Source organism: Mesorhizobium sp. M0491 (assembly GCF_040321265.1).
In the GTDB taxonomy this organism is placed as follows: domain Bacteria; phylum Pseudomonadota; class Alphaproteobacteria; order Rhizobiales; family Rhizobiaceae; genus Mesorhizobium.
This window is the reverse complement of the sequence record NZ_JAMYRE010000033.1, coordinates 1-56217: the sequence shown is the minus strand read 5'-3', so window position 1 is coordinate 56217 and position 56217 is coordinate 1. Positions and strand designations below refer to the sequence as shown.

At 63.9% G+C, this 56217-nt stretch carries 53 protein-coding genes, 2 tRNA genes, 1 pseudogene and 2 riboswitches (1 of these 58 only partly in view); of the genes and pseudogenes, 32 read left to right on the top strand and 24 right to left on the bottom strand.

All coding sequences use genetic code 11. The annotated features are described in order from the left end of the window. The 3 genes in view from NKI69_RS30640 to NKI69_RS30630 are tightly spaced (at most 4 nt apart) and all read right to left on the bottom strand, a layout consistent with a single transcriptional unit that may run on beyond the window. Positions 1-649: the 5' portion of an ABC transporter permease gene (locus NKI69_RS30640; protein ID WP_352723173.1), read on the bottom strand. The gene continues 569 nt to the left of window position 1, outside the view; only the first 649 of its 1218 coding nucleotides appear in the window; the start codon lies at positions 647-649; its stop codon lies off the left edge, out of view. Further along, on the bottom strand, positions 646-1359 hold the full coding sequence (locus NKI69_RS30635) for an ABC transporter ATP-binding protein (protein WP_128304438.1): 714 nt from the start codon (positions 1357-1359) through the stop codon (positions 646-648). Before NKI69_RS30635 ends, NKI69_RS30640 begins: the two co-directional genes overlap by 4 nt. Positions 1360-1363: 4 nt before the next feature. After that, on the bottom strand, positions 1364-2656 hold the full coding sequence (locus tag NKI69_RS30630) for an efflux RND transporter periplasmic adaptor subunit (protein ID WP_352723172.1): 1293 nt from the start codon (positions 2654-2656) through the stop codon (positions 1364-1366). A 101-nt stretch (positions 2657-2757) separates the two neighbouring features. Between NKI69_RS30630 and NKI69_RS30625 the strand changes: the two genes are divergently transcribed. Then, on the top strand, positions 2758-3666 hold the full coding sequence (locus tag NKI69_RS30625; protein ID WP_352723171.1) for a PhzF family phenazine biosynthesis protein: 909 nt from the start codon (positions 2758-2760) through the stop codon (positions 3664-3666). Positions 3667-3772: 106 nt separating this feature from the next. Next, positions 3773-3848 (top strand) — tRNA-Lys (locus NKI69_RS30620). A 71-nt stretch (positions 3849-3919) separates the two neighbouring features. Here the strand turns inward: NKI69_RS30620 and NKI69_RS30615 are convergent. The 8 genes from NKI69_RS30615 to cbiE all read right to left on the bottom strand — a co-directional run bounded on the left by NKI69_RS30615 (position 3920) and on the right by cbiE (position 10736). Continuing rightward, positions 3920-4180 (bottom strand): hypothetical protein, encoded by a 261-nt coding sequence (locus tag NKI69_RS30615; protein WP_352723170.1) that lies wholly within the window; start codon positions 4178-4180, stop codon positions 3920-3922. 216 nt (positions 4181-4396) lie between these two features. Further along, positions 4397-5407, bottom strand: coding sequence for a nicotinate-nucleotide--dimethylbenzimidazole phosphoribosyltransferase (cobT, locus tag NKI69_RS30610; RefSeq protein ID WP_352723168.1), 1011 nt, complete (start codon positions 5405-5407; stop codon positions 4397-4399). 50 nt (positions 5408-5457) lie between these two features. Further along, the gene (locus NKI69_RS30605; protein ID WP_352723166.1) at positions 5458-6234 is read right to left on the bottom strand and encodes an adenosylcobinamide-GDP ribazoletransferase; all 777 of its coding nucleotides are present in this window, start codon (positions 6232-6234) and stop codon (positions 5458-5460) included. A gap of 3 nt (positions 6235-6237) precedes the next feature. Continuing rightward, positions 6238-7551, bottom strand: coding sequence for a cobyrinic acid a,c-diamide synthase CobB (locus NKI69_RS30600; RefSeq protein ID WP_352723165.1), 1314 nt, complete (start codon positions 7549-7551; stop codon positions 6238-6240). Further along, positions 7548-8366, bottom strand: a complete 819-nt coding sequence (cobA, locus tag NKI69_RS30595) for a uroporphyrinogen-III C-methyltransferase (protein WP_352439813.1) — start codon at positions 8364-8366, stop codon at positions 7548-7550. The genes NKI69_RS30600 and cobA overlap by 4 nt, the downstream gene beginning before the upstream one ends. Beyond that, positions 8363-9127: a precorrin-4 C(11)-methyltransferase gene (gene cobM, locus NKI69_RS30590; RefSeq protein ID WP_352723163.1), complete on the bottom strand. Its 765-nt coding sequence runs from the start codon at positions 9125-9127 to the stop codon at positions 8363-8365. Before cobM ends, cobA begins: the two co-directional genes overlap by 4 nt. After that, the gene (locus NKI69_RS30585; protein WP_352632471.1) at positions 9124-9510 is read right to left on the bottom strand and encodes a cobalamin biosynthesis protein; all 387 of its coding nucleotides are present in this window, start codon (positions 9508-9510) and stop codon (positions 9124-9126) included. The genes cobM and NKI69_RS30585 overlap by 4 nt, the downstream gene beginning before the upstream one ends. Continuing rightward, positions 9507-10736: a precorrin-6y C5,15-methyltransferase (decarboxylating) subunit CbiE gene (cbiE, locus tag NKI69_RS30580; protein ID WP_352723161.1), complete on the bottom strand. Its 1230-nt coding sequence runs from the start codon at positions 10734-10736 to the stop codon at positions 9507-9509. The genes NKI69_RS30585 and cbiE overlap by 4 nt, the downstream gene beginning before the upstream one ends. Before the next feature lies 1 nt (position 10737). Here cbiE and NKI69_RS30575 point away from each other — a divergent pair, with 1 nt between their 5' ends. Further along, complete coding sequence (locus NKI69_RS30575; RefSeq protein WP_352723159.1) at positions 10738-11499, top strand: cobalt-precorrin-6A reductase; 762 nt, start codon at positions 10738-10740, stop codon at positions 11497-11499. Here NKI69_RS30575 and NKI69_RS30570 read toward each other — a convergent pair. The 10 genes from NKI69_RS30570 to NKI69_RS30525 form a co-directional block, all read right to left on the bottom strand. Further along, a complete protein-coding gene (locus NKI69_RS30570) occupies positions 11463-12227 on the bottom strand; it encodes a precorrin-3B C(17)-methyltransferase (protein ID WP_352723157.1) in 765 nt (254 codons plus the stop codon). The two genes, NKI69_RS30575 and NKI69_RS30570, sit on opposite strands and share 37 nt — an antisense overlap. Further along, positions 12224-12982 carry a precorrin-2 C(20)-methyltransferase gene (locus NKI69_RS30565; protein WP_352723156.1) on the bottom strand — a complete coding sequence of 253 codons (759 nt, stop codon included), beginning with the start codon at positions 12980-12982 and terminating at the stop codon, positions 12224-12226. The genes NKI69_RS30570 and NKI69_RS30565 overlap by 4 nt, the downstream gene beginning before the upstream one ends. Beyond that, positions 12979-13611: a precorrin-8X methylmutase gene (locus tag NKI69_RS30560; protein ID WP_352723154.1), complete on the bottom strand. Its 633-nt coding sequence runs from the start codon at positions 13609-13611 to the stop codon at positions 12979-12981. Before NKI69_RS30560 ends, NKI69_RS30565 begins: the two co-directional genes overlap by 4 nt. A 2-nt stretch (positions 13612-13613) precedes the next feature. Beyond that, positions 13614-15140: a precorrin-3B synthase gene (cobG, locus tag NKI69_RS30555; protein WP_352723153.1), complete on the bottom strand. Its 1527-nt coding sequence runs from the start codon at positions 15138-15140 to the stop codon at positions 13614-13616. After that, positions 15137-18859 (bottom strand): cobaltochelatase subunit CobN, encoded by a 3723-nt coding sequence (locus NKI69_RS30550; protein WP_352723152.1) that lies wholly within the window; start codon positions 18857-18859, stop codon positions 15137-15139. Before NKI69_RS30550 ends, cobG begins: the two co-directional genes overlap by 4 nt. A gap of 18 nt (positions 18860-18877) precedes the next feature. Further along, complete coding sequence (cobW, locus tag NKI69_RS30545) at positions 18878-19930, bottom strand: cobalamin biosynthesis protein CobW (RefSeq protein WP_352439822.1); 1053 nt, start codon at positions 19928-19930, stop codon at positions 18878-18880. 2 nt (positions 19931-19932) lie between these two features. Next, positions 19933-20361, bottom strand: coding sequence for a DUF1636 family protein (locus NKI69_RS30540; RefSeq protein WP_352439823.1), 429 nt, complete (start codon positions 20359-20361; stop codon positions 19933-19935). Positions 20362-20399: 38 nt separating this feature from the next. Beyond that, positions 20400-20603: riboswitch (cobalamin riboswitch) on the bottom strand. Positions 20604-20737: 134 nt separating this feature from the next. Continuing rightward, positions 20738-20944 carry a hypothetical protein gene (locus NKI69_RS30535; RefSeq protein WP_352723151.1) on the bottom strand — a complete coding sequence of 69 codons (207 nt, stop codon included), beginning with the start codon at positions 20942-20944 and terminating at the stop codon, positions 20738-20740. Positions 20945-20973: 29 nt separating this feature from the next. Further along, the gene (locus tag NKI69_RS30530) at positions 20974-21651 is read right to left on the bottom strand and encodes a DUF6348 family protein (protein WP_023812390.1); all 678 of its coding nucleotides are present in this window, start codon (positions 21649-21651) and stop codon (positions 20974-20976) included. Between the two features lie 51 nt (positions 21652-21702). Continuing rightward, positions 21703-22911 (bottom strand): winged helix-turn-helix domain-containing protein, encoded by a 1209-nt coding sequence (locus tag NKI69_RS30525; RefSeq protein ID WP_352723149.1) that lies wholly within the window; start codon positions 22909-22911, stop codon positions 21703-21705. 331 nt (positions 22912-23242) lie between these two features. Between NKI69_RS30525 and NKI69_RS30520 the strand changes: the two genes are divergently transcribed. The 23 genes from NKI69_RS30520 (at position 23243) to NKI69_RS30410 (ending at position 48337) form a co-directional block, all read left to right on the top strand. Further along, positions 23243-23608: an NADH-quinone oxidoreductase subunit A gene (locus tag NKI69_RS30520; protein WP_010910112.1), complete on the top strand. Its 366-nt coding sequence runs from the start codon at positions 23243-23245 to the stop codon at positions 23606-23608. Beyond that, positions 23599-24180 carry a NuoB/complex I 20 kDa subunit family protein gene (locus NKI69_RS30515; protein ID WP_013531090.1) on the top strand — a complete coding sequence of 194 codons (582 nt, stop codon included), beginning with the start codon at positions 23599-23601 and terminating at the stop codon, positions 24178-24180. The genes NKI69_RS30520 and NKI69_RS30515 overlap by 10 nt, the downstream gene beginning before the upstream one ends. A 4-nt stretch (positions 24181-24184) precedes the next feature. Then, positions 24185-24787: an NADH-quinone oxidoreductase subunit C gene (locus NKI69_RS30510; protein WP_352439825.1), complete on the top strand. Its 603-nt coding sequence runs from the start codon at positions 24185-24187 to the stop codon at positions 24785-24787. Further along, entirely contained in the window at positions 24788-25978 is a 1191-nt protein-coding gene (locus NKI69_RS30505) for an NADH-quinone oxidoreductase subunit D (protein ID WP_352439826.1), read from the top strand. After that, on the top strand, positions 25979-27259 hold the full coding sequence (locus tag NKI69_RS30500) for an NADH-quinone oxidoreductase subunit E (protein WP_023812386.1): 1281 nt from the start codon (positions 25979-25981) through the stop codon (positions 27257-27259). A gap of 10 nt (positions 27260-27269) precedes the next feature. Next, positions 27270-28574 (top strand): NADH-quinone oxidoreductase subunit NuoF, encoded by a 1305-nt coding sequence (nuoF, locus tag NKI69_RS30495; protein WP_023812385.1) that lies wholly within the window; start codon positions 27270-27272, stop codon positions 28572-28574. A 70-nt stretch (positions 28575-28644) separates the two neighbouring features. Further along, the gene (locus NKI69_RS30490) at positions 28645-29334 is read left to right on the top strand and encodes a helix-hairpin-helix domain-containing protein (protein WP_352723147.1); all 690 of its coding nucleotides are present in this window, start codon (positions 28645-28647) and stop codon (positions 29332-29334) included. A gap of 73 nt (positions 29335-29407) precedes the next feature. Next, a complete protein-coding gene (gene nuoG, locus NKI69_RS30485) occupies positions 29408-31489 on the top strand; it encodes an NADH-quinone oxidoreductase subunit NuoG (protein WP_128304421.1) in 2082 nt (693 codons plus the stop codon). Between the two features lie 2 nt (positions 31490-31491). Beyond that, positions 31492-32535, top strand: a complete 1044-nt coding sequence (nuoH, locus tag NKI69_RS30480) for an NADH-quinone oxidoreductase subunit NuoH (protein WP_023812383.1) — start codon at positions 31492-31494, stop codon at positions 32533-32535. Continuing rightward, a complete protein-coding gene (nuoI, locus tag NKI69_RS30475) occupies positions 32535-33026 on the top strand; it encodes an NADH-quinone oxidoreductase subunit NuoI (RefSeq protein WP_023812382.1) in 492 nt (163 codons plus the stop codon). Before nuoH ends, nuoI begins: the two co-directional genes overlap by 1 nt. A 240-nt stretch (positions 33027-33266) precedes the next feature. Further along, entirely contained in the window at positions 33267-33887 is a 621-nt protein-coding gene (locus NKI69_RS30470; RefSeq protein ID WP_023812381.1) for an NADH-quinone oxidoreductase subunit J, read from the top strand. 1 nt (position 33888) lies between these two features. Next, complete coding sequence (nuoK, locus tag NKI69_RS30465; RefSeq protein WP_010910101.1) at positions 33889-34197, top strand: NADH-quinone oxidoreductase subunit NuoK; 309 nt, start codon at positions 33889-33891, stop codon at positions 34195-34197. Positions 34198-34207: 10 nt separating this feature from the next. Beyond that, entirely contained in the window at positions 34208-36181 is a 1974-nt protein-coding gene (gene nuoL / locus NKI69_RS30460; protein ID WP_352723146.1) for an NADH-quinone oxidoreductase subunit L, read from the top strand. Further along, complete coding sequence (locus tag NKI69_RS30455; RefSeq protein ID WP_027034803.1) at positions 36181-37686, top strand: NADH-quinone oxidoreductase subunit M; 1506 nt, start codon at positions 36181-36183, stop codon at positions 37684-37686. The genes nuoL and NKI69_RS30455 overlap by 1 nt, the downstream gene beginning before the upstream one ends. A gap of 18 nt (positions 37687-37704) precedes the next feature. Further along, entirely contained in the window at positions 37705-39141 is a 1437-nt protein-coding gene (gene nuoN / locus NKI69_RS30450; RefSeq protein ID WP_352723145.1) for an NADH-quinone oxidoreductase subunit NuoN, read from the top strand. Positions 39142-39146: 5 nt separating this feature from the next. Beyond that, entirely contained in the window at positions 39147-39968 is an 822-nt protein-coding gene (locus NKI69_RS30445; RefSeq protein ID WP_023812378.1) for a biotin--[acetyl-CoA-carboxylase] ligase, read from the top strand. 118 nt (positions 39969-40086) lie between these two features. After that, the gene (locus tag NKI69_RS30440; RefSeq protein WP_352723144.1) at positions 40087-41757 is read left to right on the top strand and encodes a ribonuclease J; all 1671 of its coding nucleotides are present in this window, start codon (positions 40087-40089) and stop codon (positions 41755-41757) included. A 101-nt stretch (positions 41758-41858) separates the two neighbouring features. After that, entirely contained in the window at positions 41859-42263 is a 405-nt protein-coding gene (gene mce / locus NKI69_RS30435) for a methylmalonyl-CoA epimerase (protein ID WP_128304418.1), read from the top strand. After that, positions 42260-42544 carry a DUF1467 family protein gene (locus tag NKI69_RS30430; RefSeq protein ID WP_023812375.1) on the top strand — a complete coding sequence of 95 codons (285 nt, stop codon included), beginning with the start codon at positions 42260-42262 and terminating at the stop codon, positions 42542-42544. The genes mce and NKI69_RS30430 overlap by 4 nt, the downstream gene beginning before the upstream one ends. Positions 42545-43197: 653 nt before the next feature. Beyond that, entirely contained in the window at positions 43198-44526 is a 1329-nt protein-coding gene (proS, locus tag NKI69_RS30425; protein WP_352723143.1) for a proline--tRNA ligase, read from the top strand. Next, positions 44523-45809 carry a lipoprotein-releasing ABC transporter permease subunit gene (locus NKI69_RS30420; RefSeq protein ID WP_127293254.1) on the top strand — a complete coding sequence of 429 codons (1287 nt, stop codon included), beginning with the start codon at positions 44523-44525 and terminating at the stop codon, positions 45807-45809. Before proS ends, NKI69_RS30420 begins: the two co-directional genes overlap by 4 nt. Next, positions 45761-46489, top strand: a complete 729-nt coding sequence (locus NKI69_RS30415) for an ABC transporter ATP-binding protein (RefSeq protein WP_206535279.1) — start codon at positions 45761-45763, stop codon at positions 46487-46489. The genes NKI69_RS30420 and NKI69_RS30415 overlap by 49 nt, the downstream gene beginning before the upstream one ends. Positions 46490-47086: 597 nt before the next feature. Continuing rightward, positions 47087-48337: a site-2 protease family protein gene (locus NKI69_RS30410; RefSeq protein ID WP_352723141.1), complete on the top strand. Its 1251-nt coding sequence runs from the start codon at positions 47087-47089 to the stop codon at positions 48335-48337. A gap of 72 nt (positions 48338-48409) precedes the next feature. On the opposite strand, the gene lipB is transcribed toward NKI69_RS30410, so the two are convergent. Then, positions 48410-49153 carry a lipoyl(octanoyl) transferase LipB gene (lipB, locus tag NKI69_RS30405; protein WP_352632392.1) on the bottom strand — a complete coding sequence of 248 codons (744 nt, stop codon included), beginning with the start codon at positions 49151-49153 and terminating at the stop codon, positions 48410-48412. Between the two features lie 235 nt (positions 49154-49388). On the opposite strand from lipB, the gene NKI69_RS30400 reads away from it, so the two are divergent. From NKI69_RS30400 to NKI69_RS30390, 3 genes are all read left to right on the top strand, one after another. Then, positions 49389-49473, top strand: a tRNA-Leu gene (locus NKI69_RS30400). Positions 49474-49664: 191 nt separating this feature from the next. After that, entirely contained in the window at positions 49665-51083 is a 1419-nt protein-coding gene (gene mgtE / locus NKI69_RS30395; RefSeq protein ID WP_352439837.1) for a magnesium transporter, read from the top strand. 157 nt (positions 51084-51240) lie between these two features. Then, positions 51241-51627 (top strand): MerR family transcriptional regulator, encoded by a 387-nt coding sequence (locus NKI69_RS30390; RefSeq protein ID WP_027034793.1) that lies wholly within the window; start codon positions 51241-51243, stop codon positions 51625-51627. Between the two features lie 252 nt (positions 51628-51879). Here the strand turns inward: NKI69_RS30390 and NKI69_RS30385 are convergent, their stop codons facing one another. Together NKI69_RS30385 and NKI69_RS30380 are read right to left on the bottom strand one after the other, a co-directional pair. Then, positions 51880-52356 carry a methyltransferase family protein gene (locus NKI69_RS30385; protein ID WP_023812367.1) on the bottom strand — a complete coding sequence of 159 codons (477 nt, stop codon included), beginning with the start codon at positions 52354-52356 and terminating at the stop codon, positions 51880-51882. Then, positions 52353-53351: a heparan-alpha-glucosaminide N-acetyltransferase gene (locus NKI69_RS30380; protein WP_352723140.1), complete on the bottom strand. Its 999-nt coding sequence runs from the start codon at positions 53349-53351 to the stop codon at positions 52353-52355. The genes NKI69_RS30385 and NKI69_RS30380 overlap by 4 nt, the downstream gene beginning before the upstream one ends. A gap of 223 nt (positions 53352-53574) precedes the next feature. Between NKI69_RS30380 and NKI69_RS30375 the strand changes: the two are divergent. From NKI69_RS30375 to NKI69_RS30365, 3 genes and pseudogenes are all read left to right on the top strand, one after another. Further along, positions 53575-54772, top strand: a pseudogene (locus NKI69_RS30375) (MFS transporter). Positions 54773-54837: 65 nt separating this feature from the next. After that, a riboswitch (cobalamin riboswitch) is annotated at positions 54838-55034 on the top strand. 36 nt (positions 55035-55070) lie between these two features. Then, positions 55071-55250, top strand: coding sequence for a CbtB domain-containing protein (locus NKI69_RS30370; protein ID WP_013531117.1), 180 nt, complete (start codon positions 55071-55073; stop codon positions 55248-55250). A gap of 15 nt (positions 55251-55265) precedes the next feature. Continuing rightward, positions 55266-56060 carry a CbtA family protein gene (locus NKI69_RS30365; protein WP_023812365.1) on the top strand — a complete coding sequence of 265 codons (795 nt, stop codon included), beginning with the start codon at positions 55266-55268 and terminating at the stop codon, positions 56058-56060. Positions 56061-56217 lie beyond the last annotated feature (157 nt).

Below are 56217 nucleotides of genomic sequence, written 5' to 3'. Positions count from 1 at the left end.
CGATGCGGCGCTGGTAGGCGTGCAGCGGCATCAGCACGACATTGTCCTGGTCCTGGCCGAAGCCGGTATAGCCCTTGGGCTCGAGCAGGCCGATGATCTTGCAGGAGGTGCGGTTGACGCGGATGATCTCGCCCTCCGGATCGCCGGCGCCGAAGAACTGCTGGCGCACCGTTTCGCCGATCAGGCACACGCCGGTGCCCGAGCGGGTTTCGGAATCGCTGAACGGGCGGCCCGACACCAGCTTCCAGTCGCGCGCATCGAGATAGGCGCTGTCGGTGCCGGTGACGCCCGAGGTCAGGCTCTCGGTGCCGAAGATGACCCGAACCTGCTTTTGCGAGGCCGGTGAAATCGCGCGGGCGCCAGTTAGATGCGCCACCAGCGCCGTCAGATCCTTTTCGGCCAGCGGACGCACCACCTGGTCCAGCCCGCCCGGTCCGCCGGGGCCGGCCGGGCGGCCGGAGCGGACCACCAGCAGATTGCTGCCGAGCTTGGAGATGTCGGCCTTGACCTTTTGCGTGGTGCCGGAGCCGATGGTGAGCATGGCGATAACGGCGGCAACGCCGATGACGATGCCGAGCAAGGTCAGGAACGAGCGCAGCACGTTGCGGCGGATCGAGCGCAGCGAGAGGCGGACGGTTTCCCAGATCATGGCTGTGCGATCTCCAGCTTCCTGGAATCCGAAGCGACGTGGCCGTCGAGGAAGCGGATGGTGCGTTCGGCATAGTCGGCGACGTCGGCCTCATGCGTGACCATGGCGATGGTCAGGCCGAGCTCGGTGTTGAGCCGGGTGAGCAGTTCCATGATCTCGTGCGTGCGGGCGGTGTCGAGATTGCCGGTCGGCTCGTCGGCGACGAGGAGTGTCGGGCGGGTGACGATGGCGCGCGCGATCGCCACGCGCTGCTGCTGGCCGCCGGACAGTTCGGCCGGCGTGTGGTGCTCGCGGCCGACAAGGCCGACCTCCGCCAGGGCCTGCATGGCAAGGTCTCGGCGCTCTCGCGCGGCAACACCGCGATAGATCAGCGGCAGTTCGACATTTTCGGCCGCCGTGGTGCGGGCCAGCAGATTGTAGCCCTGGAAGACGAAGCCGACATAAAGGTTGCGCAGCATGGCGCGGCGGTTACGGTCGAGGCGGCCGGCGTCGATGCCCATGAAGGAATAGGTTCCGGCCGTCGGCGTGTCGAGGCAGCCGATGACGTTCATCGCCGTCGACTTGCCGGAGCCGGACGGACCCATGATGGCGACGAATTCGCCACGCCGGATGGCAAGATCGACGCCGGCCAGCGCATGCACCTTGGCCTCGCCCTGGCCGTAGCTCTTCCAGACCTTGTCGAAGGTGATGAGGGTCGCGCCCGCAGCCACGGCATCAGCTCCGCTGCTGCGACGCGGTGATGATTTGAGCGCCTTCGTCCAGGCCCGAAATGATCTCGGTCAGTTCGCCGTCGGTGGAGCCGATCTTGACGTTGACCGGGTGCGGACGCCCATTCTCCAGCACGTAGAGCGTGCGCGAGCCGTCGGTGGGCACTGTGGCGGCCTGGCGCTGGCGGTTGCCGCCGGGGCGCCCCATGCGGCCGGTGAACAGGTCGCTCAGGCTCCAGCCGCGGGCGGCCTGCTGCGCCGGACGATAGCGGAAGGCGGTGGCCGGCACGGTGAGCACGCCCTTGGCCTGTTTGGTGACGACCGAAACGGTGGCGGTCATGCCGGGCCGCAGCAACAGCTCGTTGTTGTCGACCTCGAGCCGCGCATTGTAGGTGACGACGCCGTCGGTGGTGACGGAGGCATAGGAGATGTCGCGGATCTCGGCATCGAACGGCCGCTCGGGGAAGGCATCGACTGTGAAGCGGGCATGCTGGCCGGATTTGACCGCGCCGATGTCGGCTTCGTCGACCGCCGCCACCAGTTCCATGTTCCTGAGATCGGCGGCGATGATGAACAGCACCGGCGCCTGGAGCGAGGAGGCAACCGTCTGGCCGGGATCGACCGATCGCGTCAGCACGATGCCGTCGATCGGCGCATAGATGGTGCTCTTGGCAAGGTCGGTCTGCTGCGCCTTGAGGTCGGCCTGGGCGATGGCGAGGTTGGCCTGCGCACTGTCCAGCGCTGCCTTGGAACGGTCGCGCGTGGCGGTTGCTGCTTCAAGCGACTGGTCGGTCGCCATGCCGCGCTTGGTCAGCGCTGCTGCGCGCACCAGCGCCTTCTCGTTTTCGGCCAGCGTAACCGTGGCGTCCTCGACATTGGCGGCGGCGGCCTTGGCCGAAGCTTCGGCGCGCTCGATCTGGACCTCGAGTTTCACCGTGTCGAGTGTCGCCAGCACGTCACCCTTCTTGACCTGCTGGTTCTCCTCGGCCGAGACCGAGCGGATGATGCCGGACAGTTCGCTTGAAATGTCGACCTGGGTGAGCGGCTGCAGCGTGCCGGTCGCCGATACCGCGACGGTGAGATCAGCCTTGGCGGCAGGCACGGTGGTGTAATCGATTCTGGCCGGCGAGCCGGCATACCACTGATAGACGCCGAGCGCGGCGGCGAGCACGATCAGCGCCAGCAGCGCATAGAGCCAGCCGCGCCGGCGCGACTTGCGCCGACCCGTCATGTCGAGCCCGAGCGCCGTCTCGATGGCGGAATCCGATTCCGTCTTTGGCAGATTGACAATCTGGTCCACGCTGGACCCCTATAACGCGCAATGTCCCTATCTGTGCACAGATCAGGCTTACTGGTTCGAATATCAAATTAAATTTCGCCCATGTTGGGATTGAGGCAGGAATGAAAACTCGGAATTACTTGCTTTACGATGTGTTTACGACCGAGCGACTGGCCGGCAATCCTTTGGCCGTCGTGCTGGACAGCGAGGGATTGGACACGGCGGCGATGCAGGCCATCGCGCGCGAATTCAACCTGTCCGAGTCGGTTTTCGTGCTGCCGCCGGACAATCCCAAGCACAGAAACCGCATTCGCATCTTCACCCCCGACTATGAAATGCCATTCGCCGGCCACCCGACCGTGGGCGCCGCGATCGCGCTGGCCGAACTGGCGGAAGAGGGCGGCGCCGGCATCTTCGTGCTGGAGGAAAACATCGGCCCGGTGCGTTGCGCCGTCAGCAAGCACGACGGCAACACTTTCGCCGAGTTCGACCTGGCAAAGCTGCCGGAGCCGCTGGAGCTCGATGCCAATCCGGAGGCGATCGGTGCGGCGCTTGGGCTCACGCCGCACGAAATCGGCTTCGAGAATCACCGCGTCTCGTTCTGGTCGGCGGGCGTGCCCTATGTCACCATTCCAGTTGCCAATCTCGAGGCGGCGGGCCGTATCCGGCTGGACAACCAGGCCTGGTCGGAACTGGCGCCGCGCAAGAGCGAGTGGGCCTTCGCCAGCCCCTATGTCTATTGCCGCGAGACGGTGAACCACGAAAGCGCCTTCCATGTGCGCATGATCGTGCCCGGCACGCCTTCCTACGAGGATCCGGCGACCGGCTCGGCGGCAGCGGCTTTTGCCGGCGCCATCATGCATTTCGACGCGCCGACCGATGGCATTTCGCAGCTGTGGATCGAGCAGGGGCTGGAGATGGGCCGGCCATCGCGCATCCGCCTCGAACTGACCGTGCAAGGCGGAAAACTGGCCTCGGCGCGCATTGGCGGCAATGCGGTGAAGGTTGCGGAGGGCAGACTGTTCGTCTGATCGAACGCATGCTCGGTCGATTTGTCGGGAAATGATTCCGGCAGGGCTGGACAGGACCGGTGGTGGCGGCTATATGCCCGCCAACGCCGGTTTTTGCCGGCCGAGTGGGTGCGTAGCTCAGTTGGTAGAGCAGCTGACTCTTAATCAGCGGGTCCACAGTTCAATCCTGTGCGCACCCACCAAATTCCTAGAAGAGTTGGTGGAAAGACCCTGAAAGCGAGACGCGTTTGGCGCGTCTCGGGCCTGGCGCTGATCACGGCGCGGGCTTGCCGAGACTGGCCTTGAACTTAACCTTCATGGCGATCTGGCCGGTCACGGTGATCTGCGATCCGGCGGCGGCGCCCATGCTGCGATCCCTGGCGTTGACATTGGTGGTGACGTTGGTCACCTCGCAGCTGTCGCCGATGGTTTCGAGCACCATGGCGCAACTGCCGGCCGCGAGCGTGTAGAAGGAACGAAGCCCGGCCTCTTGCTGCACCGCGATGTCTTCACCGTCCTTGACCGGAATGCTCATAGTGATGCTGGACTGCACCTTGACAAGGCCGTCGTCGCCAGGTCGCCGCGGCCGGCCTGTCTCGTCAAGGACCTGAGAAAATGCCGGCGCAGCAGTGCTGCAAAGCAGCGCGGCGACAATTGTCGTCTCAAATACTCCATGAACTTTTTCTCGTCTCATGGAACAATCAAAACGGCGTTATTGTTTTGGCTCAATCACGTTGAAAGTTTGACGGATTTATTTCTCCGAAACGCCAGCCTCGGCAAAACTCGCCATGCGGGCATGGCACTCCAGCGCCGAGCGGACGATGTTGACGGCGAGGCAGGCGCCGGAGCCTTCGCCAAGCCGCATGCCGAGATCGAGCAGGGGCGGCAGGCCGAGGGCTTCGAGCAGGCCGCGATGGCCCGATTCGGCCGAAACGTGCGCGGCGATGGTGTGGGCGAGGCCGGTCGGGTGCAGTTTGGCCAGCGGGGCTGCCGCTGCGGTGCAGACGAAACCGTCGAGCAGTACGGGGATGCCCAGATGGCGGGCCGCCAGCGTCGCGCCGAAGATGGCGGCGAGTTCGCGGCCGCCGAGCGCGGCAGCGATAGCAAGCGGGTCGCCGAGGGTGGCGGCGTGGCGCTTCAGGCCGGCTTCGATGGCGACCACCTTGCGCTTGAGGCCGGCGTCGTCGACACCGGTGCCGCGCCCGGTCCATTTTTCAGCACCGCCGCCGAACAAGGCGGCTGAAATGGCGGCTGCAGGCGTGGTGTTGCCGATGCCCATTTCGCCGAAGCAGACGAGGTCGAGGTCTTTTGTCACCGCGTCGTAGCCGGCCGACACGGCGGCGAGGAACGACTTCTCGTCCATCGCCGGCACTTGGGTGAAATCGCCGGTGGGATGGTCGAGATCGAGCGGAATGACGTCGAGTTCGGCGCCGGCCATGCGGGCAAGCTGGTTGATGGCGGCACCGCCGCCGGCGAAATTCGCCACCATCTGCACGGTGACCTCCGAAGGATAGGCCGAAACGCCTTGCGCGGTGACGCCATGGTTGCCGGCGAAGACGAAAACCTTGACGCGGTCGAGTTTTGGCATGTCGCGGCCCTGCCAGCGCGCCAGCCATGCCGCGATGGTCTCCAGCCGGCCAAGGCTGCCTTGCGGCTTGGTCAGCGTGTCCTGGCGGCGCGCAACCGCATTGGCGGCAGTGTCGCTGCCGGCCGGCAGGTCGAGGCAGGCGGCGCGCAATTCACTAAGCGATTTGAAGGGCATGGGGGCAAAGTCTCCGAAAAGGAATCAGGCCAAGGGATCAGGCCAAGGGATCAGGAAAGGGCTACGGAAGCGACCAGCAGCACCGCGATTTCGCTCGCCTGCTGCAAGGCGCCGATCGTGTCGCCCGTCTGGCCATCGATCTGGTTGAGGCAAAGCGCGCGGAACGCGGCAAACAGCAGGCCAAGCAGGATGAGCGCGAAGACAGCGCCGCCGAGCCCAAGCAGGAGCAGCGGGATCGCACCGAGCACGGCGCCGGCGATGGCGACTTCCAGCGAAACGGTGCCAGCATCGGCCGACAGGCCGTCGATCCGCGCTGGGGGCAAGAGATGCATGAAGGCCCCGAGCAGGCCGCGCGAGGCCGCGTGTGCGGCCAGGAGGGCGAACAGCGCCTGTGTGGGATCGATGAATTCCGAAAGCGCGCTCCAGCGGATCAGCAGCGACAGGCCCAGTGCCATGGCACCGTAGGCGCCGATGCGGCTGTCGCGCATGATCTCGAGTTTTTTGCCGCGTGATTTGCCGCCGCCAAAGCCGTCGGCGACGTCGGATAGCCCGTCCTCATGCAGGCAGCCGGTGGTGAGCACGGTTGCCACAAGCGCAAGTGCGGCCGCCGGCCCCATGGCCAGGCCAAACCGTTCCGCCGTGGCGAAGACGATGGCGCCGATCAGGCCGACGACAAGTCCGGCAATGGGGGCTGCCCAGATCGCGGCGGCAAGGCTGCGGCCGCGAAAATCGAAAACGGGCAGCGGCAGCCTTGTGAAGAAGACCAGGCAAAGCGCGATGTCGTCGACGACCTGCCGCGGTGAAAGGGCCAGATTCCTGAACTTCATGCTCTAGCCCCTCGCAATGGCATGGAAGAAGGTGCCGCTGACATGGCCGCGCCGGTAGCCCGAGGCGCCGATCGGGTTGCCCTGCCCGTCGGCGAGGTCGGCCAGCGGCTCGTCATTGCCGGTGGCCGTCATCTGCGCATAGTGGAATTCGTGGCCTCGGATCAGCGCGCCTTGTGAGCCCAGCGGGCAATCGGCGCGCAACCGAGCCTCGCGATAACCGAGATTCATCTTGCGTTTGGCGAAGCTGGTGGAATGGCCGAGCAGGCCGAGCATCGCATGCGTTTCGCCTGACGCGTCCTCCAGCGCTCCGCCCAGCACCATGAAGCCACCGCACTCGCCATGGATGGGCTTTGTCGCGGCGAAACGGGTCATCCCGGCGCGGAAAGTCGCGGCGGCGGCGAGGCGGCCGGCGTGAAGCTCGGGATAGCCGCCGGGCAGCCAGCAAACATCGCAGGTCTCGTCGGGCGCTTCGTTGGCGAGCGGCGAGAACGGGACGATTTCGGCACCCGCCTTGCGCCAGTAGGCGGCGACATGTGGATAGAGGAAGGTGAAGGCGGCATCCCCGGCCAGCGCGATCCGCTGACCGGGTGGTGCGAGCGCGTCGTCGAAGCCGCCAAGCGCCGGGGTGAAAGGTGTCGCCAGGGCCATGATCGCGTCGAGATCGAGCGACTTTTCCGCCATGTCGGCCAGCCGGTCGAGATGCGCCATCAGGTCGTCATATTCGCCGGCCTGGACGAGGCCGAGATGGCGCTCGGGCAAGTTGAGCGTGGGGTCGCGCAGGATGGCGCCGACGACCGGCAGGCCGATCGCCTCGATGGCGTCGCCCGACAGCCGGCGGTGACGCTCGCTGCCCAGCCGGTTGAGCACGACGCCGGCCATGCGGACATCCGGATCGTAGGTGGCGAAACCCTTGGCGACGGCGGCCGCCGTGGTCGACTGGCCGGACACATCGAGCACCAGCAGCACCGGCAAGCCGTAGAGCCGCGCAAGATCGGCGGCCGAACCAGTGCGGCCTTGAGCTGCCGGAATGCCGTCGAACAGGCCCATGGCGCTTTCGAGGATGACGAAGTCGGTATCGTCGGCCGCTTGCGCGGCGAGCGCATTGAGCAGCGATGGCGGCATCGCCCAGCTGTCGAGATTGACGCCGGACAGTCCCGTGGCGGCGGTGTGGAAGCCAGGGTCGATATAGTCGGGGCCGGATTTGGCGCCGCGCACTTTCAACCCGCGCCGGGTGAGCGCGCGTAAAATGCCGATGGTGACACTGGTCTTGCCGGAGCCGGAGCGCGGCGCGCCGATGATGATGGCGCGGGCCGTCATGCTTGCCCCGCAAGGGCCGCGCGCATGGCGACGATGCCGCCAACGACGATCAGCGCCGGCGAGGCGAGACCGGCGGCTGCGGCTTTCTCGGCAATGGTGGCGAGCGTTGCGACGACGGTTCGTTCCTGCGGCGTCGTCGCGGCGACGATCACTGCCGCCGGTGTCGAAGGCGCCAGCCCGCCGTCGAGCAGTGCCGCCGCGATCAAAGGCAGGTTGGCCATGCCCATATAGACGACGACAGGCTGGCCGGTGCGGGCGATCGCCGCCCAATCGAGATCGTCATCGGTGCCGGCGGCGTGGCCGGTGGCCAGGATCACCGCCTTGTTGATGCCGCGCATGGTGGCGGGAATGCCGGTCGCGGCCAGCGCGCTGAGGCCCGAGGTCAGGCCGGGCAGGACGCGGAACGGGATATTTTCGCGCGCCAGCGCCAAGGCTTCTTCGCCGCCACGGCCAAAAATATAGGGATCGCCGCCCTTCAACCTGACGACGCGGCGGCCGTCGCGCGCCAGCCGGACCAAAAGGGCGGTGATGTCGTCCTGTTTCATCGACGGTTTGCCGCCGCGCTTGCCGGCAAAGAAAAGCTCGGCATTTTCGGCGACGGCGACGACATCTGATGAGACCAGCGCGTCGTAGACCAACGCATCCGCGTCGGCCAGTGCCGCCAACACTTCGAGCGTCAGGCAGCCGGGGTCGCCGGGGCCGGCGCCGGCCAGCCAGACGTGACCCGATTCCAGCCGGCGCGGCTTGAAATTCAGCCGGGACAAGGCTTTTTCGAGCGTGGCGTTTTCGCCGTTGTTTTTGGTGCTGCCGCTCACAATCCGTCCCGTCCGCGAAAACGCCGCTGATAGTGGGCGTCGTATAATGAACTCTCGCCAAAACCTTGCGCCGCCAGCGAGCGGCCGACGAAGATGATCGCCGTGCGCTCCATCGGGTCGGCAGCGAGCTGCGCTTCGATGGTCGCCAGCGTGCCGGTCAGCACGCGCTCGTCCGGCCAGGAGGCGCGGAAGACGACCGCCACCGGGCAATCGCCGCCATAATGCGGGGTCAGTTCGGCGACGACGCGGTCGATGGCGTGGATGGCCAGATGAATGGCAAGCGTGGCGCCGGTGCGGCCGAAGCCGGCCAGCGTTTCGCCGGGCGGCATTTTCGAGGCGCGTCCGGAAATGCGGGTCAGCACCAGGCTTTGCGCGACCTCGGGAATGGTCAGCTCGCGGCGCAATGCGGCGGCGGCAGCGGCGAAAGAGGGGACGCCGGGCGTCAGCGTATAAGGGATGCCGTGCTTTTCCAGCCGGCGGATCTGCTCGGCAACAGCGCTCCACACCGACAGGTCGCCGGAATGGAGACGGGCGACATCATGGCCGGCCTTATGGGCCGCGACATACTCGGCCTCGATCTCGTCGAGCGACATCGGCGCGGTGTCGATCAGTTTTGTCCCCGGCGCGCAGTGCTGCAGCAATTCGGGCGCGACGATCGAGCCAGCATGCAGGCAGACCGGGCAGCTCGCCAGCAACCGAGCGCCGCGCAGCGTGATGAGATCGGCGGCACCGGGACCGGCGCCGATGAAGTGGACGGTCATGGCGCATCTCCGCTGATGGCGATGGCGCAGGTGACCGGGCCGAGCACCGTGCGGGGCCCGAGCAGTCTGGCGCCTTTGCCGGCGACGGCAAGGGCGGACGCTTCGGAAACCGATGGTGTGCCGGCGAGTTCTTGCGAGAGCTCGGAATGGCTGAGCGTGTCCGACGAGGCGGCCTGAAGTGTCGCGTCGTCGACGATGATGACCGGAAGGTTCAGCGCGCGGCTAGCGGCGGCGATCGCTTCTTCATTCTTCTTGAACTCGGCAGTCGCCAGTGCCGAAAGGGCCGTCATCGCCAGCCCGTAGGCTTCGAGGGCGGTTTCGATCGCGGCAAGCACGTCTTCGACGCTCACGCCCTTTCGGCAGCCTATGCCCGCGACCATCATGGCTTCACCCAGCTCCATTGCGTGACCGGCATGGCTGGCCGCCATGCCTGCATCGCGCCGACCGGCGACGCGCGAGAGATGGCGATGCGGGTGAGATCGCCGCCAAGCGAGACATGGCGGGCGAGAAGCAAGGCTTCCATCTCCAGCGTCACCGCATTGGCCACAAGACGGCCGCCAGTGCGCAGCGCCTTGATGGCTGCGTTCAAGACACCGGCATCGCTGCCGCCGCCGCCGATGAAGATCGCGTCCGGCGTGTCCAGCCTGGCCAGTGCCTTGGGGGCGCTGCCTTCCACCACGACAAGGCCGGGAACGCCGCAGGCGGCCGCGTTGCGGCCAATGCGGGCGGCGCGGATCGGATCGGTCTCGATGGCTATGGTGCGCATCGAGGGGTGGGCCAGCATCCATTCGATGCCGATAGAACCGGAGCCGGCGCCGATGTCCCACAGCAATTCGCCGCGCCGCGGCGCCAGCGCCGACAGGGTGATGGCGCGGATTTCGCGCTTTGTGATCTGGCCGTCATGCTCGAACAGATGATCGGCAAGCCCTGATGTGAGCGGCAGGACGCGCGCATCCGGACCGGATTCAACTTCGATCGCCAGCACGTTGAGCGGATTGATGTTTTCGAGATCGAAGGCATCGGCGCGGACCGAGCGGTGGTTCTCGCTTGGCCCACCCAACGCCTCCAGGATCGTCAGTCGCGAGGCGCCGAAGTCGAGTTCGGTGAGCAGGCGGGCGATCGCCGCAGGGGCTTCTGCATCTGAGGTCAGTGCCAAAATGCGCGCGCCTGGCTGCAGCAGCGGCCGGATCAAGTCGAGCGGCCAGCCGTGCAGCGAGACGGTCTCGATGTCCTGCAGCGCCCAACCAAGCCGGGCGGCCGCAAGCGAAACGGCTGACGGGGCGGGGATGACATGCATCTCCTGTGGCTTGACCTTGCGGGCGAGGGTGGCGCCGACGCCGTGGAAGAACGGATCGCCCGAGGCGAGCACGCAGACGCGCCTGCCGGCCAGCGTCAGCACATCAGTCATCTCGGCGTCGAAAGGAACCGGCCAGGGGCGGGCATCACCCTTGGCGAAGGACGCGACCAGCGCCAGGTGCCGCTTGCCGCCGAAGATGATCTCAGCCTGGGCAATCCGCTGCTTGGCCTCGTCGCCGAGACCCGCTAAACCGTCCTCGCCGATACCGACGACCGTCAGCCAGGCGGCTCGCGATTGACGCTCAGCAGGCATGATGACCCACCGTATTCTGATCCTCGGCGGCACCACCGAAGCGCGGCAACTGGCCGGAAAACTGGCGGCGCGTGCCTCGATCACCCTGTCGCTGGCCGGCCGCACCGAAAGCCCTGTCGAACAGGGCGTGCCGGTGCGAAGCGGAGGTTATGGTGGCGCCGACGGGCTTGCTACCTATCTCCGAGAGACGGGCACCGACTTGCTGATTGACGCCACGCATCCCTATGCAGCGCGGATCTCCGCCAATGCGGCGCAAGCCGCCCGCGTGGCCGGTGTGCCGATCCTTGCGCTGCGACGCCCCGGCTGGGAGCCTGTCGAAGGCGACCGCTGGACTGAGGTCAATACATCCGGCGATGCCGCGCGAGCACTTGGACTGGCGCCGCGCCGTGTTTTCCTGGCGCTGGGCCGGCAAGAGGTCGCCGCTTTCGAAGCTGCGCCCCAGCATCATTATCTCGTCCGCAGCGTCGACGCGATCGAGCCCAAGCTTGCCGTGCCGGATGCGAGCTATCTTCTGGCCCGTGGCCCGTTTCGTGAGGCGGAGGAACGCGCGCTGCTCGAAAAGCAACGCATCGATGTCGTCGTGTCCAAGAACAGCGGCGGCGAAGCGACTTATGGCAAGATCGCCGCGGCGCGGGCGCTTGATCTCGAGGTGGTCATGATCCAACGGCCAACCTTGCCGGATGTTCCCGCGGCTGAAAGCGTTGAAGCGCTGACCGTGATGGTCGATCATTTTGTCCGCCCCGTGGACGAGCGCGGCGTGTAAACCAGCGCCGGCTTCTCAGCGCGCTTGATGATGCGGGTTTCCGGCGAGCCGATGATGATGCAGGTCGCCATGTCGGCCTTTTGCGCGTCGACGTCTGCCAGCAGGTAGACCTCAATACGCTCGTCCGGGCGGCCGGCGGCGCGGCCGAAAATCACTGGCGTAGTGCCTGGCAGGATCGCGGTGAGGCATTCGAAGGCGCGACCGAGCTGCCAGGGGCGTGCCTTGCTGATCGGGTTGTAGAGCGCGATGACGAAGCCGGCGCCGGCTGCCGCCAGCAGGCGCAGTTCGATCAGCTCCCATGGCTTCAGATTGTCGGACAGCGAGATGGCGCAGAAATCATGGCCGAGGGGCGCGCCGATGCGGGCGGCAACCGCCAGCATGGCGGTGATGCCGGGCACGACGGCGATATCGACCGTGCGCCATTCGGCCGGGCCGGCCTCGATCGCCTCGCAGACGGCCGCCGCCATGGCGAACACGCCGGGATCCCCACCGGAAACCACCGCGACGTCGTGGCCCTCGGCGGCTTTGATCAAGGCGTCCTTGGAGCGGGCGAGTTCCTCGCGATTGTCGGAAGCGACGCGGGTCTGATCCGGGCGCAGCTCCAGCCGGTCGAGATAGGGTTTGTAGCCGTAAAAGAATTTGGCCTCGGCGACGGCGCGGCTGGCTTCCGGGGTGACCTGATGGGCATTGCCGGGGCCAAGGCCGATGACGGTGAGACGACCGCTCATGCCTGCGCTCCCAAGACGCCAGGCCGGCCGGACCAGCCGGCGACCAGCACGATGGCGAAATAGGGCGCCTTGTCATCCTGCTTGTCGGCAAGCTTCATGGAGACGCTGCCGGCCATGGTGCCGCGCTCGACATAGACGGCGCGCGACAGTTTGGCCGTAGCTTCCAGCGCTCGTCTGATCTTGGGCAGGTTGCGGCCGACCTTCATGATGACGGCGGCATCGGTGTCGGCCAGCCTGCGCGTCAACTCGAATTCGCTCATCGTGCCGGGCAGCACCGTCAGCACGTCGTCGCCCTGAACGATCGGCACACCGGTCTGCGACCAGCAGCCGGACATGGCGGTGACGCCGGGAATGACCTCGGTCGGGAAGCGATGGGCGAGCCGGACATGCAGATGCATGTAGGAGCCGTAGAAAAGCGGGTCGCCTTCCGACAGCACGGCAACCATTCGGCCTGCCTGAAGGTGTTCGGCGACCTTTTCGGCCGACTCTTCGTAGAAAGCCGTGATCTGCGAGCGGTAGTCGTCGTGATCCCTAGCGATTTCGGTGGTGACGGGATAGAGCAGCGGCAATTCCGTCATTTCGGGCCGGAACTGCGCTTCGACAATGGCACGCGCGTTGCTGTTGTTGCCGCGCTTGGCGAAATAGGCCACGACATCGGCTTCCGCCAAGACGCGCGCGGCTTTTAGCGTCAGCAGTTCGGGGTCGCCGGGACCGGTGCCGACGCCGATGAGACGGCCTTTGAGAAAGGCGTTCACAGGCCCGGCCTCGCCAATGAATTGAGCGCGGCGGCGGTCATGGCGCTGCCACCGAGCCGGCCGCGCACGATGGCGTAGGGAACGCCATAGGAATTCTCGGCCAAAGCATCCTTGGATTCGGCCGCGCCGACGAAGCCGACCGGCATGCCGATGATGGCCGCTGGCTTCGGCGCGCCGTCGCGCAGTTTTTCCAGGAGATAGAAGAGCGCGGTCGGCGCATTGCCGATGGCGACCAGCGAGCCGGCCATGCGCTCGCCCCACAGGTCGATCGCGGCGGCCGAACGGGTGTTGCCGATCTCCCTGGCGATGTCGTGCGTGCGCGGGTCGCGCAAGGTGCAGATCACCTCGTTGCCGGCCGGCAGCCTGGCGCGGGTGACGCCATGCGAGACCATTTCCGCGTCGCAGAAAATTGGCGCGCCAGCCGCCAAAGCGGTGCGCGCGGCGGCAACGAAATCGGTGGAGAAGACGAAATGACTTGATGCTTCGACCTGGCCGCAGGCATGGATCATGCGGATGGCGACATCGGCCTCGGCTTCGGAGAAGCGCGACAGATCGGCCTCGGCGCGGATGATGGCGAAGGAGCGCTCGTAGATCGCCGTGCCGTCATGGATATAGTCGTAGGCGGCCATGCTCATTTCCGTTTTTCAGTTTGGGCCTGTCGGTAAGCCTCGGCGATTGCCACCGGCCCGAGCCTTGTCAGGCAAGCGGCGGCGGTTTCGCCTTGATATCGTGCGCTGCGGATCATTGCCGCGACGCGGCTGATGCCGCGCGCGGCGTCATAGCCCGGCCTGTAGCCGGCAGGAAGAGCCTTTGCCGTCGCGTTCACGACAAGTCCGGCTCCGTTTTCGCCGCCGACAATTGTCAGCGCCGCCGAGCCGGGGTGGGCGCAACCCTTGGCGCAGCCGGAAACGTGCAGGGTGAAGTCGAGGATGTCGGCATTTTCAGTGGCGATTGTCTCGGCAATGTCGCGCGTGGCGATGCGGCCGGAGGCGCAGGCTGGTGTGCCGGGGCAGGCGGCGATGCGCGTGCGCGGGTCGGTGGAGGAGATGACGAAGCCGAGGGTGGCGGCTGCTTGCTGGAGCGGTTGGTTGGCGATTGTGGGTTGATCGAGGAAGAGCAGGGAGCGGCCCGGGGCGAGGCGGATTTCCGTTGTGCCGAGGGTGAGGGCGTGTTGAGCGAGGGCGATGAGCTTGTCGGCCGGCATGCTGCCGTAGGGGAGGGCAATGCCGAGGGCGTGGTCGGTCGATAAAGAGAAAAGACCGATAGGTCGGCGATCCTGCACACCCCCCTCTGTCCTGCCGGACATCTCCCCCGCAAGGGGGGAGATTGAGCCGTCATCGGCGCTTTCGCCAATTGCCGACGTCACGTCCACCGCCGATGTTGCAGGACGAGAGCCGGCGTCGGAACCGCCGATCTCCCCCCTTGCGGGGGAGATGTCCGGCAGGACAGAGGGGGGTGTGACGGAGTGCCAACCTGCGAGAGAGGCCAATTGGCGGTCCGTCAAATCCCTCGCATGCGCCTCCCGACTCTTCTCGGCAATCATCCTGAGCACCGCAACGGCAATATCGCGCGCTACATCGTCATCGACCGTCGCAAGCGGCCTCGCGCTTTGGCCGTCACCTGAAACAGACACAGCCCACAGCACGCCAGCGCTGGCCCGCACCGCCTTCAGCCGCACATCGGCCGTCACCGCATCCATGGTCAACTGCCCACCGCCATCGACAATCACGGAAACCTTCGGCCCGAGCCGTTGCGTCAGCCCAGCCTCGCCAATCGCCGCCCTGATCCGCTCGGCCAGTGGCCGGGGATCGGCAATCTCTTGCGGATCGATGCCGGCCAGCGGCCCGGTCTCGACCGGCACGCCGGTGCGCACCGCGATATCAAGCGCATCGACCTCCGCCGCCAGCAACGCCGCGCTGTCCGCCGTCAGCCCGCGTATCTGCAGGCTGCCGCGCGCGGTCACTTCCATGATGCCGTTGCCATGCCGCAAAGCCGATTCGGCTAACCCGATCAAAAGCTTCGGCGACAATCCTCCATAAGATGGGCCTCCAGAAGACGGGCCTCCAACAACCGGATTGAGCCGCACCAAAAGCCCGTCGCCGGTTTGCATTGGCGCCGACAAAGCCGGGCAGGCGCCGCGGCGCGAGAAGGCGTTCATGCAGCCACCTCAAGCGCCTCGGCCTCGGCAATCATGGCCGTCAAGTCGTCGTCGATGGAATTGCGCAGGGGATGCCAGAGGCCACGCCGTCGCGCCGACAGGAAGCGCTCGGCGATGACTTTCGCGGCGGCGGGGTTCTCGCGCAGGATGAAGGCGCGGACCAGTGGATCGCCGAGATAGGCGTCATGAACCGCCTCGATCAGCGTGCCCGATATGGCACGCGTGGTTTCGGCGAAGCCGACCAGCCGGTCGACGGTTTCGGCAAATTCGGAGGCGCCACGCGGGCCGTGGCGCATTTGTCCCGTTATGAAGCGAGGATTGACGGCGCGGGCGCGCACCACCCGCGATACGGCTTCGCTGACCGAGCGCGGCTTCGGCTTTTGCGGGTCCGTGGTGTCGAGCACGATGACGTCGGCATTCCTGCCGAGCGCCGCAAGGGCTGCGGAAAAGCCGCCGATGAAGGCGACGTCGGCGGAGCCCTCGAGGATGTCGCGGCCGGGGTCGTCGCCGGTGTGGACGAGAAGATCGGCTTCGGCGATGCGGCCTTCGAAGGCGCCGGGCGCCGAGATGCCTTCTCCTTCTGCGCCGCCATAGGCGTGCGAGGTGGCGTCGAGATAGGCGCGGCCGATTTCTTCGCGCGCGGCCCAGTTGCCGGAGGACAAGATATCCTCGACGCCGGCGCCATAGGTGCCGGGCGAGGTGCCGAAGATGCGCGGGCTGAGCTTGCCATCGGCACGGGTTTTGGCCGCGAGCGGGTTTTCCGTATCGTCCTCGTCGCGGGCGGCTACCGCGTTGGCGGCGGCATCGATCAGCGCGATCTGGGTCGGGAACATGTCGCGAAAAAGGCCGGATATGCGCCAGGTGACATCGACGCGCGGGCGGCCGAGCGCGGCCGGCGGTAGCACCTCGATGCCGGTGATGCGGCCGGTCGCCGAATCCCATTGCGGTCGGCAGCCCATCAGCGCCAGGCCTTGCGCGATCTCCTCGCCGCCGGTGCGCAGCGATGCCGAGCCCCAGAGATCGATGACCAGCGAGCGCGGCCAGTCGCCATGCGACTGCATGTAGCCGCGCACGACTTCCTCCGCCGCTGCCTTGCCCAGATCGTAGGCGGTCGGCGTCGGTATGGTGCGCGGGTCCGAGGTGAACAAATTGCGGCCGGTGGGCAGAACGTCCGAGCGACCCCGCGCGGGCGCGCCGGCCGGGCCGGCCTTGACGTGGCGGCCATCGAGCGCCGCGAGCAGCGCCGCTTTCTCGGCTTCAGCACTTTGTCGCCGCATGGCGTCGGGCTCATCCTCCGGAGCGCGGCCGTAGATATGCAGCCCGTCCTTGATGGCAAAATCCTTGAGGTCACAGAGCCAGGCGTCGATGCGGCGCAACGCTTCGTCGGGTGCGTCGGTCGTGGCGACGCCGGCTTCGGAGGCGAGACCGGTCTTTTGCGCGGTGTCGACGATCAGCTCTGCCAACCGGTCGCGGCGGCGACGGTCGAGTCCGTCGGCCTGGGCATATTCATCGACCAGCCGCTCGAGCTTGTGTTGGTTTTCGTCGAGCCCGGCGCCGGTCAGCGGCGGCGGCAGATGGCCAAGGGTGACGGCGGCGATGCGGCGCTTGGCCTGCGCCGCTTCGCCTGGGTTGGAGACGATGAAGGGATAGATGACGGGCAAGGCGCCGGTGACGATCTCGGGAAAGCAGTTCTCCGAAAGCGCAACGGTCTTGCCCGGCAGCCACTCCAGGGTGCCATGCGCGCCGACATGGACAAGCGCGTGGACGCCGAGCGACTTGCGCAGCCACAGGCCGAAGGCGATCAGCGCATGGCGCGGCGGCAGCGTCGGGTCGTGGTAGTCGGCGCGGCGGTCGACGGAGCGGCCGCGGTCTGGGGCGAGGGCTACGGTGATGTTGCCGAAGGTGGCGGCGCGGAAGGGGAAGTGGGCGGCGGTTGGCGCTTGAGCACCCCCCTCTGTCCTGCCGGACATCTCCCCCGCAAGGGGGGAGATTGAGCTCTCATTGCCGCTTTCGCCAGCTACGAACGTCGCAGAATGAGCGCCGATGGCGGAACTGCCGATCTCCCTCCTTGCGGGGGAGATGTCCGGCAGGACAGAGGGGGGTGCCTCGCACAAACCTATCTCATATTCAGCCTTCCAAGCTGCATCTACGGCAGCAATTGCTGCAGACGGCAGTGCCTTCGAGAACTCCACATAATCCCTCAAGGCCAAGCCATGCCCGCCCTGGCCCAGTCGCGCCAGCAACTCACGCGGCGTTTGCGGAATCCCCTCAACGACATAGCCCTGTTCGCTGAGGTCCTGCAGCATGGCCAGCACGCTGGACGGGACATCCAAACCCACGGCGTAGCCGGTGCGGCCGGGCGCGCTCGGATAATCCGGGATCAGGATGGCTAGCTTGCGCTCGGCGCGGGGCGTCTCTTGCAACTTGATAAAGGCCGCGACGCGGTCAGCCACTTGCGCCACACGATCCGGTTCCGGCCGGTTGGCAAAGGCGCGGTGGCCAAGTGCTGGATCGGTCTCGCTCTCACCCTTAAAGGAAATGGCGCCGGCCAGGATGCGGCCGTCGAGTTCGGGCAGCACGACATGCATGGCAAGGTCGGCGGGCGCCAGGCCGCGCTGGTTGGTCTCCCAGACATCGTGGCGGGTGGTGGCGACGATGACCTGGAAGACCGGCATGCCGGCGCGGTCGAACAGGGTCTCATTGCCGGGTTCGGCGCCGGACGCGAAAGCGGTCGCGGTGATGATGGCGGCGGGTTTCAGCGAGGCGAGTGCTGTTTCCACGAAGGCCAGGGATGCGGGGTCCTTGAGGCTGGAGACGAAGATGGGAACCGGCTTGATGCCGCGCTGGCGGAGCGCTTCGAAAAGCGCATCGATGGGCGCGACATCGGCGGCCAATAGCATCGAGCGATAGAACAGGATGGGGATGATAGGAGCGTTGACGTTGTCAGCGTCGAGTTCCTTCACACCCCCCTCTGTCCTGCCGGACATCTCCCCCGCAAGGGGGGAGATTGCGCTGTCATTGGAGATTTCGCCAATTGTCGAGGTTGCGGACGCGTCAGCTTCTAATGAAACGGGAAAAGAGCCGGCTTTGATGAAGTCCGATCTCCCCCCTTGCGGGGGAGATGTCCGGCAGGACAGAGGGGGGTGTGAAGGATCACCAACGACCCCAAGTCCTGGCTCATAAAACCCGGCTTTCGGCACTGGAACCGGCTCTGCTACGTCCGCATCCGATCCAGCCAGTCGCGCCAGCCTCCGCACCAGCGCGCTCATATTCGCCGGGCCGCCCTCGCGGAAATAGTCGAGCAGGCCATCGAGCTCCTGGCGCGGCAGCGTCGAGGCTTCGATCAGGCGCAGATCCTCGTCGCGGCATTCGCCGGGCAGCAGCGCCAGCTTTATGCCGTGTGCGCGAGCGGTCGAGGCAAGCTGGTCGCAGCCGTAGCGCCACCAGTCGTAGCCGCCGAGGAGGCGCACGAGGATGACCTTGGCGTGGCGGGTGACGCTGTCGACCCAGAGGTCGACGGACATGGGATGGCGCAGGTCACGCAGGGCAGCCAGCCGCATCGAGGGCAGGCGGCCGGCATCGGCCTTCCAGGCTGCCGCCAGTCCGGCGAGGTCGCTGTCGGTGAAGGACAGGGCCACGATATCCGCCGGCGTCTGCCGCAGATCGACCGGCTCGGCGAGGTCGTCGAGCGAGGCGGATGTCGTGGTGAGGATGTGCATCGCAACCCGTGTCCGAGATCAGCCGGCGAGTATACGCTCGATCGCCGGGCGGTTCAGCCCCTTCAGGCCGATGACGACGAGACGCGAGCGGCGGTCGTCCTGCGCGGTCCAGGCGCGGTCATAGTAATGATTGACGCGCGGCCCGACGGCCTGCAGCAAGAGCCGCATGGGCTTGCCGCCGACCTCGACGAAGCCTTTTACGCGCAGCACGTTCTCTTCTTCGGCGACGGTGGCGACGCGCTTTGCCAACTCGTCCGGATTGGCGATCGAGGCAATGTCGACGATGAAGGTGTCGAAGTCGTCATGCTCATGGTCGAATGCGCCGTCATGGTGGGACTTGCGGTTTTCGATGTCGTCCTCGACGGCGAGACCGAGCCCGAGTAGCACGGAGGGATCGACCTTGCCATGCGACGTCGGCACGATCTTCACCGCGCGGGCGGAATGTTCGTTGATGATGGCGTTGGCGCGGGCGGTGCCGGCGGCGTCCATCAGGTCGCTCTTCGACAGGATGATCAGGTCGGCGCAGGCGATCTGATCCTCGAACACTTCTTCCACCGGATCGTCATGGTCGAGCGTCTCGTCCCCGGCGCGCTGCGCCTGCAAGGCGTCCATGTCGTTGGCGACGCGGCCTTCGGCCAGCGCCGGGCCGTCGACCACGGCGATGACGCCATCGACTGTGACGCGGCTCTTCACGCTCGGCCACTGGAAGGCCTGGACCAGCGGCTTGGGCAGCGCCAGGCCCGAGGTTTCGATCAGGATGTGGTCGACCCTCGGCGTCAGCGCGAGGATCTTGTCGAGCGCCGGCACGAAATCGTCGGCGACGGTGCAGCAGATGCAGCCATTGGCCAGTTCGACGATGTTTTCCTCCGGGCAGGTGTCTATGCCGCAGCCCTTGAGGATCTCGCCATCGATGCCGATGTCGCCGAATTCGTTGACAATGATGGCAATGCGCTTGCCGCCGGCGTTTTCCAGGAGATGGCGGACCAGCGTCGTCTTGCCGGCGCCGAGGAAGCCGGTGACGACGGTGCAGGGAACGCGGGAGAGGTTCGCAGGCGAATCTGGGGCAGTCATGGTCAATCCTTCAGCAGGTCTAAGGGAGGGATGCGGGCAACGAGGCCACGCTTCAGGCTATCGGGGCGGCCGCGCCATGGAATCAGGCCGTCCTTCGAGGTGGCGAAGAGCTTGGCGCCTGTCACGAGGTCGGCGCCGCTGGTCGTGGTCAGGTCGCCGAAGACATAGCTCCAGCACCCGTCGCGCAGGATGGCGGCGCTGAGGCGGCGCTTGCAATTGCCGAGGCATTCGACGCTGCGGATGCGGATGTCGTCGCCGGATGCGGCGCGGCGCGTGTCGTCCGCCAGCAATTCGCCGGCGCGGGGATGAGCGTCGGCGCCGGTCTCATCGCGGCAGGAGGCGCAGACGATGATGGTGACGCCGGCCAAGGCATCATCATGGCCGGACGAAATATCCGCTGTGCCAGCCGAAAAACTGCTGTCGTGGTCCAAGATCGGGCTCCTTGCCCGGAAACCCGCCGGGCGATCGGATTCTAAAGTCGCAGACGGCAGGTCTCCTGGCTCGCGGGTCATCGCCTTGGTAGCCGCCTTCCCGGGAACTCCCCAGTGGCTTTCGGCCTTGGCTCTTCGCTTACAGTTGCGGGGACAGCCGCGGATTTGGGATTTTGCCCCGCACCGCATTCCCTCTTAGCTCTTGCCGTTGCGGGCAAGAGACCATCTGAACCGGATTTAGGCTTTTGCGGGCAGCGGTGTCAACGCAACGCAGGGGCAATCTGAAATCAGGGGCGGGGACGCTTCACTACCACTGACCGCTCTTCGCGAATGCCATCTTCGTTGTTGGGATCAGGAAAAGCTGTAACGAAAGCCGTCAGAAGGATATCTCCATCTTGCCGGTCCAGCCATCCGGCGCCGTCACCCACATCGAAGTAAATGCCATCAACTTTGAAGCCGAATGTGTCTCCAGCAGGTCAGGGTAGCGTTTTCGGATTGCCTGCGCATGTACGTCCCATGAAAAGGACGAAATCCTATCGAGGCACTCCTGCACCTCTTGGGTCAGCCTGGCTTTGATATCCATTGTTTATCCGCTAGCCTGTGTACGTTGGCTCAATTGTTATCTCCCGGCAACGCAAGGATGACCTGACGCAGCGCCTGGTACCCGTCGCCGTGGTGCCAGTCCTGATCAACGAGGAGCTCTTGACCTTCCGGCCAAGTTTCGTTGTCCAGGAGAATTTCGTTGCCGACCAGTGCTCCGCCATAGCTCGCCAGGAATATCCGGATGAAATGACTGCCAGGGCGAACCTTAGCCGTGAACAGTTTTTCCAAGCGGGCATAAAACGCTGGATATGTCCGGTTGAGAGTGCATTCCACTGCAGCCTGTGTGATCACAGGTCCACCGTAGATCTTCCAGCCAGCATCATTCCGTTGCCAGAATGCAATCTCGGCTTGCATGTTCTCGCAAACATGCTCCGCAAGGCCCTCGATCAGCACATGAAATACACCGATCAGGAATTTTCCGAATGCTTGGAAAATCGCCTGTTCACGCGTGTCGCCCAGTCCAACAAAAGATTCGATGACCGGCTGAGTGCCTAGCAACGGTGAGAAGACGTAGATTTCGAGAACAAGCCTGCGACCCGAGCCTGACGGCTCCTTGTCGAAAACTTGGGCTTCAAAGCGCAGGTCTTCCAGTTCAATCCTGACATCGTTCTGTCCACGGATGGCGCTGATCCCATGCGCAATCAACGCTTCGTGAATCAGGTCGAGAACCTCTTGCGATGCCATCATTGAACCTAGGCCGACAAAACTCCCTCAAACGGCTGCAGCCGACGGCTGATGTCAAGAGCGCCCGTCGCTGATCACGCTCAGCAGCGCCGGCCCCAAATCCCCGGCAGGCGTCACTTCGATGCGTTCGAGACCGAGCCAGCCCTGCATCTGCTTCAATTCCTCGAACAGCTCTGCAGCGGTTTCAGGCGGTGCACCGGGCTCCGCATAGGCCGCATGGACGCGCAGTATGCTGGCCGGGCGATCGGCCTTGAGGTCGACGCGTGCCACGATCCTGTCGCCGAGCAGGAACGGCAGGACATAATAGCCGTATTGCCGCTTGTCGGCCGGCGTGTAGATCTCGATGCGGTAATGGAAATCGAACAGCCGCTCCGTGCGCGAGCGCTCGAAGACGACCGGATCGAACGGCGCCAGCAGGGCGCGGGCCTTGATCTTTCGGGGCAGACGGGCGTCTTTGTGAAGATAGGCGGGCTTGTCCCAGCCTTCGACACGCACCGGCAGCAACTCGCCCGTTTCAACCAGTTCCTCCAATCGGCCTTTCATATCGGCCGGCGACAGGCGGAAATAATCGCGCAAATCGCCTGAAGTGCCCACGCCGTGGGCGCGGGCGGAAATGCGCAGCAATTCGCGGTGCGCGTCCTCGGGCGTGGGCACCGGCAGGTCGAGGACCGCCTGCGGCAGCACGCGTTCGGGCAGGTCATAGAAGCGCTCGAAACCGCGGCGGTGCGCCGTGGTGATGCGCCCGGCCCAGAACAGCCATTCGAAGGCGTGCTTGGCATGGCTCCAGCCCCACCAGCCGCCCGAGCCTTTCTGGCCCTCCAGCGCGGAAGCGGCGATCGGGCCGCGCTCGGCGACCTGGCGGTAGATCTCTTCGATATAGGCAGCGTGTTCGCGGCCCCATTTGGCGAGCCCCAGATACATTTCCTCGCCGCGCTCGGCGCGCTGCATGCGCCAGCGCATCAGCGGGTATGTCTCGACCGGCAGGAAGGAGGCCTCGTGCGCCCAGTATTCGAAAACCGTGCGCTTGCGCGTCACGGCCGCGTTGTCGAGCAGCGAGAACGGGTAGGGGCCAAGGCGCGAATAGAGCGGCATATAATGAGCGCGCACCACGGCGCTGACGGAATCGATCTGCAGCAGGCCGGTGCGGGAGAGGGTGCGGGCAAAATGCCGGCGGTCGGGCGTACCGGTCGGGCGGGGATCGAGGAACCCCTGGGCGGCAAGCGCGATGCGACGGGCCGTGGGGAGCGAGATCTTTTCCTTCATGCAGGCATCACTTTGAAGTGTTTTGACCGAGGGTCGAAAGGCTGATTCCAACCCATGCTAGCAGGGTTTTGGCGGCATCCATGTCAGGAGAGAAAAGTGGAGTAATAGGCGCAGGAAATCAAACAGGAGCGGATCGGACCAGTTTGCCGCGATATGCCGTCCAGGTCGGTGTTTTGAACAAGGTTTGACTTGCTTCGCTGGAAGTGCTGCGCTAACCCTCGCCGCGTTGCAGCATAGGCCCTTAAAACGGTTCAGCGGTTAAACTGTCACGCTTCCGCATTAGGGTCCGGTGCTGTAATCAAAGTGGATTGGCACCAACGGAAAGCCGAGCATGAACGCACTCTTGAGCTCATACCTGCCCATCGTCCTGTTCATAGGCGTGGCGCTGGTTGTCGGCCTGGCGCTGCTGGCCGCGCCCTTCCTGGTGGCCTATCGCAATCCCGATCCCGAAAAGCTTTCCGCCTACGAGTGCGGTTTCAACTCGTTCGACGACGCCCGCATGAAGTTCGACATCCGTTTCTACCTGGTGTCGATCCTGTTCATCATCTTCGACCTGGAAGTGGCCTTCCTGTTTCCGTGGGCGGTGTCGTTTTCGAAGATCGGCATGCTCGGTTTCTGGTCGATGATGGTGTTTTTGGCGGTGCTGACCATCGGCTTTGCCTATGAATGGAAAAAAGGAGCGCTGGAATGGGATTGAACGACAGTTCAGGCACCCTCGTCGCGCCGAAGCCCAAGGGTATTATCGATCCCAACACCGGCAGGCCGGTGGGGGAGGACGATCCCTTCTTCCTCGAGATCAACAATGAGTTGGCCGACAAGGGCTTTTTGGTCACTTCGACCGAGGCGCTCATCACCTGGGCGCGCAGCGGGTCGCTGATGTTCATGACGTTCGGCCTCGCTTGCTGCGCGGTCGAGATGATCCACACCTCGATGCCACGCTATGATTCGGAGCGGTTCGGCGTCGCGCCGCGTGCGTCCCCGCGCCAGTCCGACATCATGATCGTCGCCGGCACGCTGACCAACAAGATGGCGCCGGCGCTGCGCAAGGTCTACGACCAGATGCCGGAACCGCGCTACGTCATCTCGATGGGCTCCTGCGCCAATGGCGGCGGCTACTACCATTATTCCTATTCGGTGGTGCGCGGCTGCGACCGCATCGTGCCGGTCGACATCTATGTGCCCGGCTGCCCGCCGAGCGCCGAAGCGTTGCTTTACGGCATTCTTCTGCTGCAGAAGAAGATCCGCCGCACCGGCACGATCGAACGGTAAATCCATGACCGCATCCCTGAGCGAACTGTCGACATATCTCGGCGAGAAGCTGATCGGCCGCGTGAACGACGCGGCGATTGCCTATGGCGAACTCACCGTTCAAGTCGAGCCACGCGATCTGGTCGAGGTGATGACCTTCCTGCGCGACGATGCGCGCTGCCAGTTCATCTCGATCGTCGACGTCTGCGGCGCCGACTATCCGTCGCGGGCCAAGCGCTTCGACGTCGTCTACCACCTGTTGTCGCCGAAGCAGAATGTGCGCATCCGCGTCAAGGTGCAGGCCGACGAGGAAACCATGGTGCCGTCGATCACCGGCGTGTTCCCCGGTGCCGACTGGTTCGAGCGCGAGACCTACGATCTCTACGGCGTGCTGTTCTCTGGCCACCCGGATCTGCGCCGCCTGTTGACCGACTACGGTTTCGAAGGCCATCCGCTGCGCAAGGATTTCCCGCTGACCGGATTCGTCGAGGTGCGTTACGACGACGAGGCCAAGCGCGTCATCTACGAGCCGGTCGAGCTCAAGCAGGAATTCCGCAATTTCGATTTTTTGTCCCCTTGGGAAGGCACCGATTACGTGCTGCCGGGTGACGAGAAGGCAAAGCAGTAAATGGCTGAAACCTCGGTCCGCAACTTCAACATCAATTTCGGCCCGCAACACCCTGCGGCGCACGGCGTTTTGCGCCTTGTGCTGGAGCTGGACGGCGAAGTCGTCGATCGCGTCGATCCGCATATCGGGCTCTTGCATCGCGGTACCGAAAAGCTGATCGAAGCCAAAACCTATTTGCAGGCGATCCCTTATCTCGATCGGCTCGACTATTGCGCGCCGATGAACCAGGAGCACGCCTTCGCGCTCGCCGCCGAGCGCCTGCTCGGCATCGAAGTGCCGAAGCGCGGCCAGCTGATCCGGGTGCTTTACTGCGAAATCGGCCGCATCATGTCGCACATCCTCAATGTGACGACGCAGGCTATGGACGTCGGCGCGCTGACGCCGCCGCTGTGGGGCTTCGTCGAGCGCGAAAAGCTGATGGTGTTCTATGAGCGCGCCTCCGGTTCGCGCATGCATGCCGCCTATTTCCGCCCCGGCGGTGTCCACCAGGACCTGCCGCGTCAACTGGTCGAGGACATCGGCAAGTGGATCGACCCGTTCCTGAAGTCGATCGACGACCTCGATCAGCTGCTGACCGGCAACCGCATCTTCAAGCAGCGCAATGTCGATATCGGCATCGTCTCGCTGGCGGATGCCTGGGCCTGGGGTTTTTCGGGCGTGATGGTGCGTGGCTCGGGTGCAGCCTGGGACCTGCGCAAGTCGCAGCCCTATGAATGCTATTCGGAAATGGATTTCGACATTCCGATCGGCAAGAACGGCGACTGTTTTGACCGTTACCTCGTGCGCATGGAAGAAATGCGCCAGTCGGCGAAGATCATGCGCCAGTGCGTCGACCTTCTGCTCGGCAAGGAAAGCACCGGCCCGGTGTCGAACCTCGACGGCAAGGTGGTGCCGCCCAAGCGCCAGGCGATGAAGCGCTCGATGGAAGCGCTGATCCATCACTTCAAGCTCTACACCGAGGGTTATCGCGTACCCGCCGGCGAGGTCTATGCCGCCGTCGAAGCGCCGAAGGGCGAATTCGGCGTCTATCTGGTCTCCGACGGCTCCAACAAGCCCTACCGTTGCAAGCTGCGCGCGCCGGGTTTCGCGCATCTGCAGGCGATGGATTTCCTCTGCCGCGGCCACATGCTGGCCGACGTCACCGCCGTTCTCGGCTCCCTCGACATCGTGTTTGGTGAGGTCGATCGCTAAATGTCAGTCCGCCGTCTCGCAGAAGCCAGCGTCCAGCCAGCCTCCTTCGCCTTCAACCGGGCGAATGCCGCGGCTGCGAAGCAATGGATCAAGAAATATCCGAAGGGTCGCGAACAGTCGGCCATCATTCCCTTGCTGATGATAGCGCAGGAGCAGGAAGGCTGGGTGACGAAGGCGGCGATCGAGACGATCTCCGACATGCTCGGCATGCCGCGTATCCGCGGGCTCGAGGTCGCGACCTTCTACACGCAGTACCAGTTGAATCCGGTTGGCACGCGTGCGCACATCCAGGTCTGCGGCACCACGCCCTGCATGCTGCGCGGTTCGGAAGCGCTGATGGATGTCTGCCGCTCCAGGATCCATCACGACCAGTTCCACGCCAACGACAAAGGCACCTTGTCCTGGGAAGAGGTCGAATGCCTTGGCGCCTGCGTCAACGCGCCGATGGTCATGATCTTCAAGGACACGTTCGAGGATCTGACGCCGGAACGCCTGGCTGAAATCATCGATCTCTATGACGCCGGCAAGGGTGCTTCGGTGGAACCGGGGCCGCAGAACGGCCGTACCGGCTCGGAGCCGGCCTCCGGCCTCACCACGCTGAAGAGCGAAAAGGCGATCCTCAAGTCGACCCGTGAAAGGGAAGCCAGGGAAGCGGCCAGGGCCGCCAGGGCGGCGCCCGACGCGATCATCGCAGGGCCCGTGCCGGCACCGGCTGCGGCCCCTGTCGCGCCGTCCAACACCAGCAAGCCGAAGACCGACGCACCTGAAACCAGCCCGGCATTGAAGACGCCTTCAAAAACCAAGGTCGCGCCGACGGTTGAAAAGGCGGCGAGCGTTGCCGCCCCACTGCATTCGGCCGCCAATGCCAACAAGGCAGACTCCAAGGTCGAGCAGGTTTCCAAGCAGCGCAACGGTCCAATAACCAAGGCCGAGCCGGCATCCGCCTTCAAGGCGCCGGAGGTCAAGGTACCGGCAGCCAAGCCGGCCAAACCGTCGCTCGAGGACAAGAACCGTCCGGCCGGCATCGATAAACCGGTACAGGTCGATGACCTGAAGCTGATCTCCGGCGTCGGCCCCAAGATCGAGGGCATCCTGCATACGCTGGGCATTTTTACCTTTGCGCAGGTCGCGTCGTGGAAGAAGGCCGAACGCGAGTGGGTGGATGGCTATCTCTCTTTCCAGGGCCGCATCGATCGCGACGACTGGGTCAAGCAGGCCAAGGCGCTCGCCAAGGGTGGCGTGGCCGAATACATCCGCGTCTTCGGCAAGAAGCCGGTCTGAGGGACGAAAAATGCTCGGGGATAAAGACCGCATCTTCACCAATATCTACGGCCTGTTCGACAAGTCGCTGGCCGGCGCGATGGCGCGCGGCGCCTGGGACAACACGCCCGGCATCGTTGCCAAGGGGCGCGAGTGGATCGTCAACGAGATGAAGGCGTCGGGCCTGCGCGGTCGCGGCGGCGCAGGCTTCCCGACCGGGCTCAAATGGTCGTTCATGCCCAAGCAGAGCGACGGCCGGCCGAGCTATCTGGTCATCAATGCCGACGAATCCGAGCCCGGCACCTGCAAGGACCGCGACATCCTGCGCAACGACCCGCACACGCTGGTCGAGGGCGCGCTGCTTGCCGGTTTCGCCATGGGCGCGATTGCCGCCTACATCTATGTGCGCGGCGAGTTCATCCGCGAGCGCGAGGCGCTGCAGCGCGCGATCGAGGAGGCCTACGAGGCCAAGCTGATCGGCAAGAACAACACGTCCGGCTATGATTTCGACATCTACATGCACCACGGCGCCGGCGCCTATATCTGCGGCGAGGAGACAGCGCTCCTCGAAAGCCTTGAAGGCAAGAAGGGCCAGCCCAGGCTGAAGCCGCCATTCCCTGCCAATGTCGGCCTCTATGGCTGCCCGACCACGGTCAACAATGTCGAATCGATCGCGGTTGCGCCGACCATCCTGCGCCGCGGTGCGGCCTGGTTCTCGTCCTTCGGCCGGCCCAACAATGTCGGCACCAAGCTGTTTTGCATCTCCGGCCACGTCAACAATCCGTGCACGGTCGAGGAGGCGATGTCGATCCCGTTCCGGGAGCTCATCGAGACGCATTGCGGCGGCATTCGCGGCGGCTGGGACAATCTTTTGGCGGTCATACCGGGCGGCGCCTCGGTGCCGCTGGTGCCGGCCGAGCAGATCATCGACGCGCCGATGGATTTCGACGCCTTGCGCGACCTCAAATCCGGCCTTGGAACCGCGGCTGTCATCGTCATGGACAAGTCGACCGATGTCGTGAAGGCGATTGCGCGGCTTTCCTACTTCTACAAGCACGAGAGCTGCGGCCAGTGCACGCCATGCCGCGAAGGCACCGGCTGGATGTGGCGGGTGATGGAACGGCTGGTGCGCGGCGAGGCGCAGAAGCGCGAGATCGATATGCTGCTCGACGTCACCAAGCAGATCGAGGGCCACACGATCTGCGCGCTTGGTGACGCGGCGGCATGGCCGATCCAGGGCCTGATGCGGCATTTCCGCGGCGAAGTGGAGCGGCGCATCGACGAGTTTTCGCGCAATGCGCACCGGGCCGAGCCTGTGATGGTGGCGGCGGAATAGAAGAATGTTTACGCGGACGAAAGTCCGCAGCGAAGGGCGGGGCGAACGAAGAAACGACCAGGAGAACTCTATGGCGCCGTATTCGAACCCGCTGATGCCCAATTTGGACCAGATCGAGAAGATGAACCAAGACTTGACCAGGATGATGCCGAAGGAGATGGCCAGCGCCGTCAACCTTTTCGTGCATCCTGTGGCGGGTGCGGCGGCGATGTCGGCGCTTGGCCTCGGGCTCGCCAACCACGCTTTCGGCGTCTGGCTGGGCGCGCTTTCAGGTGCCGCAGAAGCCTCGCAGCGGCTGCTGCAGCCGATCGTCGATGATTTCGAGGCGCGCGTCGCGCAGTTCGAAGATCCAAGTCCTTCCTCCACCAAAGCACGGGCGACGGCGAAAACCATGATTGCCGAGGCGCAGTCCTTCGCCCGGGAGGTCACCGATATTGCCGCCAAGGAAGCCGCCACTGCCGTGCCGGCCGCAAATGCGGCTCCGGCTACGGGCGGCGCCGGCGATGCGCTGATGCCCGAGGATTTCAGGCAGCCCAACGCCATGGAGAAGCCGGCCATTCCGGCAGATCTCAAGGCCATCTCGGGCATCGGGCCGAAGCTGGAAAAGGTTCTCAACGGCCTCGGCATCTGGACGTATGCCCAGATCGCGGCATGGACGCCGCAAGAGGTTGCCTGGGTCGAGGACTATCTGTCGCTCGGCGGCCGCATCGGCCGCGACGATTGGACAGCCCAAGCGGCGGCGCTCGCCGTCAAGAAGTGAATGAAGTGCCCGACGTGGTCTCGACCGCGTCCGGAAAAAGAGATTGCGGGAACTCCGCAGGGGTTTGAGGCGAATGGCAAAGCTCAAGGTCGACGGGAAAGAGATCACTGTACCCGACCACTACACGCTGTTGCAGGCGGCTGAAGACGCTGGCGCGGAAGTGCCGCGCTTCTGCTTCCATGAGCGGCTGTCGATCGCCGGCAATTGCCGCATGTGCCTGATCGAGGTGAAGGGCGGGCCGCCCAAGCCGCAGGCCTCCTGCGCCATGAATGTGCGCGACCTGCGTCCCGGCCCGAATGGCGAGGCGCCGGAAATCTTCACCAACACGCCGATGGTCAAGAAGGCCCGGGAAGGCGTGATGGAGTTCCTGCTGATCAACCATCCGCTGGATTGCCCGATCTGCGACCAGGGCGGCGAATGCGACCTGCAGGACCAGGCGATGGCCTTCGGCGTCGATTCCTCGCGCTATCACGAGAACAAGCGCGCGGTCGAAGACAAATACATCGGACCGTTGGTGAAGACGGTGATGAATCGCTGCATCCACTGCACGCGCTGCGTCCGCTTCACCACCGAAGTCGCCGGCATTTCCGAACTGGGCCTGATCGGCCGTGGCGAGGATGCAGAGATCACCACCTATCTCGAACAGGCGATGACCTCGGAGCTGCAGGGCAATGTCATCGACCTTTGCCCGGTCGGCGCGCTGACCTCGAAGCCATTCGCCTTCCAGGCGCGACCGTGGGAGCTGACCAAGACCGAATCCATCGACGTGATGGATGCGGTCGGCTCGGCGATCCGCGTCGATAGCCGGGGCCGCGAAGTGATGCGCATCCTGCCGCGCGTCAACGAGGCGGTGAACGAGGAGTGGATCTCCGACAAGACCCGCTTCATCTGGGACGGCCTGCGCACGCAGCGTCTCGACCGCCCCTATGTGCGCAAGGACGGCAGGCTGGTTGCCACCAGCTGGGCCGAGGCCTTCGCCGCGATCAAGGACGCGGTGTCGAAGACGGCGCCCGAAAAGATCGGCGCTATCGCGGGCGATCTCGCCGCCGTCGAGGAAACCTATGCGCTCAAGCTGCTGATGGCTTCGCTCGGCTCGAAGAATACGGATTGCCGCCAGGATGGCGCCGCACTCGACCCGGCGCTCGGCCGTGCGAGCTACATCTTCAACCCGACCATCGAAGGCATCGAGCAGGCCGATGCGGTGCTGATCATCGGCGCCAACCCGCGCTATGAAGCCTCGGTGCTCAACGCCCGTATCCGCAAGCGCTGGCGGACCGGCAATCTGCCGGTTGGCGTCATCGGCGATGTCGGCGACACACGCTACGACTACGAACAGCTGGGCGCCGGACCGGATTCGCTGAAGGATTTGGCTGACGGCAATGGCAAGTTCTTCCAGGTGCTGAAGAAGGCGACGCATCCGCTGATCATCGTCGGCCAGGGCGCGCTGGCGCGCGCCGATGGCGCGGCCGTGCTCGGTCAGGCGGCCAAGCTCGCCGCCGCCGTCAACGCTGCCCGCGCGGATTGGAACGGCTTTGCCGTGCTGCACAATGCGGCCGGGCGCGTCGGCGGTCTCGATCTCGGCTTCGTGCCGGGCGAGGGCGGCAGAAACGTTGCCGGCATGCTGGGCGAAATGGAGCTCCTGTTCCTGCTCGGCGCCGACGAGATCGACATGGCCAAGACCGGCGGCGCCTTCGTCGTCTATATCGGCACGCATGGCGATCAGGGCGCGCACCGCGCCAATGTCATCCTGCCGGCGGCCGCCTACACGGAAAAGTCGGCCACCTATGTCAACACCGAAGGGCGTGTGCAGCAGACCAACCGCGCCGGCTTCGCGCCGGGCGAGGCTCGCGAGGACTGGGCGATCCTGCGGGCACTGTCGGATGTGCTGGGCAAGAAACTGCCGTTCGATTCGCTGCCGCAACTGCGCGCCAAGCTCTATGGCGAATACCCGCATCTGGCCCGTATCGACCAGGTCGCGGCCGGCAATGCCGAGGACATCGCTGGGGTGGCGAAGCTCGGCGGGCGGCTGAACAAGGGCACCTTTACGTCGCCGGTGACGGATTTCTACCTGACCAACCCGATCGCGCGGGCATCGGCCGTGATGGCGGAATGCTCGGCACTGGCCAAGAGCGGCTTCAAGCAGGCGGCGGAATAAGCATGGACACTTTCTTCTCCTTCTACGTGCTGCCGGCGCTGATCATTCTGCTGAAATCGGTCGTGCTGATCGTTATCCTGCTGATTTTCGTCGCCTATATCCTCTATGCCGACCGCAAGATCTGGGCGGCGGTGCAACTGCGCCGTGGCCCGAACGTCGTCGGCCCCTGGGGCACGCTGCAAGCCTTCGCCGATCTGCTGAAATTCGTCTTCAAGGAGCCGGTCATCCCGTCCGGCGCCAACAAGGGCGTGTTCCTGCTGGCGCCGCTGGTCTCGGCCGTGCTGGCGATCTCGGCCTGGGCGGTCATCCCGGTCAATCAGGGCTGGGCGATCGCCAACGTCAATGTCGGCATCCTCTATGTCTTCGCCATCTCCTCGCTCGAGGTCTACGGCGTGATCATGGGCGGCTGGGCCTCCAACTCGAAATATCCGTTCCTCGGCGCGCTGCGTTCGGCGGCACAAATGGTGTCCTACGAAGTCTCGATCGGCTTCGTCATCGTCACTGTTCTGCTCACCGCCGGCTCGCTCAACCTGTCCGACATCGTGCTGTCGCAGCATGATGGAATTGGTACGCGGCTTGGCCTGCCCAATACGTTCCTCGACTGGAACTGGCTGGCGCTGTTCCCGATGTTCATCATCTTCTTCATCTCGGCGCTGGCCGAGACGAACCGCCCGCCCTTCGATCTGGTGGAAGCCGAATCGGAACTGGTCGCCGGCCACATGGTCGAATATTCGTCGACGCCGTTCCTGCTGTTCTTCCTCGGCGAGTATGTAGCCATCGTGCTGATGTGCGCGCTGGCCACCATCCTGTTCCTCGGCGGCTGGCTGCCTCCGTTCGACTTCGCGCCGTTCACCTGGGTGCCGGGCGTCATCTGGTTCGTGCTGAAAGTCTGCTTCGTGTTCTTCGGCATCTCCATGGTGAAAGCCTTCGTGCCGCGCTACCGCTACGACCAATTGATGCGGCTTGGCTGGAAAGTGTTCCTGCCGATCTCGCTGTTCATGGTGGTCGCCACCGCGGCCTTCCTCAAGATCACGGGGTTTGCGTGATGTCCGCTCTTTCCCAAGCCGCCAAATCGCTGCTGCTGCAGGATTTCGTCAGCGCTTTCTTCCTGTCGATGCGCCAGTTCTTCGCGCCGAAAGAGACGATCAATTATCCGCACGAGAAGGGGCCGACCAGTCCGCGCTTCCGCGGCGAGCATGCGCTGCGCCGCTATCCCAATGGCGAGGAACGCTGCATCGCCTGCAAATTGTGCGAGGCGATCTGCCCGGCGCAGGCCATCACCATCGAGGCCGGCCCGCGCCGCAATGACGGCACGCGCCGCACGGTTCGCTACGACATCGACATGGTGAAGTGCATTTATTGCGGCTTCTGCCAGGAAGCCTGCCCGGTAGACGCCATCGTCGAGGGGCCGAATTTCGAATTCGCGACGGAGACGCGCGAGGAACTCTACTACGACAAGGACAAGCTGTTGGCGAATGGCGACCGGTGGGAGCGCGAACTGGCGCGCAACATCTCGCTGGACTCGCCCTACCGCTGATATTTGACGCATGGACGGGGCAGGGGCCTCGTCCAGAGGATGATCCCGAAAAGTTGCGGACTTTTTCGGACCAGATCATGCTCCGGAATACAGAGTGGCCCATGTTTCTTTCGATCGGGCCTTTCAACCCGATCGGAACATGGGCTAGGACAACGCGGCTTTGGAACCGGAGGCGGAACCAGGCCAGAGACAACAAACAGGACGAGCGTCCTGTTCGTACAGGAACCCGGGGGATCCCCAATGTTGAGTGGACTAGAGGCGGCCTTTTTCTACCTCTTCGCCTTTGTCGCGGTGGCGTCGGCGTTCATGGTCATTTCGTCGCGCAACCCCGTGCATTCGGTGCTGTTCCTGATCCTGACCTTTTTCAACGCCGCCGGCCTGTTCATGCTGACCGGGGCCGAGTTCCTGGCGATGATCCTGCTCGTCGTCTATGTCGGCGCGGTGATGGTGCTGTTTCTGTTCGTCGTCATGATGCTCGACGTCGATTTCGCCGAGATGAAGGAAGGCGCCCTGCAATATGCGCCGATCGGCGCGCTGGTCGGGCTGATCCTGGCGGCGGAGCTGATCGTCGTTCTCGGCGGCTACACTTTCGCGCCGCAGCTCGCTTCGACGGTCTCCAAGCCCATTCCGGATCTCGCCACGCGGACCAACACCGCCGCGCTCGGCGACATCCTGTATACCGACTACCTCTACTACTTCCAGATTTCGGGCCTCATCCTGCTGGTCGCCATGATTGGCGCCATCGTGCTGACGCTGCGCCATAAGCCAGGCGTCAAGCGGCAGTCGATCGCGGCCCAGGTCGGCCGCACGCCGGCGACCGGCATGGAAATCCGCAAGGTCAAGACAGGCGAGGGACTCTGAGATGGTTGTCGGCATCGCACATTATCTGACCGTATCGGCTGTTCTGTTCACGCTCGGCGTGTTCGGCATCTTCCTGAACCGCAAGAACGTCATCGTCATCCTGATGTCGGTTGAACTGATCCTGCTGGCGGTCAACATCAATTTCGTCGCCTTTTCGGCGGCACTGGGCGATCTGGTCGGCCAGGTGTTCGCGCTGTTCGTGCTGACGGTAGCTGCGGCCGAGGCCGCCATCGGACTTGCCATTCTCGTCGTCTTCTTCCGCAACCGCGGCTCGATCGCGGTCGAAGACGTGAACATGATGAAGGGTTGACGGAACCACCATGTATCAGGCCATCGTCTTCCTTCCCCTGCTCGGCTTCCTGATCGTCGGCCTGTTCGGCACGTCGCTCGGCGCCAAGGCGTCCGAATACATCACCTCCGGTTTCCTGGTGATCGCGGCCGTGCTGTCGTGGGTCGCTTTCTTCACCGTCGGTTTCGGCCATGGCGAGGTGTTCACCGTGCCGGTGCTGCGCTGGATACAGTCGGGCGGACTGGAAGCGTCCTGGGCACTGCGGATCGACACGCTGACGGTGGTCATGCTGCTGGTGGTCAACACCGTCTCGGCGCTGGTCCACATCTATTCGATCGGCTACATGCACCACGATCCGAACCGGCCGCGCTTCTTCGCCTATCTGTCGCTGTTCACCTTCGCCATGCTGATGCTGGTGACGGCGGACAACCTCGTGCAGATGTTCTTTGGCTGGGAAGGCGTGGGGCTGGCGTCCTACCTGCTGATCGGCTTCTGGTACAAGAAGCCGTCGGCCAATGCCGCGGCAATCAAGGCCTTTGTCGTCAACCGCGTCGGCGATTTCGGCTTCGCACTCGGCATCTTCGGCGTGTTCGTGCTGTTCGGCTCGGTCAATCTGGGCACGATCTTCGCCAATGCGGCAACGTTCATTCCGGCCGAAGGCGCCCCGCACGGCGCCGCCGTGCTGACCTTCCTCGGCTATGCGCTGGACAAGCAGGCGGCCATGACGATCGTCTGCCTGCTGCTGTTCATGGGCGCCATGGGCAAGTCGGCGCAAGTGCCGCTGCACACCTGGCTGCCGGATGCCATGGAAGGCCCGACACCGGTTTCCGCGCTGATCCATGCCGCCACCATGGTGACGGCCGGCGTGTTCATGCTGGCACGGCTGTCGCCGCTGTTCGAACTCTCGCATTCGGCGCTGACTGTCGTGACCTTCATCGGTGCCTTCACGGCCTTCTTCGCGGCCACCGTCGGTCTCGTCCAGAACGACATCAAGCGCGTCATCGCCTACTCGACCTGCTCGCAGCTCGGCTACATGTTCGTGGCGCTCGGCGTCGGCGCCTATGGCGCGGCGATCTTCCACCTGTTCACGCATGCCTTCTTCAAGGCGCTGCTGTTCCTCGGCTCGGGCTCGGTCATCCATGCCGTGTCCGACGAGCAGGACATGCGCAAGATGGGCGGCCTCAGGAAACTGATCCCGACCACCTACTGGATGATGGTGATCGGCACGCTGGCGCTAACCGGCGTCGGCATTCCGGTGACGGTCATCGGCACCGCCGGCTTCTTCTCCAAGGACGCCATCATCGAGAGCGCCTTTGCCGGCCACAATTCGGTTGCCGGCATGGCCTTCGTGGCTCTGGTCGTCGCCGCTTGCTTCACCTCCTTCTACTCCTGGCGGCTGATCTTCATGACCTTCCACGGCAAGCCGCGGGCGAGCCATGAAGTGATGCACCACGTCCATGAATCGCCGCCTGTGATGCTGGTGCCGCTGTTCATCCTGGCCGCTGGCGCACTGTTTGCCGGCATCATCTTCCACCGCGCCTTCATCGGCGAGGGCTATGCCGAGTTCTGGAAGGCATCGCTGTTCACGCTGCCTGACAACCACATCCTGCACGACATCCACGAATTGCCGCTGTGGGTCGAACTGTCGCCCTTCATCGCCATGCTGATCGGCTTCGCGCTGGCCTGGAAATTCTACATCCGCTCGCCGGAAATGCCGGTCAACCTCGCCGCGCAGCATCGCGGGCTGTACGCCTTCCTGCTCAACAAGTGGTATTTCGACGAGCTCTACGACTTCCTGTTCGTGCGGCCCGCCAAGCGCCTCGGCCATTTCCTGTGGAAGACCGGCGACGGCACCATCATCGACGGCCTCGGCCCGGATGGCATTTCGGCGCGCGTCGTCGATGTCACCGACCGCGTCGTCAAGCTGCAGACCGGCTATCTCTACCACTACGCCTTCGCCATGCTGATCGGCGTTGCCGCACTCGTCACCTGGATGATGCTCTGATGACCGCCTGGCCAATCCTCTCGCTGGTCACCTTCCTGCCGCTGGTTGGTGTGCTGCTTATCCTGTTCATCAATGACGACAGCGAAAATGCACGCCGCAACATCCGCGCCATCGCGCTGTTGACGACGACTTTCACCTTCATCATCTCGCTGTTCATCTGGACCGGATTCGACAATTCGCAGTCCGGCTTCCAGTTCGTCGAGAAGGTCGCCTGGCTCGACTCCGGCATTTCCTACCATATGGGCGTCGACGGCATCTCGATGCTGTTCGTCATCCTGACGACGTTCCTGATGCCGCTGTGCATCCTGGCGTCGTGGGAATCGATCGAGAAGCGGGTCAAGGCCTACATGATTGCCTTCCTGCTGCTCGAAACGCTGATGATCGGCGTGTTCTGCGCGCTGGACATCGTGCTGTTCTACGTCTTCTTCGAAGCCGGCCTGATCCCGATGTTCATCATCATCGGCGTCTGGGGCGGCAAGCGGCGCGTCTACGCCTCGTTCAAGTTCTTCCTCTACACGCTCGCCGGCTCGGTGCTGATGCTGCTCGCCATCATGGCGATGTTCTTCCAGTCCGGCACAACCGACATCCCGACGCTGCTGACCCACAACTTCCCGGCCAACATGCAGACCTGGCTATGGCTTGCCTTCTTCGCCTCCTTCGCGGTGAAGATGCCAATGTGGCCGGTGCACACCTGGCTGCCCGATGCGCACGTCGAGGCGCCGACGGCGGGCTCCGTCATCCTGGCCGGCATCCTGTTGAAGATGGGCGGGTATGGCTTCCTGCGATTCTCCTTGCCGATGTTCCCGCTGGCGTCGGAAATGTTCGCGCCGCTGGTCTTCGCGCTGTCCGTCGTCGCCATCATCTACACCTCGCTGGTGGCGCTGATGCAGGAAGACATGAAGAAGCTGATCGCCTATTCGTCGGTTGCTCATATGGGCTTCGTCACCATGGGCATCTTCGCCATGAACCAGGAAGGCGTGCAGGGCGCGATTTTCCAGATGCTCAGCCACGGCCTCGTCTCCGGCGCGCTGTTCCTGTGCGTCGGCGTCATCTACGACCGCATGCACACACGTGAGATCGCCGCCTATGGCGGCCTGGTCAACAACATGCCGAAATACGCCACGGTGTTCCTGATCTTCACCATGGCCAATGTCGGCCTGCCCGGTACCAGCGGCTTCGTCGGCGAGTTCCTGACCATGCTGGGCGTGTTCCGGGTCAACACCTGGGTGGCGTTCTTCGCCGCCACCGGCGTCATCCTGTCGGCCGCCTACGCGCTCTGGCTCTACCGCCGGGTGATCTTCGGCGCATTGACCAAGGAGAGCCTGAAGGGCCTGCTCGATCTGTCGCCGCGCGAGAAGGTGATCATCTACCCGCTGGTCGTGCTGGTCATCTTCTTCGGCGTCTATCCCGCCCCGGTCTTCGACGCGACGGCCGAATCGGTCAAGTCGCTCGTCACCAATGTCACTGCATCCATCGGCGCCGCGCAGACCGCGGCGGCGAACTGACCAGAGGTTTTGCGAACCATGACGCCGGACCTTCTCTCCAGCCTGTCACTCTCGACGCCAGAGCTGATCCTTGCCGTCGGCGCGCTGGCGCTGCTGATGGTCGGAGCCTATTCGCGCGCCAACACGGCCAACACGGTAACCGGCCTTGCGGTTGCCGTGCTGGCGATCGCGGGCGCCTGGCTGATCTTCCGAACCGGGCAGGGCAGCGCTTACGGCAATGCCTTCATCCAGGATTCCTTCGCCCGCTTCATGAAGGTGCTGGCGCTGGTCGGCTCGGCGGTGACGCTGGTGATGTCGATGCGCTTTGCCAAAGCTGAACGCTTCGACAAGTTCGAATATCCGGTGCTGATCCTGCTCTGCACGCTCGGCATGATGCTGATGATCTCGGCCAACAGCATGATCGGCCTCTATCTCGGCCTCGAGCTGCAGTCGCTGGCGATCTATGTGCTGTGCGCGATCAATCGCGACAATCTGCGCTCGACCGAAGCAGGCCTCAAATATTTCGTCCTCGGCGCGCTGTCGTCGGGCATGCTGCTCTATGGCATCAGCCTGGTCTACGGCTACACCGGCAACACCGGCTTCCAGGAGATCGCTTCTGCGCTCGGCAGCGGCGAGCGCCAGCTCGGTCTCGTTTTCGGCCTCGTCTTCGTGCTGGCCGGCCTGGCCTTCAAGATCTCGGCGGTGCCGTTCCACATGTGGACGCCAGATGTCTATGAGGGCGCGCCGACACCGGTGACGGCCTTTTTGGCGGCAGCACCGAAGATGGCGGCGATGGCGCTGATGGTGCGCGTCACCATGGGTGCGTTCAAGCCGATCGCCTCCGACTGGCAGCAGATCATCGTCTTCATCTCGATCGCCTCGATGGCGCTTGGTGCTTTCGCCGCCATCGGCCAGACCAACATCAAGCGGCTGATGGCCTATTCCTCGATCGGCCATATGGGCTATGCGCTGGTCGGCCTTGCCGCCAACAGCCAGGCTGGCGTGCGCGGCGTTGCCATCTACATGCTGATCTATCTGGTGATGACGCTCGGCACCTTCGCCTTCATCCTCGCCATGCGGCGCAAGGAAGGCAATGTCGAGCAGATCAGCGAGCTGGCCGGCCTGTCGTCGACCAATCCGATCATGGCGACGATCCTGACCATCCTGATGTTCTCGCTGGCCGGCATCCCGCCGCTCGCCGGCTTCTGGGGGAAATGGTACGTCTTCCTCGCCGCCATCAACGCCAATCTCTATGCGCTGGCGATCATCGGCGTGCTGGCCTCGGTGGTGGGCGCCTATTACTATTTGCGCATCATCAAGATCATGTGGTTCGACGAACCGGTCGGCGGCTTCGTGCCGATGGCGAGCGAATTGCGTGTCGTGCTCGGCGTCTCCGGCGCCTTCGTGCTGTTCTACGTGCTGATCGGCGGGCCGATCGGCACCTATGCCGAAGCCGCCGCCAAGACGTTTTTCTAGTCGGCATGGCATTTCGGCTGGCTCCAACCTCGGCGTCGGATGGGTTCCGGCTCGAGGCGCATGAGAGCGTCGGCTCCACCAATGCGCTGGCACTGGACCACGCAAGGGCAGGCGACCCCGGCAAATTGTGGGTCGTTTCCAAGAAACAGGAAAGCGGGCGTGGCCGGCGCGGCCGCGTCTGGGCAACGCCAGAAGGCAACCTCGCGGCGACGCTGCTCGTCATCACCAAGGCAGAGCTTCGCCTTGCCGCGACGCTGGGCTTCGTCGCCGGGCTGGCGCTGGCCGATGCTCTCGATGCCGTGGTGCCGAAGGGCCGGATCGCCATCGGCCTCGACGGTGGCAGCGAAGGGAAAAACCGTTTCGAGCTGAAATGGCCGAACGACGTGCTTGCCTCCGGCGCCAAGCTGGCCGGCATCCTGCTGGAATCGGCAATTCTGGAAGGCGGCCGTTTCGCGGTGGCGGTCGGCATAGGCGTCAATGTGGTGGCATACCCCGAGGATTTGCCCTATCCCGCAACATCACTCAGCGCGCTGGGTGCGGCATGCGATGCGGAAACACTGTTCCTGGCGCTGTCGGATGCCTGGAGCGAGAATGCCCGGTTGTGGGATGAGGGGCGCGGACTTGCCGCCGTCAGGCGACGGTGGCTTGATCGTGCTGCGGGGCTTGGCGGCGAGGTTGCTGTCAGAATTGACGGTAATGTGGTGCGTGGGGTGTTCGAGACCATTGACGAGGACTGCCGTTTCGTGATCCGCGACGATGAAGGTTCGGTTCGGACGATCGCCGCCGGCGATGTGCATTTCGGCGCGGTCGCTTCGGCCAGGGCATAGGGCCGTTCATGAACGGTTCTAACTGTTTGTTTTTGCGCAACTCCGGTGGGAAGACCGTTACACACTTTTCCCGGAATTGCTTTTTGGGCTTGGCCTGAGGGCCAGGAAGGGAAAAATCATGGCGAAAGCGGAAACCGCCGAACTCGTCTTCGTGCCGCTCGGCGGCGTCGGCGAGATCGGCATGAACTTCGCTCTTTACGGCTACGGGCCGCCCAATGCGCGCGAATGGATCGTCATCGATGTCGGGGTGACCTTCCCCGATGCCAGCCTGCCGGGCGTCGACCTGGTGCTGCCCGACACGCGCTTCATCGAGGAGAACCTCGCCAATCTGCGCGGCATCATCATCACGCACGCGCATGAAGACCATTACGGCGCGCTGCTCGACACATGGCCGAAGCTGAAGGCACCGGTCTGGATGACGCCGTTCAGCGCCGGCCTGCTGGAAGCCAAGCGGCAAGGCGAGCAGGGCGCGCCGAAAATACCGGTCACGATCTACCGGGCGGGCGAGAAATTCACCGTCGGCCCGTTCGAGATCGAAGCCATTCCGGTCGCGCACTCGATTCCCGAGCCGATGTCGCTGGCGATCACCTCGCCGGCCGGCATCGTCATCCATACCGGTGACTGGAAGATCGATCCGGAGCCGACGATCGGGCCGAAGACCGACGAGGCGCGTTTCCGGGCCTATGGCGACAAGGGCGTTCTGGCGCTGATCTGCGATTCGACCAATGCGCTGCGCGAAGGTGAGTCGCCTTCGGAAGTGGCTGTGGGCGAGGGCCTCAAGGGCGTCATCCAGGCGGCCAAGGGCCGTGTCGCCGTCACCACATTCTCCTCCAATGTCGGACGCATCGTCTCCATTGCCAAGGCGGCGCGCGATGCCGGACGCCAGTGCCTGGTGCTTGGCCGTTCGCTGAAGCGGGTCATCGATGTGGCCGGCGAACTTGGCTACATGGACGGTCTGCCGGAGTTCATCGCCGAGGAGGATTTTGGTTTCATCCCGCGCGAAAACCTGGTCATCATCTGCACCGGCAGCCAGGGCGAGCCGCTGGCCGCACTGGCCAAGCTGTCGCGCGAAGAGATGAAGTCGGTGTCACTGACGGCAGGCGACACGGTGGTGTTTTCCTCGCGTACCATTCCCGGCAACGAGAAGGCGATCCTCGAGATCAAGAACCGTCTGATCGATCTCGGCGTCAAGATCATCGAGGACGGCGATGCACTGGTGCATGTCTCCGGCCATCCGCGACGCAGCGAATTGCGCAAGATGTATGAATGGGTGCGCCCGCGGATCGGCGTTCCCGTGCATGGCGAGGCGGCACATCTGGTGGCGCAGGGCTCGCTGATGTCGACATCGGGCATCGGCCAGGTGGCGCAGGTGCGCGACGGCGACATGCTCAGGCTTGCTCCCGGCCCAGCCACCATCATGGATCAGGTGCCGTTCGGCCGTATCTACAAGGATGGCAGACTGATCGGCACCGATCAGGCGATGGGCATCCGTGACCGGCGCAAGCTGTCCTTTGCCGGCCATGTCGCGGTCAATGTCGTGCTCGACGACAAATATGAGCTTGCCGGCGATCCCGACCTGGTCGCCATCGGTGTCGCAGAGGCCGATGGCCGTGGCGAGTCGCTGGAAGATCTGATGATCGATGCGGCAATCGGCGCGGTGGACTCGATCCCCCGTCAGCGCCGAAAAGACCTCGACCTGGTGCAGGAAGCAGTGCGGCGCGCCGTGCGCGGCGCCGCCAACGAAGCCTGGGGCAAGAAGCCGCTGGTGACTGTATTCGTCACAAGGTGACGAAAGGGAGTAGGGGAATAGGGGAATAGGAAGAGCAAGCAGCTGATATATCTGTCTTCCCCTACTCCCTTATTCCCCTACTCCCTTACCTGGGAGTGCCAATGCTCGGACGACTGAACCATGTCGCGCTTGCCGTGCCGGATCTGGCTGCTGCCGTCGCTGCCTATCGCAACACGCTCGGCGCGGAAGTGACGGCGCCGCAGGCGCTGCCGGAGCATGGGGTGACGGTGGTGTTCGTCAATGTCGGCAACACCAAGATCGAACTTCTGGAGCCCTTGGGCGAGGGGTCGCCGATCGCCGCCTTCCTGGAGAAGAACCCTTCCGGCGGCATGCATCATCTTTGCTACGAGGTCGATGACATCCTGGCCGCGCGCGATCAGCTCAAGGCCGCCGGCGCCCGCGTGCTGGGCGACGGCAATCCGAAGATCGGCGCGCACGGCAAGCCGGTGCTGTTCCTGCATCCGAAGGATTTCTTCGGAACGCTGATCGAACTGGAGCAATCATGAGCTGGGTTTCGTTCACCGCCCTGTTTTTCGCGACCTGGTGGGTGGTGCTGTTCGCTGTGCTGCCGTTCAGCGTGAGGACGCAGGACGACGATCGTGACGTGACGCTTGGCACGGTTCCGAGCGCGCCGCGCGGACCTCACATGCTGCGCGCCGTGATCCGCACCACCATCGCCACCGCGATCCTGATGGGCATTTTCTATGGCCTGACGCATGGGCTGGGATACAGCCTCAACGACATCCCGCACATCGTGCCGGAATTCAGCCAAACCCCAGCCAAATAGCCGGTCCCGGCCCAAGAAGATTTGTCCGGCAAAGACGTTTTCATCCGTCGGAACAGCTTGGTTCCAGACAGGAATGCCGTGCCGTTTTGCGGCCGGACGAGCGCTGACGCTAGGTAAGGTGGTTTGGCAACGCGTTGCGCTAAGCAGATGATTGCACAAAAAAAATGCAAGGCACGAGGCCTTGCAATTTAAACGCGTCCGATCTGTTTCCGGTTTCCGGCGGCAGCGAGTAACCGCGCCTAGATCGCATCCTCCCAAGACTTTGACCGCGTAGGAGAGCAGATTTTTTTCTACCCTCTCGGTTATCGAGGTACATTAGCCTAAGGCGAATGAAAATGTCACGAAGAATTTTGCCTTGAAACGGGCATTCTCGTGCTGCACTGCACAATAGTGTGGCAGGCGTTGCTTGGCGAACGATCATCAAGACGCGCGCGGTGACCGGGAGGCCTTGCAGCGCCGTGGGTCTTTTAGGCGGGCGAAGGACGGTGCGACGCTTCTGATCCCGGCTATCCCGTGCTTTTTGAAAATCGATTGCCGCTTTCGGGCCGATGCGTCCGGGTTCCCATTCCGCCTTGAAATGGCTATGAAGCCGGGTCAAGCAAGCCAAAGTCGCGCCGATTCTGACGCGGCCATCCTCACTCACGGACCAGTCCATGCGTTTGTCGCGCTATTTCCTGCCTATCCTCAAAGAAAATCCGCGCGAGGCCGAGATCGTCTCGCACCGGCTGATGCTGCGCGCCGGCATGATCCGCCAGCAGGGGCAGGGCAGTTTCTCGTGGCTGCCACTCGGCAAGCGGGTGCTGGACAAGGTCTGCCGCATCATCCGTGAGGAGCAGAATCGCGCCGGTGCGCTGGAAATCCTGATGCCGACCATCCAGTCGGCCGATCTGTGGCGCGAAAGCGGCCGCTATGACGACTACGGCAAGGAGATGCTGCGCATCAAGGACCGGCAGGACCGCGACATGCTCTACGGCCCGACCAATGAGGAAGTGGTCACCGAGATCGTCCGCGCCTATGTGAAGTCCTACAAGGACCTACCGCTCAATCTCTACCACATCCAGTGGAAGTTCCGCGACGAAGTGCGGCCGCGCTTCGGCGTCATGCGTTCGCGCGAGTTCCTGATGAAGGACGCCTATTCTTTCGACCTCGACTTCGAGGGCGCCAGGACGGCCTACAACAGGATGTTCGTGTCCTATCTCCGGACTTTTACGCGCATGGGGCTGCAGGCAATACCGATGCGGGCCGACACCGGGCCGATCGGCGGCGATCTCAGCCATGAATTCATCATCCTGGCCGACACCGGCGAGAGCCAGGTCTATTGCCACCGCGACTATCTTTCGCTCGATGTGCCCGGAGAGAAGACCGACTTCGCCAATGCCGCCGAGATCGGCGATATCGTGAAGACTTGGACGACACCCTACGCGGCCACCGACGAGATGCATGACGAGGCGGCGTGGGAGAAGATCGGCGAGAGCGACAAGGTTTCGGCGCGCGGCATCGAGGTCGGCCACATCTTCCATTTCGGCGACAAATATTCGAAGCCCCTGGGCGCCAAGGTGACTGGGCCCGACGGCAAGGATCATTTCGTCTCCGGAGGCTCCTACGGCATCGGTCCGTCGCGGCTGGTCGCGGCGATCATCGAAGCCAGCCATGACGACAACGGCATCATCTGGCCGGAGGCGGTGGCGCCGTTCGACATCGGGCTGATCAACATGAAGGCGGGCGACGCCGAGTGCGACCGCGTCTGCGACGAACTGCATGCCGCTTTCGTCGCCGCCGGCAAGGACGTGCTCTACGACGACACCGATCAGCGGCCCGGCGGCAAGTTCGCCACCGCCGATCTGATCGGCCTTCCCTGGCAAGTGATCGTCGGCCCGCGCGGTGTCGCCGCCGGCGAGATCGAGATCAAGAATCGCAAGACCGGCGAGCGCGAGACGCTGCCGATCGCAGACGTGAAAAAGCGCTTCGGTGTCGCCGCATGAGCGAGGCGGTGGCGGCAAGACCGGTCGGCGCCGGACCCTTTTCCATCTTCGAGCGCATGGTTGCCTGGCGCTATCTGCGTTCGCGGCGCAAGGAGACGGTGATCTCCGTGATCGCCTCGATCTCCTTCCTCGGCATCATGCTGGGCGTCGCCACGCTGATCGTGGTCATGGCGGTGATGAACGGTTTCAGGGCGGAGCTTTTGACGCGCATCCTCGGCGTCAACGGCCACCTGATCGTGCAGCCGCTCGATTCGCCGTTGGAGGACTATGCGCAGGTCGCCAGCCGCATCAACGGTGTAGCAGGCGTCAAATACGCCATCCCGCTGATCGATGGCCAGGTGCTTGCGCAAGGCAATGTCGGCGGCGGAACCGGAGCGCTGGTGCGCGGCATACGCGGCGAGGATCTGAGCAAGATCGCCATCGTTGCCAGCAACATCAAGCAGGGTTCGATCGCCGATTTCGACTCTGGCGAGGGGGTTGCCATCGGCAAGCGCATGGCCGAGAATCTCGGCCTGACGCTTGGCGATACCATCACCTTGATTTCGCCCGACGGCGACGTGACGCCGATCGGCACCACGCCGCGCATGAAGGGCTACAAGATCGCGGCGATCTTCGAAGTCGGCATGTCCGAATATGACACCTCCATCGTCTACATGCCGTTTTCCGAAGCGCAGCTCTATTTCAACATGGATGGGCGGGCGCAGACGATCGAGATCTATGTCGACAATCCAGACGATGTCGATGCGCTGAAACCGAAGGTGGAGGCGGCGGCGCAGCGGCCGATCGACATGGTCGACTGGCGCCAGCGCAACGAGACCTTCTTCTCCGCCCTGCAGGTCGAGCGCAACGTCATGTTCATGATCCTGACGCTGATCGTGCTGGTGGCGGCGCTGAACATCATCTCCGGCCTGATCATGCTGGTGAAGGACAAGGGCCACGACATCGCCATCCTGCGCACCATGGGGGCTTCGCGCGGCGCCATCCTGCGCATCTTCCTGATGACGGGTGCGGCGATCGGCGTGACCGGCACGCTTGCCGGTGTGCTGCTCGGCGTGCTGATCTGCACCAACATCGAATCCATCCGCCAGTTCTTCTCATGGATGACCGGCAAGGTGCTGTTCAATCCTGAACTCTATTTCCTCAGCCAGTTGCCGGCGAAGATGGATCCACGCGAGACCACCTATGTCGTCCTGATGGCGCTCGGCCTGTCCTTCCTGGCAACGGTGTTTCCGGCATGGCGCGCCGCGCGTCTCGATCCGGTCGAAGCCTTGAGGTACGAGTAGTGGCCGAGGTCATTATCGAGCTGAAGAGCGTCGAGCGGCACTATGTCCAGGGGCCGCGCAAGCTCACCATCCTGAACGGCGCCGATTTCTCGCTGAAGCGCGGTGAGATGGTGGCGCTGGTGGCGCCGTCGGGCACCGGCAAGTCGACGCTGCTGCACACCGCCGGCCTGCTGGAGCGTCCCGACGCCGGTGACGTCATCCTGGCCGGCCGTGCCTGCGGGCGGCTTTCCGACGACGAGCGCACGGCGATCCGCCGCAACGATGTCGGCTTCGTCTACCAGTTCCATCACCTGCTGCCGGAATTCTCGGCGCTGGAAAACATCATGATGCCGCAGCTCATCAAAGGGCTGAGCCGCAAGGACGCGGCCGAGCGCGCGGCGCAGCTGCTCGATTACATGCAGATCGGCAAGCGCGCGTCGCACCGGCCGTCCGAACTCTCCGGCGGCGAGCAGCAGCGCGTCGCCATTGCCCGCGCGGTTGCCAATGCGCCGCTGGTGCTGCTGGCGGACGAGCCGACCGGCAATCTCGATCCGGTCACCGCGTCTTATGTGTTCGAGGCGCTGGCGGCACTGGTCAAGCAATCGGGCCTCGCAGCGCTGATCGCCACCCACAATCACGAACTGGCATCGCGCATGGACCGGCGCGTCACGCTGGCCGACGGCAAAGTGGTGCCGCTTTAGTCTCCGATGTCGTCATCCTAGGGGGAGCTCCGCGGAGCGGAGCGTAGACCCTAGGATCCATGCCGTTACTTTCGAGACAAATGCAGGGGTCGAGGATATGCGACCTTTATCAGAGCGATAATTCTGCACCGTAGCATCGCCCCTAGGTCACGGCATGGATCCTAGGGTCTGTGCGCGTCGCTCCGCCCCTTGCTCCGCCCTAGGATGACGAAGCAATGGGTGTATTGGCTAATCGCAAAGGCTGCGATCTCCCCACGTGGCACCGTCCGACGCCCATCAACCCTTTCTTAACCCTGCCGATTTGATCGCCCGGAAATTCCGAATGCGGGCGGATCGTGCCCGTTGACTTTGAAACAAAATTAGAACAAAATACGAACATATCAACAACAGGAGAGAGTTATGACCGATCTGGTTCAGGATGTCATCTCACTGGTTTGCATGAGCACCTTTCTCGTTTCCATGGCGATCTGGATCGGAGCCATGTGATTTGGCGGCATTCGTCGCCGCGGGGACTGGGCGGTCGAAAGTCGTTCCCGCGTTAAGCTTTTCTTGCCGCCGCGACGTTAGGGTGCCTGAAAGACAGGGAGCAACGTCCAAGTGTCGCCCATCGTCACGGCCATTCTCGTGGCCAGCAATCTCGGGCTGATCTTTCTCTTGATAACCGTGCCGCTGGGTCTGCGCACGGTCCGGCTGACCCGTCTGGTGGCAATGGATCGTCAGCGCCTCTGGCAGGCGCTGTGGCCGCTCGGCAGCGATGCCGGCTGGTCCGGTGAGATCCTTTCCGCCGAGGCGCCGGACGGCGAGGGCGTGGCCCGCATCACGCTGTCGTGGGAAGGTCGCGACGGCAAGCCGATCGAACGCAAGTCGCGGTTTGAGGACGTCGTCGAAGGTATCAGCTTCTCGATGCGTGTCATTGAGGACACCGCGCTCGATGCTTCGTTCTGGAAGGACTTTTCCGAAACCGCCGAACTCGTTTCCGAGGGCAACGGCACGCGGGTGACGCTCAGCCAGACCGATCGCTATCGCGGCGTCGCCTTCCTGGTGTTCCGCTATTTCGCCCTGTGCCGCGAACTCTCCAAGCTGCAGCGCTGGGCGCGGACCGGGGAGTATCGCAAGGGCGGTTGGTTCGAGCATCCGTTGAGCCAGGTCGGTTTCGCCGGGCTTTCGGCGCTGATCCTGTGGCCATTCTTCGGCCTTCACTTCGGCGGCCTGGCACTGGCCGCGATCCTCACATCGGTGGTCGCCCTGCATGAGCTTGGCCATATGGCGGCGTTTCGGCTTATGGGCCACAACCGGGCACGGATGATCTTCATTCCGCTGCTCGGCGGCATCGCCATTGGCGGGCGGCCCTATGACAGCCGTTTCGAAGTCGCCTTCGTGGCGCTGATGGGCGCCGGCTTCTCCGCATTCCTGGTGCCGATCGCTATCGCCGCCAGCACCTTTGCCGGCGCTGAAGGACATCGGCTGGCGGCGGCGCTGCTGGCGACCCTGGCCGGCTTTGCCGCACTGTTCAACATCGCCAATCTGGTGCCGGTGTGGAAATTCGACGGCGGTCAGGTGCTGCGCCAGATCTGTCCGGGGCCGGTCGCGCTGGCGCTGGCTTCCTTCTTCCTGCTCTCGGCTTTCCTGGCCGTGGGTTGGCAGGCCGGCTTTTCCTCCAACTTCCTGCTCGCGACGGGAGCGGTGTTTTCGATCCTCAGCCTGCTGACGATGAGCAGCGGAATAAAGCCGCGTCACGAGCTGAAGCCGATCCGCACCATCGACCGCCTCGCCATGGCCGCGGCGTTGCTGGCGGTGTTCGCCATCCATGGCTATGGCGTCCTGTGGGCCTCCGCCCAGCTCATCTGAGGTGTGTTGATATTCAGATGGATGCCGGCCTGTGAATCACACATAGCTTGAGCCGTACCGGATCAGGAAGAATCAGCCGGCCTTGCGCTCGGCTTCGACAGGCAAAGCCGTGGCGGGACCGAACACATCCTCGAAGGCGGATTTCAGCGCCAGGTCAAGATCGGCCATGGTCAGGGGAAGGCCGAGGTCGACGAGGCTGGTGACGCCGTGGTCCTGCACGCCGCAAGGCACGATGCCGCTGAAATGGTCGAGATCGGGCTCGACATTGATGGCGATGCCGTGGAAGCTCACCCAACGCCGCAGCCGAATGCCTATGGCCGCGATCTTGTCCTCCGCCGGCGAGCCGTCCGGCAGGGCAGGGCGATTCGGCCGCACGACCCAGACGCCGACCCGGTCCTCGCGGCGTTCGCCATGCACATTGAAGGCGGCGAGCGTGCCGATGATCCACTGTTCGAGCGCCGCGACGAAGGCGCGGACGTCCTCGCGCCGCCGCTTCAGATCAAGCATGACATAGGCGACCCGCTGGCCCGGCCCATGATAGGTGTATTCGCCGCCGCGTCCCGCCGAAAACACCGGGAAGCGGTCGGCGTCGATCAGATCCTCGCCGCGGGCGCTGGTGCCGGCCGTGTAGAGCGGCGGGTGTTCGACCAGCCAGACCATCTCGCCGGCGGCCCCGCTGCGGATCGCCTCGGCGCGCGCCTCCATGAAGGCAAGTGCTTCGGGATAGGCGGTAAGGCCGGGCTCGATCAGCCATTCGACCGGTGCTGAACCGGGGAGCGGCAGGAACGACGTGGCGATCTGGCTGCGTTCGGGCATGGCGTATCGTCTTTTCGCTTATGCATGTCGCGTCCCAAAACCGCGCCGCACCTTTGGGTGACATCAACCTGCCTTCCATATGGCGACATTAGGCGCAAACGTCCAGTTCCGGGGCTGCATTCGAGCCCTGTGGAGCATTATGCCAATCGCCTGACATTATTGCTTGCCGTGCACTTGTTTCGCCGGAAACGATTTGCTACACGCCGCGAGCCGGTCGGTTCCGGCTCTACCACGTGCGGTCGTGGCGGAATTGGTAGACGCGCAGCGTTGAGGTCGCTGTGGGGCAACCCGTGGAAGTTCGAGTCTTCTCGACCGCACCATTCTCTTCCCAGAGTCCGATTTGTACCGGTCTCGCCCGCTGCGGGCCGGGCGCATTTCGTTTGATATTCCCGCACTTTACGCCACTTTCTTTCTGAGCATCGGATTCTCCCAAAACCGGTTTCCCCTTTTGGGTCCGATGCTCTAGACCTGATTTGCACCTTTTCCGGGATTCTTGTGGCGGGAGGCGCTGGTGGAAGGCGAGCACGAACGGACGACCGGCGCCAGGGCCGCCGAGGACAACCACGCCGATATCTATGGCGAGGACGGCGCCGTGCTTTCGTCCTTCCTGGCGCGGATTGGCGCGGCGATCGCAGACCGCGACACGCTGACCCTCAAGCATGAAGTCGACGACCTGCACCAGTCGGAACTCGGCGACCTGCTCGAGGCGCTGCATCCCGAACAGCGCCGCGCGCTGGTCGAACTCCTGGGCGCCGATTTCGACTTCTCCTCGCTGACGGAGGTCGACGAGGCCATCCGTATGGAGATCGTCGACAATCTGCCCAATGCGCAGATCGCGCAGGCGGTGCAGGAGCTCGATTCCGACGACGCCGTCTACATTCTCGAGGATCTCGACCAGGAAGACCAGGACGAGATCCTGTCGCAACTGCCGTTCACCGAGCGGATCAGGCTGCGCCGCTCGCTTGATTATCCCGAAGAGACGGCCGGCCGCCGCATGCAGACCGAGTTCGTCGCGGTTCCGCCGTTCTGGACGATCGGCCAGACCATCGACTACATGCGCGAGGACAACAACCTTCCCGAGCGCTTCAGCCAGATCTTCGTCATCGATCCGACCTTCAAGCTGCTCGGCGCCATCGACCTCGACCAGATCCTGAGGACCAAGCGTTCGGTCAAGGTCGAGGAAGTGATGCACGAGACGCGGCACGCCATTCCGGCCACCATGGACCAGGAAGAGGCTGCGCGGGAATTCGAGCAGTACGATCTTTTGTCGGCCGCAGTCGTCGACGAGAACGAACGGCTGGTTGGCGTTCTGACCATCGACGATGTCGTCGACGTCATCCAGCAGGAGGCCGAGGAAGATTTGATGCGCATGGGCGGCGTCGGCGACGAAGAGCTTTCCGACAGCATCTTTTCGACCTCGCGATCACGCGTTCCGTGGTTGCTTATCAACCTTCTGACCGCGTTCCTGGCGGCGTCGGTGATCAGCCTGTTCGACCGCACGATCGAACATATCGTCGCACTGGCGGTGCTGATGCCGATCGTCGCAGGCATGGGCGGCAATGCCGGCTCGCAAACCATGACCGTCACCGTGCGGGCGTTGGCGACCAGGGATCTCGACATCTACAATGCCGGCCGCATCATTCGCCGCGAGATGGGTGTCGGCTTCATCAACGGCATCGTCTTCGCCATCCTGATCGGCATCGTTGCGGCAGCCTGGTTCCGTGACCCCAATCTGGGCGGCATCATCGCGGCGGCGATGATCATCAACATGTTCGTGGCCGCCCTGGCCGGCATCCTGATTCCGCTGCTGCTCGATCGTTTCAAGATCGATCCGGCGGTCGCTTCGGCGGTCTTCGTCACCACGGTTACCGACGTCGTCGGTTTCTTTGCATTTCTCGGCATCGCCACGTGGTGGTTCGGTGTGCCCTGAAGGCACGCCTTTTGGCTTAATTGACTTTTACGTAAATGCCGTGCGAGGCTTGCGCGGGGCGCCATGTCGATTCCGGCATGGCATGGGTTTTGGTTCGGGACATAAGGGTGACGCCGGCATGGCGATCGCCCCTTGGTTTCGGCGTGCGGGAGTGGCAATGCGAGAATATTATTCGATCACCGAGTTGACCCGTGAGTTCGATGTGTCGACGCGGACGCTGCGCTTTTACGAGGACGAAGGGCTGGTGCAGCCGGTGCGGCGTGGCCGCACGCGGCTGTTTCGCCCCTCCGACCGCCACCTCATCCGTCAGATCATGCGCGGCAAGAGGCTTGGTTTCTCGATCAACGAAATCCGCGAAATCATCCAGATGTACAGGGAGCCGCCCGGCGAAGTCGGCCAGCTCAACCTGATGATCAAGCGCATCGAGGAAAAGCGCGAGGATCTCCGGCAGAAGCGCCGCGACCTCGAGGAGACGCTGGCTGAACTCGACCAGGCCGAGGAGTCTTGTGTGGAGCGGCTGGTCGAGCTTGGCGTGAATACCTGAGCGGACTGGATTCTATCGCGCGTTAGCGTTCGGAATGAGCGGAAACGTCTATTCCTTCTGCAATGCACCGCGACGGCGCAGAACTTTGCTCCGCTGCACTCCTAGACCGAGGTCACGGCATGGATCCTAGGGTCTCCGCGACGGAGCTGCGCTCCTGCTTCGCCCTAGGATGACGAAGTTCGCAAGACTTAGGCTAATCGCCGAAGTGTGCACCTGTCAAAACCTCTCCGCGATGGAAACCGGAGCGCCAGCTCAAATCCAGCGGCGCACGCGTTTCGCGTAGTCGCGGTATTTCTTGCCGAATTTTGCCGCCAGCATCTTTTCCTCGCCTTCGATCGCCATTTTTTGCGTGGCATAGGCGGCGATGAAGGCGAGCGGCAGGAACCACACGATGCCCGAGACAAAGGCGACGCCGATCAACAGCAGGGTGTTGGCCAGATACATCGGATTGCGGGTGATGCCGAAGGGACCCGTGGTGACCAGGTGATCGGGCACAGCGTTCGGGTTCAGCGTGGTCTTGGCGCGGACCATGGTGCGGATCGCGGTGACCCAGAGCGCTGCAACGGCAAGCAGCACCACCCAGCCGGCGGCGAAAAGAATGTCGCCCAGGAGGTCACCGATCCAGGGCAGGGGATAGAGCAGGCCCAGCGCGATGCTGATGGCGATCGCGGCGGTGTAGATCAGCGGCGGCCACGGTATGAGCCCCGGCTTCGGCTGGTTCTCGGTCATTTGACCCCTTCCTCCATCAACTTGCTGTCCGTCTTGGCGGTACACATGCCGGCGAGATCGGACAGATGCGTCTTCCATTCCGCAGTCTGGTCGTTGTTGTAGAGCCGATCAAGCGTCGCCTCGCCCTCGAGCGTATCGAGCATGCAGACACAGTAGCTCGTACAGAACTCGGTGTCGCGCGACTGCTCGCAGGACAGCTGGCAGGTTTTGAGGAAATTCACCTGCGGGGTTTCGACCTGCGCCGGCATGATCTGCGAGAACAGCCAGACGCAGCCGATCAGCAATGGCTGGTGGATCAGGTAGAACGCCAGGCTGTGCCGGCCGATAAAGACCAGCGGGTTGGCCCAGCGACCGGGCGCCAATTCGGCAAGCCGGGCAAGCACGCCTGAACCGGCGGCGAGTTTCGTCACCGCGATGCCTGCAAGCACGGCGCCGAACCATGGAAACAACGGAACGTAGTCGTTGGAGCGTGGATTGTTAGCCGACAGGCCTACCCACCACAGCCATGGGTGATCGAACGCCTCGAGGCGCAGATAGACAGGCGCCGCAATGACGAGCGCGGCGACGACAAGCGTCAGCAGTGCCGGCAGCCGCAGAAAGGCGAGGCCGAGCAGGCTGGCCAGCGCGATCTCGTGCAAAATGCCGAAGAAGATGAATCCATCCGGCGTGGCGATACGGGTGACGACCGATATCGCGATCGCGGCTCCGGCGACCATGGCGAACCGCTTCCAGAAGCCGTTCCAGCGGATTTGTCGGCCATGGGCGAGATACAGGCTGACGCCGACCAGGAACAGGAAGGTCGAAGCGATGCCGCGCGCGTAGATCTTCCACCAGCCGAAGGCGGTCAGGCCGGGATCGGTATAGCCGAAGAACTCCAGGTCCCAGGTGAAATGGTAGCTTGCCATGGCGATCAGCGCGGTGCCGCGCACGATGTCGATGGCGACGATGCGCTTTGGTCGATCCTGAACGGGTGCGGTCGGCGTTTGGATGCTCATGGTCTCGCATTCTGATTCAGCCCCGCTGGAGGACTATCACGGTTGCCCCGCACAAAAGAAGACCGGCAATCCTGCCGATAACGCCGGATCGGCCGCGGCATTGGGCCAGTGCCGGGAAGCCTTTGGCCGGCTTCGCTTTTGCCGGATGCACGTCGGTTTCCTCTTATTGGCACTGGGGTCGCCACGTCAGATTTCACCCGGTGAATCTGCTTCGGGGAAAGCAATGTCCACCCATGTGCGCCATCCGATCTGGCTGCCGGCTCTCAAGGCCGCGGACGCGCGCACCTTCGCGTCGCTCTATGCGGTTGAATCCTTCGCCCGCGCCACGGTGTCGAGCGTCATCCCGATCCAGGCCTACGAGATACTGCACAACGAGCAGATCGTGTCGATGCTCTACACAGTCGTGGCGATGCTCGGCCTGTCGGTGACATTGTTCATGCCGATGCTGATCCGCCGTTTTGCCCGCCGCTGGGTCTACACATCAGGCGCCTGCCTGCTGGCCGTCGGCTCGCTGTTCTTCATCACCGACACGCTCGCCGGGCAACTGGCCGGCATGCTGTGCCGGGTGATGGGCGCCAGCGCGCTGTCGATCACGCTCAACCTCTACATCATGGACCACATCCGCAAGACCGACTTCATGCAGGCCGAATCGCTGCGCATGGCGTGGTCGATGCTGGCCTGGACCGGTGGGCCGACGCTCGGCATCTTCCTCTACACGCGCTTCGGCATCTATGCCGCGCATGGTGCGGTCGCGGTGTTCGCGTTTGCCCTGCTGGCGCTGTTCTGGACCTACCGCCTCGGCGACAACCAGTCCATCCGTCCGGGCAAGACGCGCCCTGTCAATCCGCTCGCCAATATCGGCCGTTTCGTCGCGCAGCCCAGGCTCAGACTGGCCTGGCTGATTGCCTTCGGCCGCTCCTGCTTCTGGACGACGTTCTTCGTCTATGGGCCGCTGTTCATGGTCATCACGGGCGAGGGCAAGCTGGCCGGTGGCCTGCTGGTTTCGGCCGGCAACGCGCTGTTGTTCATGGCGATTTTCTGGGGCAAGGCAGGAAAGCGCTTTGGTGGCCGCGGAACCATGACATTTGCCTATTTCGCCATGTCAGCCGCGCTGCTGGCGGCGGGCTTCGTCGGCGAAACCGTGCCGTTGCTTACCGGCGCCTTCCTGCTCTGTGGTGCCTTCTTCACCATTGCGCTCGACGCCCTCGGCTCGACCGCCTTCATGCGCTCGGTGCGCTCCTATGAAAGATCTCAGATGGCAGCGGTCTACCGCACCTATCGACTTTTCCGAGTTGACGCCGCCGCTGGTCTATTCGGTGGCGCTGGCCTTCTTCGGCCTGGGCTCGGTGTTCGTCACGCTCGGCCTGCTGGCGGCGGTCTGCGGCTTTGTGACGTGGCGCTATCTGCCGAAATCACTTTGACCTTCATGGCGCATTCGCAATGGTCACCGGCGGAATTTGGTTTGCCGGAAGCGAGGATTCTGCCTATAGTCACCGGTGTCGCCGGTTCCATTTTGGAGCCAAGAGGGAATGCGGTGAGGGCGAATTTCGCCCAATGCCGTGGCTGCCCCCGCAACTGTGTGCGGTAGTCCTCTCCATAAACCACTGAGGATTTTTTCTTCGGGAAGGTGGGGAAGGACGCTGATCCGTGAGCCAGGAGACCTGCCGGCGACAGGAAACTGACTTCGATGCCCTCGGGTGGAGGGCGAAAGGACAAGACATGACTACCGCTTCCGTCTCCCTCGGCGCCTCCGTCTCCTCGCAGTCGCGCTTCATGCAGCTCGCGCTTGCCGCGCTGCTCGGCATTTTCGTGATGGGCTTTGTCGGCTTCTCGCATATCGATGCCGTCCATAATGCGGCTCACGACTATCGCCATTCGATGGCGTTTCCCTGCCACTGACGAGGGGCTGACATCATGAATCTGTTTCGCAACGTCGTGTTCATCGCGGCGATCGCAGGGCTCGTGGCCGGCGTCGTCCTCGCCTGCCTGCAGGCCTATGCCACCGTGCCGCTGATCCTGAAGGCGGAAGTTTACGAACAGGCGGGCGGCGGGCATCACCATGACCATGGCGCTCCGGCCGCAACGGATAGCAATGCCATGAGCACAACTGCTCCGGCGGGAGATGCGATGAGCTCTGCTGCCCCGGCTGCGGCGGAAGCCGCTCCGGCAGACGAAGGTTGGGCGCCGGCAGAGGGTTTCGAGCGTTTCGCCTTCAGCGTGCTTGCCAATATCGTCACCGGCATCGGCTTCGCCTTGATCCTGGTCGCGGTCTCCGAATTCGCCGGCGGCATCGGTGGCTGGCGCCAGGGCGTGTTCTGGGGCCTTGCCGGCTTTGCCGTGTTCACGCTGGCGCCGGGCCTCGGCCTGCCGCCGGAACTGCCGGCCATGCCGGCCGCCGATCTCACCCAGCGGCAGATTTGGTGGTGGGCAACGGTGGCGGCAACCACTGCCGGTCTCGGCCTGATCGCGTTCCGCAAGTCGCTGCCGCTGGCGATCCTTGCCGTCCTTTTGATCGTCGCACCGCATGTTGTCGGTGCACCGCAGCCCGACAGTTACGGGACGGCGATTCCGGAAGGGCTGCATCACCAGTTCGTGGTGGCGGTGACCGTGACCAATCTGGTGTTCTGGCTGGTGCTCGGCGCGGTCGTCGGTGTGGTGCGTGGCCGCTTCACCGGCACCGCGACCAGCCTGCGCGACAGCTTTGCCTGATCGCAAGACACTGACCTTCCTCATCGGCGGCGGGGGCCGCCGGCCGACGCCCCCGCCCCCCAAATATTGTGCCCCCCATGCACCCCCCCCGGCCCACTAATCCCCCCCCCCGCCCCGGGGTTTTGGGAGTCGATTAACCCCAACCCAGGCCCCGACA

Bases quoted from the DNA above. Each gene is read 5' to 3' on its own strand.
- NKI69_RS30520 (WP_010910112.1), top strand. From the start codon at position 23,243: ATGAACGCACTCTTGAGCTCATACCTGCCCATCGTCCTGTTCATAGGC.
- NKI69_RS30600 (WP_352723165.1), bottom strand. From the start codon at position 7,551: ATGACGGCCCGCGCCATCATCATCGGCGCGCCGCGCTCCGGCTCCGGC.
- nuoN (WP_352723145.1), top strand. From the start codon at position 37,705: ATGACGCCGGACCTTCTCTCCAGCCTGTCACTCTCGACGCCAGAGCTG.
- NKI69_RS30535 (WP_352723151.1), bottom strand. From the start codon at position 20,944: ATGGATATCAAAGCCAGGCTGACCCAAGAGGTGCAGGAGTGCCTCGAT.
- NKI69_RS30430 (WP_023812375.1), top strand. From the start codon at position 42,260: ATGAGCTGGGTTTCGTTCACCGCCCTGTTTTTCGCGACCTGGTGGGTG.
- NKI69_RS30560 (WP_352723154.1), bottom strand. From the start codon at position 13,611: ATGGCCGCCTACGACTATATCCATGACGGCACGGCGATCTACGAGCGC.
- cobG (WP_352723153.1), bottom strand. From the start codon at position 15,140: ATGAACGCCTTCTCGCGCCGCGGCGCCTGCCCGGCTTTGTCGGCGCCA.
- nuoL (WP_352723146.1), top strand. From the start codon at position 34,208: ATGTATCAGGCCATCGTCTTCCTTCCCCTGCTCGGCTTCCTGATCGTC.
- proS (WP_352723143.1), top strand. From the start codon at position 43,198: ATGCGTTTGTCGCGCTATTTCCTGCCTATCCTCAAAGAAAATCCGCGC.
- NKI69_RS30575 (WP_352723159.1), top strand. From the start codon at position 10,738: ATGACCCACCGTATTCTGATCCTCGGCGGCACCACCGAAGCGCGGCAA.
- NKI69_RS30420 (WP_127293254.1), top strand. From the start codon at position 44,523: ATGAGCGAGGCGGTGGCGGCAAGACCGGTCGGCGCCGGACCCTTTTCC.
- NKI69_RS30440 (WP_352723144.1), top strand. From the start codon at position 40,087: ATGGCGAAAGCGGAAACCGCCGAACTCGTCTTCGTGCCGCTCGGCGGC.
- nuoH (WP_023812383.1), top strand. From the start codon at position 31,492: ATGGACACTTTCTTCTCCTTCTACGTGCTGCCGGCGCTGATCATTCTG.
- NKI69_RS30470 (WP_023812381.1), top strand. From the start codon at position 33,267: ATGTTGAGTGGACTAGAGGCGGCCTTTTTCTACCTCTTCGCCTTTGTC.
- NKI69_RS30625 (WP_352723171.1), top strand. From the start codon at position 2,758: ATGAAAACTCGGAATTACTTGCTTTACGATGTGTTTACGACCGAGCGA.
- lipB (WP_352632392.1), bottom strand. From the start codon at position 49,153: ATGCCCGAACGCAGCCAGATCGCCACGTCGTTCCTGCCGCTCCCCGGT.
- nuoG (WP_128304421.1), top strand. From the start codon at position 29,408: ATGGCAAAGCTCAAGGTCGACGGGAAAGAGATCACTGTACCCGACCAC.
- mce (WP_128304418.1), top strand. From the start codon at position 41,859: ATGCTCGGACGACTGAACCATGTCGCGCTTGCCGTGCCGGATCTGGCT.
- cobM (WP_352723163.1), bottom strand. From the start codon at position 9,127: ATGACCGTCCACTTCATCGGCGCCGGTCCCGGTGCCGCCGATCTCATC.
- NKI69_RS30490 (WP_352723147.1), top strand. From the start codon at position 28,645: ATGGCGCCGTATTCGAACCCGCTGATGCCCAATTTGGACCAGATCGAG.
- NKI69_RS30570 (WP_352723157.1), bottom strand. From the start codon at position 12,227: ATGAGCGGTCGTCTCACCGTCATCGGCCTTGGCCCCGGCAATGCCCAT.
- NKI69_RS30370 (WP_013531117.1), top strand. From the start codon at position 55,071: ATGACTACCGCTTCCGTCTCCCTCGGCGCCTCCGTCTCCTCGCAGTCG.
- NKI69_RS30615 (WP_352723170.1), bottom strand. From the start codon at position 4,180: ATGAGCATTCCGGTCAAGGACGGTGAAGACATCGCGGTGCAGCAAGAG.
- NKI69_RS30550 (WP_352723152.1), bottom strand. From the start codon at position 18,859: ATGCACATCCTCACCACGACATCCGCCTCGCTCGACGACCTCGCCGAG.
- NKI69_RS30505 (WP_352439826.1), top strand. From the start codon at position 24,788: ATGGCTGAAACCTCGGTCCGCAACTTCAACATCAATTTCGGCCCGCAA.
- NKI69_RS30455 (WP_027034803.1), top strand. From the start codon at position 36,181: ATGACCGCCTGGCCAATCCTCTCGCTGGTCACCTTCCTGCCGCTGGTT.
- NKI69_RS30365 (WP_023812365.1), top strand. From the start codon at position 55,266: ATGAATCTGTTTCGCAACGTCGTGTTCATCGCGGCGATCGCAGGGCTC.
- NKI69_RS30390 (WP_027034793.1), top strand. From the start codon at position 51,241: ATGCGAGAATATTATTCGATCACCGAGTTGACCCGTGAGTTCGATGTG.
- NKI69_RS30585 (WP_352632471.1), bottom strand. From the start codon at position 9,510: ATGATGGTCGCGGGCATAGGCTGCCGAAAGGGCGTGAGCGTCGAAGAC.
- nuoI (WP_023812382.1), top strand. From the start codon at position 32,535: ATGTCCGCTCTTTCCCAAGCCGCCAAATCGCTGCTGCTGCAGGATTTC.
- nuoF (WP_023812385.1), top strand. From the start codon at position 27,270: ATGCTCGGGGATAAAGACCGCATCTTCACCAATATCTACGGCCTGTTC.
- nuoK (WP_010910101.1), top strand. From the start codon at position 33,889: ATGGTTGTCGGCATCGCACATTATCTGACCGTATCGGCTGTTCTGTTC.
- cobW (WP_352439822.1), bottom strand. From the start codon at position 19,930: ATGACTGCCCCAGATTCGCCTGCGAACCTCTCCCGCGTTCCCTGCACC.
- NKI69_RS30510 (WP_352439825.1), top strand. From the start codon at position 24,185: ATGACCGCATCCCTGAGCGAACTGTCGACATATCTCGGCGAGAAGCTG.
- NKI69_RS30445 (WP_023812378.1), top strand. From the start codon at position 39,147: ATGGCATTTCGGCTGGCTCCAACCTCGGCGTCGGATGGGTTCCGGCTC.
- NKI69_RS30500 (WP_023812386.1), top strand. From the start codon at position 25,979: ATGTCAGTCCGCCGTCTCGCAGAAGCCAGCGTCCAGCCAGCCTCCTTC.
- NKI69_RS30605 (WP_352723166.1), bottom strand. From the start codon at position 6,234: ATGAAGTTCAGGAATCTGGCCCTTTCACCGCGGCAGGTCGTCGACGAC.
- NKI69_RS30385 (WP_023812367.1), bottom strand. From the start codon at position 52,356: ATGACCGAGAACCAGCCGAAGCCGGGGCTCATACCGTGGCCGCCGCTG.
- NKI69_RS30525 (WP_352723149.1), bottom strand. From the start codon at position 22,911: ATGAAGGAAAAGATCTCGCTCCCCACGGCCCGTCGCATCGCGCTTGCC.
- NKI69_RS30415 (WP_206535279.1), top strand. From the start codon at position 45,761: ATGGCGCGCCGCGCGTCTCGATCCGGTCGAAGCCTTGAGGTACGAGTA.
- NKI69_RS30515 (WP_013531090.1), top strand. From the start codon at position 23,599: ATGGGATTGAACGACAGTTCAGGCACCCTCGTCGCGCCGAAGCCCAAG.
- cbiE (WP_352723161.1), bottom strand. From the start codon at position 10,736: ATGCCTGCTGAGCGTCAATCGCGAGCCGCCTGGCTGACGGTCGTCGGT.
- NKI69_RS30530 (WP_023812390.1), bottom strand. From the start codon at position 21,651: ATGATGGCATCGCAAGAGGTTCTCGACCTGATTCACGAAGCGTTGATT.
- NKI69_RS30380 (WP_352723140.1), bottom strand. From the start codon at position 53,351: ATGAGCATCCAAACGCCGACCGCACCCGTTCAGGATCGACCAAAGCGC.
- cobT (WP_352723168.1), bottom strand. From the start codon at position 5,407: ATGCCCTTCAAATCGCTTAGTGAATTGCGCGCCGCCTGCCTCGACCTG.